Here is a 56,308-nt window from a genome sequence, read left to right as displayed (position 1 = left end):
CGTTTTTATTTGTGATGCGAATTATGCGTATGCAGTATAGGGTCTTGCCAAATAATTTCAACAGTAATCGAATAAAATTATAGATACTTAACGCAAACACAGATAAAGTTGTGTGAGAAATGGAACAAACTGCAAGATTGTAAATCAAATGGCACATTGATAATGCAAATAGCATTTTTTTAGCATTTTATTACGACAAATAAATAAACGCTGCCAGATAATACGGGCAGCGTTTTTAGCATTTTCAGCCTATTTAAGGCTTACCGGAGGCCGGACTGACGGTTAAAATCTCATAACCGGTATTGGTAACCAGCACTTCATGCTCCCATTGAGCGGAAAGCGAGCGGTCTTTCGTGACCACTGTCCAGCCGTCGGCCAGAATCCGCAAATGGCGTTTACCTTGGTTTATCATCGGTTCTATAGTGAAAATCATGCCCGGTTTGAGCACCGTGCCTTGACCTTTCTTGCCATAATGCAGCACCTGCGGTTCCTCATGAAAACCGCGGCCGATACCGTGGCCGCAAAACTCCTGCACCACCGAATAACCGGCGTTTTCCGCCACCTGCTGACAGGCATAACCGACATCGCCCAGCGTAGCGCCGGGGCGAACGGCCTCGATGCCGGCCATCATGGATTGATGGGTAACATCAATCAGGCGCTGTGCCTGAGGGCTGATTTTGCCTACGGCAAACATGCGGCTTGAGTCGCCATGAAAACCGTCTTTTTTGATGGTCACGTCGATATTGAGAATATCACCGTTTTTTAAAGGCTTATCATCGGGGATGCCATGGCAGATAACGTGGTTAATCGAAGTACAGCAAGATTTCGGGTATGGCGGGTTACCGTAATTCAGGGGCGCCGGATAACCGCCTTGCTCGTTGACATGGTAATCATAAATCAGTTTGTCGATTTCATTTGTTGTAACGCCGGGGCGGACAAACTGGCCGATATAATCCAGTGCTTCGGCGGCCAAGCGGCCGAGTTCGCGCATTTTCTCGATTTCTTCGGGTGTTTTGATAATGATGGACATATTATTTCTCTGAATTTATTGGCAAAACGCCGGCTATTATAGCACTTGGCAGCTCGGTTGATTTCCTTACGAGAATGCCTGTCTGAACATTTTCAGACAGGCATTGGGTCTTGCTTATTCGCAACCCAAAGCAGCGGCGGTCCCGTTGAATTCTTCCGACATATTTTTGCACGTATTCTCGTCGGTTCCTGCCAAAGAAGTACGCACTTCGGCTAACGTGGCTTTCATCTCGCCTGCCGATTCGGCAGGCAAACGGTCATAGCAACGGCTCATCCGATCAACCAATTTTTCACAGGCGGCCGTCAGTTTGGTGTCCGTCGGTTTTGCAGCTGGTGCCGGCATTTTCGGTGCGGCGCTGCTGGCCGCGGCAACCGGGGCAGAAGCTTGGGATGCCGAAGTCGATTGGGGTATCGCATTGGTTTTTTCGCCGTTATCGGTAACCCAACTGTCGGAAGCGGCCGATGCCGCAGAAGCAGCCGCAGCTACCGGTTTCGGCGCGGAGGCAGCGGAAGAAACAGCAGAGGCGGCAGAGGCGGCGGTTTGAGTTTCACCTTGGCTGCAAGCGCTCAACCACAGTGCGGCGGCCAACGCCAATAAAGATTTGTTCATAAATATTCCTGTTAAAGGCTGATACGGTATTTTCAATCTAAACATGCCTGTTTGCAAAGGCTTCCTGATATTTTATCTTGTCTTTTATGTTAACGCTTATATTCAAATGCCTGTCTGAAAAAGTTCAGACAGGCATTTTATTGCAATCGAAAGGTTGCTTTAAAGGTTTATTTAACGATTTGGTTCAATTCGCCTTTAGCGTAACGATTGGCCATTTTCTCCAACGAAACCGGCTTGATTTTAGCGCCTTGGCCTTCGCAGCCGAAGGCGAGATAACGGTCGATACACACTTGTTTCATCGCTTCCACCGTTTTCGCCAGATATTTGCGCGGGTCGAACTCAGCCGGATTTTCCGCCATAAATCTGCGGATTGCACCGGTTGAAGCCAAGCGCAAGTCGGTATCAATATTCACTTTGCGCACGCCGTGCTTGATGCCTTCCACAATTTCTTCCACCGGCACGCCGTAGGTTTCGCCAATGGCACCGCCGTATTCATTGATGATTTTCAACCATTCTTGCGGCACGGAGCTGGAACCGTGCATCACCAAATGCGTGTTCGGCAAGGCTTCATGAATTTCTTTGATACGGTCGATACGCAGCACGTCGCCGGTAGGCTTACGGCTGAATTTATAGGCGCCATGGCTGGTGCCGATGGCAATCGCCAGCGCATCCACACCGGTATCTTTCACAAAACGGGTGGCATCCTCCACGCTGGTCAGCATTTGATCATGAGAAAGCTTACCCACAGCACCTACGCCGTCTTCTTCTCCTGCCTCGCCGGTTTCTAGATTGCCCAGCACGCCAATCTCACCTTCAACCGACACCCCGCAAGCATGAGAAAATTCCACCACGCGGCGGGTTACGTCGACATTATATTCATAGGTTGATGGCGTTTTACCGTCTTCCAACAGCGAGCCGTCCATCATCACAGACGAAAAACCCAGCTGAATGGAACGTTGACACACATCAGGCGATGCGCCGTGATCTTGGTGCATCACCACGGGAATATGCGGAAATTCTTCCACCGCAGCCAGAATCAGGTGGCGTAAAAAAGGTGCACCGGCATATTTGCGGGCGCCGGCACTGGCCTGAACGATAACGGGGGCACCGGTTTGGTCTGCGGCTTCCATAATGGCGCGCATCTGTTCAAGATTATTCACATTAAAGGCAGGCAGGCCATAGCTGTTTTCGGCGGCGTGGTCGAGAAGTTGACGCATGGATACGAGAGCCATTGAGGAGTCTCCTGTTTTGTAATTAAATGTAATAAATAAAGCCAGACCGATTATAGTTTGATTTTTTATAAAAAGAAACCGTTTAAGAATAATCGGTTCAAATGTGCCATAAACATTGGCTTAGCAGCTTATTCCGATATTAATTATCTGCATTTCAAAAGCATCAACAATGCCTGTCTGAAAAAGAAAAACGCTGCTTTTACAGGCATAAAAGCAGCGCCATCATGATTTTTATTACAAACTATTACAGGGTTTTCCAACGCGCCTGAGATTCACGGATAACCTCTTTGGCTTCCTCAATATCGCCCCATTTGGTTACCTGAGTGGTACCCGGTTTTTTCAGGTCTTTGTAATGATTGAAGTGAAACTCGATTTGCTTGATCAATTGTTGCGGTAAATCGGCCAATGTATTGTAGGCATTGCCATTGTTGCGGTCGTCGGCAGGAACCACCACAACTTTATCATCCACCTCGCCGTCGTCCACAAACTTCATCACGCCGATGACTTTGGCTTCCATAAAGATACCGGTTGGCAACGGCGTTTCAGTAATAATTAAAGCATCCAGCTCATCGCCGTCTTCATCCAGCGTTTGCGGAATAAAGCCGTAGTTCGTCGGCTTTGCAAATGCAATCGGCTCCACGCGGTCAAGCTGCATCACGGCCAATTCGCGGTTCCACTCGATTTTATGATTAGAGCCGGCAGGAATCTCGATAACCACATTGATAATGCCGCCATCCACATTTCCAGCATCCAGAATTTTATTAAAGTCTGCCATTTGGGAAGTTCCTTTTTCAGATTGGGGGATAAAGCGCCGATTATAGCAAATTTCATGTTTTCAGACAGGCATATAATCATCGCATCGCCAACCAAGCAAATATTCTTTCGCATGATTATAATGCCTGTCTGAAAAACACTTTTTAAAGGCAACACACATGTGGCATATCATCGCCATCGGCTATATTTTCACCACATTAATGTTTTCTCTGGCCCAACCCGGCATCGCCAGAATACTCATTTATTTAGTGTTCTGGACCATCCTGCCCACGCTTTTCATGTTTTGGGTAGTCAAAACACGGCGGCGTAACAAACGGTTGATGCAGCAACCCCCGCAGGAAGACAAAACCTTGCCTGATTAAGGCATTATCTATATAATTACTCGGTTCCCGAATTCGGGAATGTTTATTTTAACCGTTTATTTTTAATAACGCCCGCACTCTGCGCTATAAGGGTGCTTGCCGAAACCGCCGCTATGCCTTTAATAACCGGCCTTCGCCAAGTTCTATGCGCGGGTGTTTGCATTAACCCTTTATAAGGAATTTAATATGTCTCAGATTACCATGCGCCAAATGCTTGAAGCCGGCGTACACTTCGGCCACCAAACCCGTTACTGGAACCCGAAAATGGCAGAATACATTTTCGGCGCCCGCAACAAAATCCACATCATCAATCTGGAAAAAACCCTGCCCCTGTTCCAAGAGGCACAAGAAGTGGTTCGCCGTTTGGTTGCCAACAAAGGCACCATTCTGTTTGTCGGCACTAAGCGTCAGGCTCGTGAAATCGTGCGCGAAGAAGCCGTCCGCGCCGGCATGCCCTACGTTGATTTCCGCTGGTTGGGCGGCATGCTGACCAACTACAAAACCGTTAAACAATCCATCAAACGCTTGGAAGAAAAAAGAGCGATTCTGGAAAACGCGGAAGAAAGCGGCTACAACAAAAAAGAATTGCTGGATATGACCCGCGAAGTAGAAAAACTGGAGCGCTCGCTGGGCGGTATCAAAGACATGAAAGGCTTGCCAGATGCTATCTTCGTTATCGACACCGGCTACCAACACGGTACCTTGGTGGAAGCCGCTAAATTGGGCATTCCCGTTATCGCCGTAGTCGATACCAACAACAGCCCCGACGGCGTGAAACACGTTATCCCGGGCAACGACGACTCTGCCAAAGCCATCCGCTTGTATTGCCGCGGTATTGCCGATGCCGTATTGGAAGGTAAAAACCAAGCCGTTGCCGAAACCGTTGCCGCCGCTCAAGAAGCTGCAGCCGTTTAATCATCTGCTGTTAACAAAGGGGCTTCCGCCCCTTTGTTGCTCATGAAATGCCTGTCTGAAAATTCATTCTGGCAAACTCCGTTCATTTTTCATTGGGGAACCCGCCGTCAATATCCAACAGAGGCAGGCTGGCCGTTCAATTCTGCCCTGTCGGCTGTATAAGTTCCTCAAACACAACAAGCCGTTGTGTTTATCGTTTTTAAAATTATCTCTAGGAGACAAAAATGTCTGCAATTACCGCAAAAATGGTTGCCGATCTGCGCGCCGCTACCGGCTTGGGTATGATGGAATGCAAAAAAGCCTTGGTTGAAGCCGACGGCGATATGGCAAAAGCCGAAGAAATCCTGCGCATTAAATCCGGCGCCAAAGCCGGCAAACTGGCTGGCCGTACCGCCGCTGAAGGTGTATTGGCTTACGCCATCGAAGGCAATGTCGGCGCACTGGTTGAAGTTAACTGCGAAACCGACTTCGTTGCGAAAGACACCGGTTTTGTTAGCTTCGCCAATTTCGTCGCCAAAACTGCCGCCGAGAAAAAACCGGCAACACTGGAAGAATTAAGCGCATTGGTTGAAGAAGAACGTAAAGCCATCATCGCCAAATTGGGTGAAAACATGTCGGTTCGCCGTTTCGAAATCATCGAAACCGCCAACAACCTAACCGCTTACATCCACGGTGCATTGGCAACGGAAGGCGTTTTGGTTGAATTCAAAGGTGCAGAAGACGTCGCCCGTAAAGTGGGTATGCACATCGTTGCCGCCAAACCCCAATGCGTGTCTGAAAGCCAAGTTGACGCGGAAACCGTTGAAAAAGAGCGCCACATCTACACCCAGCAAGCCATCGAATCCGGCAAACCGGCCGATATTGCAGCTAAAATGGTTGAAGGCCGCATCAAAAAATTCTTGGCAGAGGTTACCTTAAACGGCCAAGCGTTTGTGATGAACCCTGATCAAACCGTTGCCCAATTCTTGAAAGAAAACGGTGCGGAAGTTGTTTCTTTCGTTCGCTATAAAGTGGGTGACGGCATTGAGAAAAAAGAAGTGGACTATGCTGCGGAAGTTGCTGCTGCAGCCAAAGTGTAATCCTCTGTTTTAATTATTTTAAAAACCCGCCTTTATATTATTGGAATATTTTCTCAATAATATAAAGGCGGGTTTTCTATTTCTCTATAAGAACAAATAAAATATTTTGTTATAACATAACATTTTATTTTTCTAACTAAGGGATTAAAATTTCGTATTTGCATATAAAATCAAAACAACTATATAATGAAAACAATAACAGTCAGAATTTATATAATGCCATGAAATTTTTTAATCTTATGATTTTAAAATCCTATCTGAAACACCTGTCGGTTATTCTAATTTGAATAAATGGTATTTATTAATATAAATATTGGCTTTTATTTAAGTATTCGATAATAATAGAAATCACTATTAACAAATTTCCACCAAAGGAAAAATATTGATTTCTATTTCTTTAGTGCCAACCGTTTTCTACTAGGAGCATAACTATGAACAATTCAATGAAAGCCATGGTTTATTATGGCGCCAACGACATCCGTTTTGAAGACCGTCCCGTACCTCAGATCATCGATGCAACCGACGCGGTCATTCGCATTACCAAAACCACTATCTGCGGTACCGACTTGGGTATCTGGAAAGGTAAAAATCCGGAAATCGAAGCTGTTGCCCGTGAAAAAACAGGCGAGTGGACGGGGCGCATTTTAGGGCACGAAGGCATCGGCATCGTTGAAGAAGTCGGTTCTGCCGTAAAAAACTTCAAAAAAGGCGACAAGGTAATTGTTTCTTGCGTCAGCCGTTGCGGCTCTTGCGAAAATTGCCAGAAGCAACTCTATGCTCACTGCGAAAAAGACGGCGGTTGGATTATGGGCTATATGATAGACGGCACCCAAGCCGAATACGTTCGCACACCTTTTGCCGACAATTCGCTCTATCATCTTCCCGATAACCTGAACACCGATGTGGCCGTATTCCTGTCGGACGTTCTACCCACTTCCCACGAAATCGGCGTGCAATACGGCAACGTCAGACCCGGCGACTCGATTGCTATTGTCGGTGTCGGCCCGATTGGTATGGGTTGCTTGCTCACTTCTCAGTTCTACTCCCCTGCCAATATTATTGCAATCGATATGGATGAAAGCCGCTTGGCAATGGCAAAAGAAATGGGAGCGACCCATATCATCAACTCTGCCAAAGAAGATGCGATTGCCAGAGTATTGGAAATTACCGGCGGTAAAGGCGTAGATTGTGCTATGGAAGCGGTGGGTGTCGAACCGACCTGGGATATCTGCCAAAAAATTGTTAAGGTAGGCGGTCATATTGCCAACGTAGGTGTACACGGCAAATCTGTTAACTTTGAGTTAGAAAAATTGTGGATTAAAAACCTGACCATTACCACCGGCTTGGTTAACACAAATACCACCGGCATGCTGCTCAAATCTTGCGAATCGGGCAAACTGCCTTTAGAAAAACTGGCAAGCCATCATTTGAAATTTGCCGACATGGAAAAAGCTTATGACGTGTTCAAACATGCGGCCGACGAAAAAGCAATAAAAGTGATTGTCGAAATGGACTGATGCCTGTCTGAAAAAACAAACCGGATTCTATTTAGTTAGAATCCGGTTTGTTTTTTCAGACAGGCATTAAACATATATCTAATCAAAAAGCGACTATGTCAAACACTTACCATCCGCCACCAATAATGACAAAAACATAAAAACATAAAATTTAACAAAAAATACCATACAGACACATAAAAATAATGAAATATCATTACCCATACGCCATTTGTTTTATTTAACCGCCGATTTTCGTAAAAAAACATTTATTTTTTGTAAGTTAATTAATATACATACCGCCTTAACACACGATTATTTAAACGGCATCTCCTGTTTATTATATTTAAGGTAACTAACAACAGTAATTTCGGAGGTTAACAAATGTCTGCATACGGTTTTAAAGGTTCTTTCGGCCACTGCGCGCCGAGAGGCGTTCCACAATGGAACTGTGGTCAATCATTCGCCCCGCACAACCACGGTTGGGATAACGGCCATCACAAAGGTTTCGGTCATGGCCACGGCTGGGGCGGTTGGGGTCATAACGACTGTGGCTACGGTAAAGAGTTCGGCCACGGCCATGGTTGGGGACACGGCCACGCTAAAGGATTCGGTTGCGCACCCGGTTGGGGGCACGACGGCTGCGGTTACGGCAAAGACTTCGGCCATGGCCATGGTCACGGCTGGGGCGGTAAAGACTGGGGTTGCAATCCTGGTTATGACAAACATCATCATGATAAAGGCGGCAATCACGGCAATTGGTGTTGGGACGACCAAAAAGGCTGGTGTCATTCCGACCCTTCCCAAAACGATATCGTTTACGGCACGGATCACAACGATGATATTTCTACCGGTCCGGGTAACGACATCATCATTTCCAAAGGCGGTAACGACATTTTAGACGGCGAATCCGGATGCGACATCATGATCGGCGGCCCGGGCAACGATACTTACTACGTTGACAACCACCACGACAAAGTTATTGAAAAAGCCGGCGAAGGCGACGATACCATTCTAAGCAGCGTCAACATCACTGCGCCCAATCACGTTGAAAACATCACACTGTTAACCGACCACGATCTCAACGCCATCGGCAACCATTTAAACAACGTGTTACACGGTAACGACGGCAAAAACTTCCTGAGCTCGCTAGACGGCAACGACAACTTATACGGTCACGCAGGCAACGATATTTTGGTTGGCGGCAGAGGTAACGACTTCCTAGACGGCGGTACAGGCAACGACATCCTGAACGGCGGCGAAGGTTGCGATACTTATGTATTCGCGCGCGGCTACGACCACGACGTGATTTACGATTTCGACTGCGATTCTTCCCACACCGACATTTTGCAGTTCAACGGTGAAATTAAAGCTTCTGACTTATGCTTCGAGCGCTGCGGCAACGATTTGCTGATCAACATCGCCAGCCAAGCAGAAGACGGCGGCAGAACTTCGGAAGACAGCATCACGGTTAACAACTGGTTTAAAGGCAGCGAATACCAAATCGAGCAATTCGTATTTACCGAAAGCAAAGTGACTTGGGATGCGAAACAAATCGCCGATGCCGTTCACTGCTACTCTTGCGGCGACTCCGATTTGACCGCATCCGTACAAGACCAGATTCAGGCACAAAGCCAAGCCTGCTGCGCTTAAGATTTGCGGTGAAACGGTTTTCCCCTCATCGATAAAACGTCTGCTCACGATCTATACCGTGCATAATAAACAAATGCCTGCCTGAAATTTCAGACAGGCATTTTCGTTTGGCTCACGCCGCTGTATAAAATAGCGCATCGTTCGGCTGTTACGCCTATTCGGTTTGCAAGACAATCTTCGTTATAATTCAACCAGCATTCACAGCCATTCAGGAAAACCATGCACAACATCATTGCCGGCGTAGACGAAGCCGGAAGAGGCCCTCTGGTTGGCAGCGTATTTGCTGCCGCCGTTATTTTGCCGGTCGACTGCCACACACCCGGCCTGACCGACTCTAAAAAGCTAAGTGAAAAAAAGCGGGACGAGCTTAGTATCATTATCAAACAACAGGCTTTGGCATGGTGCGTAGCCTCGGCCGGCGTTGAAGAAATCGAACGCCTCAACATCCTACACGCCACCATGCTGGCCATGACCCGTGCCGTGCAAGGCTTAAACGTTCGTCCAAACCAAGTGTTGATTGACGGCAACCGCATTCCACCCGATTTGGGCGTTGCCGCAGAAGCGATTGTAAAAGGCGACAGCAAAATCATTCAGATTTCCGCCGCATCCGTGCTGGCCAAAACCGCTCGCGATGCCGAAATGTATGCTTTGGCCGAGCGCTACCCGCAATACGGGTTCGAGCGACACAAAGGCTACGGCACCGCGGCTCATCTGGCCGCCTTACAAAAATTCGGTGTGCTCCCCGAACACCGCCGCGATTTCGCACCGGTCAAATCCCTATTGGCACAAGGGCGTTTGTTTAAATAAAAACACTGAAAAATGCCTGCCTGAAAATATTTCAGACAGGCATTCGTCCAGCTCGTCAAACATCCGATTCGTCCACCAATCCCGCCGCTGTTTTTTCCGGCCTGAAACGCAAAGATTGCGGATAAGGATAAAAATCATCCAATAAGCCCTGCATCAGCCGCTCTTTTTTTGCCTGCCAAAATTCAGGCGTAAGCAGCTCTTTATGATGCTTCAGAAACGTCTGCCGCACATCGGGCTCGCCGAGCAGAAAAGGGCCGAATTCTTCGGGAAACACATCGCCTTTATGCACCGGATACCAAACCTCGTCCGACATTTCCATTTCAGGATTCGGCGCGGGCGGGATTTTTCGGAAATTACAGTCGGTCATGTACTCGATTTCATCGTAATCATAAAAAATCACCCGTCCGAAGCGCGTCATACCGAAATTTTTATACAGCATATCGCCTGGGAAAATATTGGCGCTGGCCAATTCTTTCAAAGCAAACCCATAATCGACAACCGCCGCCGCCTTTTCTTCCGGCGTTGCCCTCTGCATAAAGAGATTCAGCGGCTTCAGGCGATATTCGATATAAACGTGTTTAATAACCACCCTGTCATCGGTTTCCTCAATCTGGCTTGGCGCCAATGTTCGCATTTCTTGCAGAAAAGCTTCGTCGCAACGGCTTTTCGGCAACGCCACATCGGAAAATTCCAGCGTATCCGCCATGCGCCCCACTCTATCGTGTTTTTTGACCAGCAGATATTTCTGGCGCACATATTCCCGGTCGAAATCCTTATTCGGCCCGAAAGTATCTTTAATCACTTTAAACACGTAAGGAAACGAAGGCAGGGTAAAGACGCTCATAACCAAGCCTTTAATGCCCGGCGCCAAAATAAATTTATCCTGCGAATGATCCAAATGCCGGGCAAACTCGCGCCAGAAAATATTCTTGCCCTGCTTATGCAATCCCAGCAAAGTATAAAAGTCGCCGTCGGAACGCATCGGCAGCATCTCGCGCAGAAAACGCACATAGCCGCTGGGCACCGGCATATCAACCAAAAAATAAGCCCGGGCAAACGAAAACAATACGGAAATCTGCTTCGGATCAAACAAAGCCGCGTCAATCTGCAAACCGCCCTCGTTGTGCACCACAGCCAGCGCAAACGGATATTTGCTGCTGCCGTTAATCATCTGTCCGAAAACATAAGCCGATTTATTGCGGTAAAAAGCCGAATTGAGCACTTGGATATGCAAGTTCAATTCCCTTGGCGGCCATTCTTCTTTCAAATAATTCTTTGCCGCATGCAGAATACCGATAACGTCTTCCCTCATGTTTTCAAACGGAACGCGCCAGCCGAAATGCTGCAGAATCTTGCGCAAGCAGCCGCGCAAGCCCTGCATATCAGGGTAGAAAGACTGGAAAATGCGTTCTTCCGAATCAATGAATTCGGTGCTTGTGGCGGGTTTGACAAAAATAAACTGGTTGTTGAAATACTCTTTGGCCAGCAGCTTGGTTGATACGGAATTGAAAAACGTTTCCGCCAGCTCAGGCTGCTTGTGGTCGATTAACAACGCGATGTAGTCTTTCTTGACCACAGCCCAAACTTCATCGGGCAGATTGCCTGCATCGAATTGGCTGCGCAAGGCTTCCACCGCTTCCGCCACCCTGCTGTCGTACATTTGAATACGCAGCGCCACCAATTCCTGTATGCCCTTCCAATCCGCCGCCTCAAACAGCCCCTTCGCCTGCGCCGATGCTTCGCGGTAAAGGGTGTAATGTCGGTTAAAACCGGCCATCATGGTTTCAGCCAGCAGGCGGGCGGTTTCACGTTGATTCATTTTCCGATGCTCCTTGTAGACAAGTTTATTTTATTTATAACGATTGATAATCTGATATTGCTTATCAACCGTTGCGTTAGGCTACCATAAACTGCGCCCAAAACAAAAGGAGGGAAAACCGCCCCTCCTTTATTTGACTATCAACTCAATGCCTGTCTGAAAATCCGTTTTCACCTTGCAGATTCGATGCCGTATTGAATAACCATAATAAGCCTATTCTGCCGAGAAATCGGCCCAAATAGCATCAATTTCCGCACAAGCTTTCTTTGCAGCGGCTTCAGTGCCCAAAACATCTGGTGAAGTGCCTTCGGCGCGAACACTCTCCACTCTTTGGAAGCCCAAAAAGTCCAATACAGTTTCCAGATAAGGAAAAGAAAATAAGCCTGTCTGAAAACCGTTGTGATTTATTTATCATACAGTTTTCAGACAGGCTTTTGTTAAAAACAAGCGTTACGCGGCGTTAACCGCCTCTTCGCGACGCAACAATGTAATCAAATCGCAGATGCGCTGTTTCATTTGGCGACGGTCGACAATTTGGTCGATGGCGCCTTTTTCCAATAAAAACTCAGCTCGCTGGAAGCCTTCCGGAAGCGTTTCGCGTACGGTTTGTTCGATAACGCGCGGGCCGGCGAACCCGATTAATGCGCCCGGCTCGGCCAATACGATGTCGCCCAAGAATGCAAAGCTGGCGGATACGCCGCCCATGGTCGGGTCGGTCAGTACAGAAATAAACGGCAGGCCGTTTTCGCTCAAAAGATGCAAAGAAGCGCTGGTTTTCGTCATCTGCATCAATGAATTCAAACCTTCCTGCATACGGGCACCGCCGCTGGCTGCAACACAGATAAAGCTACAATTATCAGCCACGGCGCGACGCACCCCTTGCACGAAACGCTCGCCCACAACCGAGCCCATCGACCCGCCGATAAAGCGGAACTCAAAAGCAGCAACCACGGCGGGCAATCCGTTGATGGTGCCTTTCATCACAACCAGCGCATCGTCTTCGTTAGTGGCTTTTTTCGCAGCACTCAGGCGATCCGGATATTTTTTGCTGTCTTTGAATTTCAGGATGTCGGTCGGTTTGATGTTGGCTGCGATTTCTTCCCGCCCTTCCGCATCCAGTAATAAATCCAAGCGCTCGCGTGCAGTCATGGCATTATGATGGTTACATTTCGGGCAAACATTATGGTTTTGGGCTAAATCGGTCGTATAGAGGGTGGCAGAGCATGAAGGGCATTTATGCCACAGACCTTCGGGAACGCCGGATTTGCTGCCTTCGTCTTTTTTGATTTTCGGAGGAAGGATTTTGTCTAGCCAGCTCATGGTTGACTCCTTAAAAATGTTTTCAGACAGGCATGATGCTTTATCGCCCGTCGGTATTTGAAAATGAAAATGCCTAATTCTGAATCGCAGCGCGCAATATAGCCAGCAAGCGTCAGATTGGCAATGTTTTTATCCGCCTCGTCAGATGGCATTTTTCAGCGTTTTAACCAAAACGCCCACTGCTTGGGCTTCATTGCCGGGATTGCTTTCGATTTCTTTCACAATCCGGCTGCCGATAATCACCGCATCGGCCGCTCGGCTGATTTGCTTAGCGCTTTCGGCATCGCTGATACCGAAGCCGACGCCAATGGGAATGGAAATATATTTTCGCAGCAAAGCAATTTTATCAGCCACTTCTTGCGTATCCAAGGCGGCCGAACCGGTTACACCTTTGAGCGAAACATAGTAAACGAAACCACCGGCATGTTTTGCGATGGTTTGGATGCGCTCCTCGCCAGTCGTCGGCGCGATGAGGAAAATACAGTCTATCCCCTCGTTTTTCAGCGCTTGTTGCAACGGGGCAATGGTTTCGACCGGATTATCCACCGTTAACACGCCGTCAACGCTGGCTTGGGCAGCAGCGCGAGCAAAAGTTTCATAACCCATTTTATGAACGGGATTAAGATAACCCATCAACACAACGGGCGTGGTTTGGTTGGTTTGGCGAAACTGCGCCACTAAAGACAACACGTCTTTCAACGAAACGCCTTCGGCCAACGCGCGCTCGGCGGCTCGCTGGATAGTCGGCCCGTCTGCCATCGGATCGGAAAAAGGAATGCCCAATTCAATAATGTCGGCACCGTTTTCGGCAAGACTGTGCATCAAATCCAAGGTGGCCTCTAAGCTCGGATCGCCAGCGGTAATGTAAGTAATCAGAGCTTTTTTACCGTCGAGGGCGGAAAAAGCGGTTTGTATTCTATTCATGAAAATTCCTGATTTTTTTTGTTTCAGACAGGCATACTTATTCAAATAAACATCATCCGCCTGACTTGCCTATATTATCACAATATAGATTATTATCTTTAGAAGCATCAAACCTACTATGCCTGTCTGAAAAACGGTTTTCAGACAGGCATTAAGATTATTTCATCATATTTTTAATCACGCCCATAATGCTGCGCGAAATCGCATTGGTTACCTGCCGGTTCAACTGGCTGCCGACCGAATCGGCCAAATCGTAAGCAATACCTTGGTTGGATTTTTTACGGCTGCCAAACAAACCGCCCAGAAAACCGCCGAGCATACCGTCTTTTTCATTGGCTTTGGCTTTTTCCGCCGCTTTTTCACTTTTCTCCTCTGCCTTTGCCTGAGCTTGACGCTCGCCTTCGGCAGACTGCTGCGCGCTTAATTCCTGCAAGGCTTCATAAGCGGAATAATTGTCGACCGCATCTTTATAGCTGGCATAAAGCGCATCTTTTTGAAAGATAGCATTGCGCTCTTCTGCAGCCAAAGGCGCAAGCTGCGATTGGGGCGGCATGATGTTGGCGCGCTGCACAATGCCGGGCATGCCTTTTTCATCCAAAAAAGACACCAACGCCTCACCGACGCCCAATTCCGTAATTACTTCGGCCACTTTCAAATCGGGATTACTGCGAAACGTATCAGCGGCGGCACGCACGGCTTTTTGGTCTCGCGGAGTAAAAGCACGCAAAGCATGCTGCACCCGATTACCGAGCTGCCCAAGAATGCTATCCGGCAAATCCAGCGGATTTTGTGTCACGAAATAGACACCCACGCCTTTGGAACGAATCAGGCGCACCACCTGCTCAATCTGCTCTATCAGAGCAGGCGCCGCATTATCGAAAATCAAATGCGCCTCATCGAAAAACATCACGAATTTCGGCAACGCCAAATCACCCACTTCCGGCAACATCTCAAACAGCTCGGCCAAAAACCATAATAAAAACGCACTATACAGGCGCGGGCTGCGCATCAGCTTTTCCGAATTGAGAATATTGATAACGCCCTTACCGTTTTCGGTTTGCATCCAATCTTGCAGGTTCAATGCCGGCTCACCGAAAAAATGCTCCGCGCCTTCGTTTTCCATCGTCAACAGCTGGCGCTGAATGGCACCCACACTGGCCGCAGAAACGTTACCGTATTGCGTACGATACTCTTTGGCATGGTCGGACACATGTTGCAAAATGCCGCGCAGATCCTTCAGGTCTATCAAGTGCCAGCCGTTATCATCGGCTACTTTGAAAACCAAATTGAGCAAACCTTCCTGCGTATCGTTCAAATTCATCAAACGAGCCAAAAGCATCGGCCCCATTTCCGAAATGGTTACGCGCACCGGAATACCCGTATCGCCATACACATCCCAGAAACGCACCGGAAAACCGCTCAGATAAGCTGCTTCCAAACCATATTCGGCCATGCGTTCGCCTATTTTGCCGCTGCCGTCGCCAGCATGACAGATACCGGATAAATCGCCTTTAACATCAGCCATAAACACCGGCACGCCTTGATTACTGAACATTTCCGCCATTTTGCGCAAAGTAACGGTTTTGCCGGTACCGGTGGCGCCGGCAATCAAACCGTGCCGGTTGGCCATTTTGCCAATCAGCTCAATCGGCTGTTTGTCTTTGATAGAAAAAGCAACGGTAAGCGGAGTATCCATATGTAAAATCCTTTGGAATAAACGATTCTTGATATAAGGCGACAAGCCGGAACGGTACGGCAAAAAGCAGAAAGGCCGTCGTGAAATTTAAATGGCGGCTATAGTGAGAAGCTGGCATTTTAGCCGATAATGAGGGCACGCGTTTGCAAAAAATGATTTAAACATGTATTTCATGTATAGAGCAGAAGCGATGCTTACCTGAAACAAAACTTCAAGCAAACAATTTATTATTAAGCAAAAAAATGCACACATTAAAAAATAATGTGTGCCAAGTCTACAAAGGAGAAATAGAGGAGAAACAATAGACAGCACCTTGTACCATCTAATACCTTCTATTATGGCGTGCATCAAAATCGTTGTCAATTAAAATCTACTATATTTACAATAATTTTTAATTTTTCCTATAAAAAATAGGCCGACAAAAGAAATTTGATGGCGCAAAACTGAATCAAAGCCCTGTTGACCAGACCGATACATAAAAAAATGCACACATTAAAAAATGTGTGCCAAGTCTACAAAGGAGAAATAGAGGAGAAACAAGTCGGAAGGGCTTCCCCGCCCGACTGCCGTTATTTTCTACAAATCTTTTTATTACGTCAATGTTGTTTTGTTTCAAATAATTCAATCGCATCGATTTTGTTACGCTATCGCAACACCTTACAGGTCTATTTTTCAGACAGGAGGCTCAGCTTGCTTGCCAAACCCTCGGCCGCTTCCATCCTTTCTCTTCGGCTGTTTTCGGGCAATCCGGTATTCAAAGACGACCACTTCGATCGGCTTCTGGCTTTAACCAATTCCTCCGGCAGGTGCGAAGGCCGCCACGGCGCTTTGCCGCTGATGACTTGAATTTCATTTTGCGCCGCATGCCCCCTCTTTTGCAGAGCCGCGAGCAAATCCAATGCGCGCGCTGCCAGTAAAGTCAGGTTTTCGGGATCGATATATAAGGTTTGCCTACCGGTTAATTTATCCGAAATATCCTGCATATTCGGCAAGACGCCGCCTAAAATACCGCCGATAGCGGTTCCCAGCCCGAGCGATCCGCCTAACGTTACCATATCCACGCCCAATCCGATTAACGCTCCGGTGGCGGCGCCCGTGCCGGTGCGGATGCCGTAGGTTTTCAACAGTTCGGCATCAAACGGATCTTGTTTAAACGCCTTCAGCGCCCATTCGCCGGTATCGATTTCGTTGTGGTAAAAACGATAATTTTGGAATAATTGCTGCTGTAGCGCCCGCTCCTGCTGGCGCACCGCCGATTGCATTTTCTGCAGCACTGGTTCGGGCGGATCGTTTTCTTCGATTTCCTGACGGTACGCTGCCACTTCCAGCAAAAAATGTGCGATTTCGCGCCTGGCATCGGCATCCAATGCTTGCCACTCTCGACGACGCATCGCCATCAAGCGGTCGAGGATGTCGCGTTCGGGCAACATGGTGGCAAGGTTGTCCCACAATCGCAGCTCGCCTTCGAAATCAAAAGCGACGGTGTCAAAGCCGCTGTATATGTGCAAACCGCGCCGTGCCAGCATAGCAGCCCATTCGTCGAGGCTGTGCCCTTCCGTGAAATTGAAAACCGGCATCACCGGCTTGGCGCACCAAGACAATATGGTTAATTCGTCTTTATATTTGTTTAACACCGGTTCGCGGGCATCAATGACATACAAGGCCATGTCGCTCTGCAGCAACTGGCGCAAAACTTTGGCTTCTTGATTGAAATCGCCTTGCGCTTCCAGGCTTTCGAGAAACTGCTGCAACCGCTCGATACCGTCGGCGCGCGATGAAGTGTGGCTCTCCAGCCAATCCAACACGCCGCCTGCATCTTCCAAACCGGGCGTATCATACAGACGCACCAGAGTTGTGCTGCCGTCGTTAATCAATGCTTCTTCGACATGCCGCGTAGTTGACGGGGCATTTTTCACTTCGCCAAAGGTGCTGTCGCGTAGCAAGGTGCGCAGTAATGAGGTCTTACCGGTATTGGTATGGCCGACTACGGCCAAAGATAAAGAAGTATCTTGTTTCATCATCACAAGTTATCAGATAGGTTAAACAAACCGCAACCGACCGGCTGCCGTTTTTCAGACAGGCATAAATTAGAGAATAAAAATCGGCCTTTATACCGAACTCTGCCGCGCCTGCCGCTCTTGCTGACTAACGCCGGGCGGATCCAGCCACGGCAAACCGCGCTCGTTCAGCGCTTCGTGCCAACGGCTCAAATATTCCTGAATATTTGCCGCATTGTTGCCATCGCTTAAAAGCTGCACCACCGCTCCGCCTTCCGCTGCTTCGGCCAACCCGACAAGCTGGCGTAAAACACCCCGATCCGGCATGGCTTGCGCCCGCACGCCAATCAGCAACTGAGCCGGCTCTTGCTGCAAGCGGTTTGTTAAGGCCGCCACCTGTTCGCGATTACTCGCACAGCCTTGATCAAGCCAGTCCTGACCTAAAACATAACGGTACCATTGTTTGTCGAACCACTCGGTTTCCAGCATCACCGCCCATTTGGGCGCATGGCCGAGGCTGATTTTCGGGCTGACGGTGGCAACGCTTTCGGTTTGGGTATCGGCATCCACCACCCTCGTTTGCCAATGCTGAATGATGTTTTGGTAATAAGGCAGATTAAGCGGCAACACAGCACTGCGCTGACGGCGCGACAATAAATGGCAAGCGAACCATGCTGCCAAGCGCGGCAACATGCCGTAGCATACGATGCTGCCAATCAACAAGCCGCCCCACTGCTGCGCGGTGGCGGCATCGTTATTCAAACGGCTGGCAAGTACCACCGTTGCATCTGGCGTCGGGAAGCCCAACTTGGCGGGCAACCATGAAAGCAACGCCACCAATCTTACCGACGCATCATCGCTCAACAACGTGCTTTCCCAGTTAAACGTATATTGCCGCACCAACAACAGCAAAATAACGGCAGCCAACATGCCGAACAACGCGGCCAGCCACAAACGGTGCAAAATTTTGCTGACAAACCAACGGGTAGACGGCTGCTGCCATTCGTTAAGATACAGCCGCAATACCGCTTGGCTGACCGGGTCTTTACCGCGAATCCAGGTGGCCGGGTTGATGAAAAATCCGACAGATCCGCGACGAGACAAAAAGGTAAACAGCAGCCAGCCCAGCAGCATCACGGTATGCAAACCGAGAATACCGGCGGCGACGAAAAAGAAATTCAAGGCGCTTTGCTGCATCAGGCCGAATGTTCCTGAAAAACCGACGGCCAGCCATATCAGCGTGGCTGCGGCCAGCAGCCAGCGGGAAGCCTGTTCCGTTCTCCCCAGCGCTTCTTGCAGCTTGCGATCGCTATCAATCATTTCCGCGCGGCGGCCGAGTTTTTCTTCTGCGCTGCCGGCGGCGTGCCGTAACGCGTCGGTAATCGGTTGCGGGTCGGCGGCAAAAATATAAGCACGTTCCTGCAACAGGCGGACAAGTTCGGTCAGACGGACAAGTGATGACGGCATTGGCTTGGCGGTGTGTTTGGAAAAGGCGATTTTAACATATTGCTAGTCTGAAACATCGAGGCGCGCCGCCTCGCATAAAAAAGCCTGTCTGAACGCTTTTCAGACAGGCTTTTTCAATCACGGCAGGTTTACTCTACTTTTTTCAAACCTTTCGCGCGTACGGTAGCAATAGCACCGTCGATGCCTTTTTGCTTGATGAGCTCGTTAAACTGATTGCGGTAAACCGTAACCAAGCTGGAGCCATCAACCTGAATATCATAAATCTTATAAACCGAGTTTTCAGGATACAGGCGGTAACCCACCTCGTATTTTTTGCCGCTGCCGGTTTTGATTTCGGTATACACGGTTACCCGATTGTTTTTTTCCTCTTTGATTTTAGGCAGCAGCACTACCTGCGCTTCCGCCGCACCCATCAGCGCGGAATGGGCGTAAATCCCCACCACCATATCTTTAAACGCCTGAATAAAATCACTCTTCTGTTTGTCGTCAAACTGGCGCCAAGGCAAACCCACCGCCAGCGCCGAGATACGCTGGTAATCCAGATAATGGTCGGCATAGCCGGTAATCTGCCGGATTTTCTGCTCTTCGCTCAGGCTTTTGTTGCGTGCGGCAACCAGCACCGCGTCCATATTCTGTTTAAACTGCACCTGAGCCGGATGCTCCGCCGGCGCAGCCTGTACGTAAGGGCTTGCCAACACAATGGCCGGCATGGCCAGTAAGGCAGTAAAAAGCTTGGTCATGTATATTCTCTTTTCTTTCTGTTTTAATCATCGAGACAATCTGCAAGATATGGCTAAGATAGCCGGATAGGAGAAGTGGTTCCCGCGGTTTTCAAGATTTTTCAGTCGCCAGCACGATTCGGTTATAATAGCGTCACGCCCTTCCTATGTTTTCAGACAGGCATTTCGATTACAAAATGCCTGTCTGAAAAACTCAACCTTCAGGAAAATACCGCCATGAGCAATTCAGTGATTACCGTTATCGGCAAAGACCGCATCGGCATCGTGTACGACGTATCCAAGCTACTCGCCGAAAACCAGTTGAACATTCTCAACATCAGCCAGCAATTAATGGATGATTTCTTTACCATGATTATTTTGGCCGACACCTCAAAATGCCCAAAATCCCGCCAGGAAATTCTCGATTTGTTTGCTGCAGAAGGTAAAAAACTTGCGTTGGACATCCGCATGCAAAACGAAGACCTGTTCAACGCCATGCACCGCATCTGACCCAGAAAGGCCGCCGAATGAGTATCCAATCAAGCGAGATTTTGGAAACCATACGCATGGTTTCCGATCAGAATTTCGACGTGCGAACGCTGACCATAGGCATAGACCTGCACGATTGCATCAGCCCCGACATCGACACGCTCAATCAAAACATCTATAACAAAATCACCCGTATCGGCAAAGATCTGGTCTCCACCGCCCATTACCTTTCCGCCAAATACGGCATTCCGATTGTCAACCAGCGCATTTCCGTTACGCCCATCGCCCAAATTGCCGCCGCCACCGGCGCCGACAGCTACGTTTCCATAGCCCAAACTTTAGACAAAGCGGCCAAAGCCATCGGCGTATCCTTCATCGGCGGGTTCTCCACGCTGGCACCCAAAGGGCTGACGCCTTCCGGCGAAGTGCTCATCCGCTCCATACCCGAAGCCATGCGCACCACCGATATCGTTTGCAGCTCGGTCAACATCGGCAGCACCCGCGCCGGTATCAACATGGATGCCGTCAAGCTCATGGGCGAAACCATCAAACGCACCGCCGAAACCACGCCCGAAGGCTTCGGCTGCGCCAAAATCGTTGTTTTCTGCAACGCAGTAGACGATAACCCTTTTATGGCCGGCGCCTTCCACGGCTCGGGTGAAGGCGACGTGATGTTGAACGTCGGCGTATCCGGCCCCGGCGTTGTACAAGCCGCATTGGCCGGCTGCACAAGCGAAAATCTGACCGAAATCGCCGAAATCGTAAAAAAAACCGCCTTTAAAATCACCCGCGTCGGCGAGCTTATCGGTCAGGAAGCCGCGCAACGGCTGAATATTCCATTTGGCATTCTCGATTTATCACTCGCTCCCACGCCAGCCGTCGGCGATTCGGTTGCCCGCATTCTAGAAGCCATGGGTCTGAGCGTCTGCGGCACCCACGGCACCACCGCCGCCTTAGCGCTGTTGAACGATGCCGTCAAAAAAGGCGGCATGATGGCCTCTTCTGCTGTCGGCGGTTTGAGCGGCGCGTTTATTCCCGTATCCGAAGACGAAGGCATGATTGCCGCCGCCGAAGCGGGCGTGCTCACGCTCGACAAACTCGAAGCAATGACCGCGGTTTGCTCCGTCGGATTAGACATGATTGCCGTGCCCGGCCGAACCAGCGCGGCCACCATCAGCGGCATCATCGCCGACGAGGCTGCCATCGGCATGATTAACAGCAAAACCACCGCCGTGCGCATCATTCCTGTACCCGGCAAAGATGTGGGCGAGAGCGTAGAATTCGGCGGTTTGCTTGGCTATGCGCCTATCATGCCGGTAAAAGAAGGAAGCTGCGAAGTGTTTGTTAATCGCGGCGGCCGCATCCCCGCACCGGTTCAGTCGCTTAAAAATTAATCAAGGTTGCCTACGGGCAACCTTTTTTAAATCACGATGCCGATATTTATGGCAACAGATGGCACTCATTGTAATCAGATGTTATAAAACCACGCCATCCATAAAACCATTTCAGCGTTTAACAAACTAATTCATGCCTGTCTGAAAACCTCTTTTTCAGACAGGCATGAATTTTATTACCCTTTAAAATCATTTATATATTAAATTTTTTTGAATTTTAAACAAATTGAGTTTGCATTAATTTGCGCTAGCTTGTAAATTCACACGAATGTTGCACGATGTAGTGCAACATTCATTTAAGAAAAATAAGTTACAGAGGATTTCAGAATGTTGAATATCGACCCTTCTGAGTTGCAAGACTCACAACCGCTACGCAAACAAAAATTCTACCAAATTTTGTATGTACAAGTGATTTTCGCCATCATTGTCGGCATTCTGCTCGGCCATTTCATGCCTGATTTGGGCACTAAAATGAAACCGCTGGGCGACGGCTTTATCAAGTTGGTTAAAATGATTATCGCACCGGTGATTTTCCTTACCGTGGTAACCGGCATCGCCGGCATGAGCAATTTGAAAACCATGGGCCGGGTTGTCGGCAAATCGTTTGCTTATTTCCTAACCTTCTCCACCTTAGCCCTCATCATCGGCATTATCGTTGCCAATGTCATCCACCCCGGCTCCGGTCTGAATATCGACCCAGCCACGCTAAACAGCAAAGACCTCAGCAAAGTGGCGGAATATACCGGCAAAGCGAAGGAATCTTCCATAGTCGGCTTCTTGCTCAACATTATTCCGACCACCATCGTCAGCCCGCTGGCGGAAGGCAATATCCTGCAGGTTTTATTTGTGGCCGTTTTATTCGGTATTTCGCTTGCCTCCATCGGTGAAAAAGCGCGCCCGATTACCAATCTGCTGCAAGAATTCTCGGCACCGGTATTCAAAATGGTGGCTATCTTGATGAAAGCCGCGCCGATTGGTGCTTTTGGCGCCATGGCTTTTACCATCGGCAAGTATGGCATCCAATCGGTTAGCAGCCTGTTTTTTCTGGTCGCCACCTTCTACATTACCTCGTTTTTGTTCGTCTTAATCGTGTTGGGTTCGGTTGCCAAATATAACGGCTTTTCCATTCTGAAAATGATACGTTACATCAAAGAAGAACTCTGGCTGGTATTGGGCACCTCTTCATCCGAAGCCGCATTGCCTACTCTGATGCAAAAAATGCAACGTGCGGGCTGCGAAAAATCAGTTGTCGGCTTGGTTATCCCAACCGGTTATTCGTTCAATCTCGACGGTACCAACATCTATATGACGATGGCGGCGCTATTCATCGCCCAAGCCATGAATATTGATTTGAGCATTTCCGATCAGATCACGCTGCTGCTGGTTGCCATGCTGAGCTCAAAAGGCGCTGCCGGCGTTACAGGCGCAGGCTTTATCACGCTGGCGGCTACTTTGTCGGTCGTACCGTCCGTACCGGTAGAAGGCATGGCGCTGATTCTGGGTATCGACCGCTTCATGTCGGAATGCCGCGCGCTGACCAATCTGGTTGGCAACGCATGTGCCACCATTGTTGTTGCACGCTGGGAAAACGCTCTGGATAAAGATCAGCTTAATGCGGCATTGGATGGCAAATTAAATACCGATTTGAACACAACCTACGAATAAGGCTGCCTTAAAAAAAAACCGCCCGTTTTATGCGGGCGGTTTTCTATTTTTCAGACAGGCATCAATTGCTTCTGAAGCTGCTGTGGCAAGATTTGCAGCTGGCGCTTACCTGCCCGTAGGCCGCTTTAATTTCATCCATCTTGCCTGTTTGCGCTTTCGCATTCAACTCGTCTACCGCTGCGATAAATTTTTCGTGCCTTGCCTGATATTCGGCCGGCTTGCTCCAAATTTCAGGCAAGGCATGGCCGTTACCGGCCGTGTCATTTTGAAAATGCTCAAACGGTTTGCGCGCATTTTGTGCAAACGTTGCGGCGGATTTTTTAAATTGCTCCGCATCAAATGCTTCATCGCCGTTCAATACTTTTCCCATGCCCACATATTCGGGCATCATGGCTTTAAACGCAGCCGTTCTGGCTTCTGAAATCGGCCCTTTTTCCTGAGCGCTGCCGCTTCCGCCGCACGCACTCATCAACACGGCTACCGCAGCAGCCAATAAGATTTTGTTAGTCATTTGATATTCCTTGAATATTGTTAGTATTTATAGCCCGCTTCGCAGGCACTTATTTTATTAAGCGGATTGAGTCAATCCGTTTGTTATAATACCCGAAACACCATCCAAAACGAAAGGAGAAATAATATGGCCATCTTAATTACAGGCGCATCTGCCGGCTTCGGCCGGGCAATGTGTGAAACATTTGTAGCAGCCGGCTATCCGGTTGTCGGCGCCGCGCGCAGGCTAAGCAAACTGGAATCGATGCAAACCGCTTTAGGCGAACTGTTCCATCCTGTTGCCATGGATATGACCGATACCGCCGCCATCGATGCCGCCCTGCAAAACCTACCCGAGCCGTTTGCCGCCATCGACTGCCTGATTAACAACGCCGGCTTGGCGCTGGGGTTGGAGCCGGCCCATAACGCTGATTTTAACGATTGGCAAACCATGATTCAGACCAACGTCATCGGCCTAACTTACCTGACCCGTAAAATATTGCCCGAAATGGTGGCGCGGCAAGAGGGCTATGTCATCAATATCGGCTCCATCGCCGGCACCTACCCCTACCCGGGCGGTAATGTCTACGGCGCAACCAAAGCCTTTGTCCGCCAGTTTTCCCTCAATCTGCGCGCCGATTTGCAAGGCAGCGGCGTACGCGTGACCAATATCGAACCCGGCCTGTGCGGCGGCACCGAATTCTCCAATGTCCGCTTTAAAGGAGACGACGAACGCGCGGAAAAACTTTACGAAAACGTTGCCTACATCAGCGCCCAAGACATTGCCGACACCGCACTATGGCTCTATCAGCGGCCTAAACACATGAACGTCAACTCCATCGAAATCATGCCCACCGCCCAAGCTTTCGGCGCCCTGCCCGTAACTCGCGGCTAATTCGCCTTGCCAAGCAAGCAAAATGCCTGTCTGAAAACATCCATAGCCGCTTTCAGACAGGCATTTCGGTTATAATGAAAGTCCACGCCAACCAAGCTTGCAGGAACTTCAGGATGAACCCAAAACAAACAATCCTTGAGCGCTGCCGTGAAAACGGCGCGCAAATTACCGCCCTGCGAGAACAAGTGCTCGACTTGGTTTTGCAGCAAAGCGGCGTCATCAAAGCCTATACCGTGTTATCGCTTATGCAGCAGCAAAGCGATAGCCCCGTTGCCCCACCCACCGCCTACCGGGCGCTCGATTTCTGGGTGGAACAAGGCATACTGCACAAAGTGGCCGCAGTCAACGGCTACGTTTTATGCAGCCATGCGCAACACGAATGCAACAGCCACTGCCATGAAGAGGAATCCAACGCCCACCATCACAGCGCGTTTATCCTCGTCTGCACAGAATGCGGTACGGTCGACGAACAAACCCTCAGCAAAGAATGGGCGGCACTGCAACAAGGCGTCGCCGCCAGCGGATTCCTGCTCAAAGAAGAGCATCTGGTCCTCACAGGAATATGCAAACAATGTCAAAAATAAAAAAAGCCAAAGTACACTTAATTTCCGGCTTTCTCGGAACCGGAAAAACCACTGCCTTAAAAAGCCTGATGGCGCAAAAAGACCCGGCCGAAAAATGGGTGATTCTGGTTAACGAATTCGGCGAAATCGGCATCGACGGCGCCGTATTGAGCGACAACGGTATTCCCGTAGCCGAGATTGCCGGCGGCTGCCTCTGCTGCATCGCCGGCCCCCAGATGGGCAACACCATCAACCGTATGATCAGCGGTAACAAACCCGACCGCATACTAATAGAAGCCAGCGGGCTCGCCCATGCCGCCAGCGTGATAGACGAGCTCAAAGCTTCGCCGTTCGACCAATTGCTCGACATCGGCGCCGTATTTACCATTGTCGATCCGCGCCAATTCATCGACCCCGATTATGCGCAGCAAGCCCTATATAAAGACCAAATCAGCGTATGCGACGTTTTGGTCGCCAGCAAAACCGATTTATGCACGCCCGAGCAAATGACCGCTTTTCGGGATCAAGCCGCCAAGCTCTTTCCGCCCAAAGCCCGCATAGCCGAAGTGGAAAACGCGCAAATGGACATAAGCTGGCTCGACACACCGGTTATCGAAAAGCCGCGCTACCGCCTCAAAGCCCTTCCCGACAACACCATGGGCTTTCAATCTCAAGGCTATACCTTCTCGGCCGAACGCGATTTTGACGGCGAAAAAATTACCCGTTTTTTCAACGAGCTGCCGCAAATCACCGAAGGATTGGTTCGAGCCAAAGGCATTTTTCGCGTTTTGGGCACATGGGTTTGGCTCAACTGGGTCGACGGGCACTGGGGCGCCAGCCAAGTTGCCTGGCGCCGCGACAGCCGTTTCGAACTGATAGCCAAATCGTTTGACGCCGATGCCATCGAAAAAACCTTAGCCGAAGCGCAGGAATAATGCCATTCTGCTCTTAACAACAAAAAATGCCTGTCTGAACATTTTTCAGACAGGCATTAAGCTTTCCTTGGCTACTCATTTCTAATCTAAGAGCAACCATTCGGCCACCCCAGAAACGCACCAACGGCATCACGAAAATAAAACCGCATCTATCAAACCAGGCGGACTTCTACCAAACGGTCGTCTTCCGCAAATTCCACCAGCATTTTACGCACCCGCCCCTGCCATAATTCTCGGAAACGGTTTAACTCTTCCTCATTGGCCTTGCCGCTTACCGCTAGCGGCAATAAGGCCTTCATTTCTTCCGGCCAAGGCACCGCTTCTTCATGCGCGGTAACTTCTACTGCCCGACCCGTATCGCGGCGACGCAACAACAACGTGCAATCGATAGGATTGTCGAAAGAGAGCAAATTACGTCGGGCAAACCGCCCCGCCGGCCCCATACCGCCAAAGCCGGTTTCGGTTGCGGCGCCGGTCAACAGCGTTGCCATCGACGCCACAACGCCGGTCGTTCCTTCCTCGCGCCCTTTTTTCACCAACACTTCGATTCCGCCGCGTTCCGGAATTTCGCTTCCGTATAAAGCCTTCAGACCGCGGATAACCATCAGATAAGCGCTGGCCACCGTCGGGCAGGAATGACCGGCCAGTTTTACGGCATCCTCATAACGGTAGGTCAACAAACCGCCTTGGGCGGCGCCCAGAAATTCGGCCAACGGATCACGCACTTGTAAAACAGGCGCTTGGTCGAAAAATTCGGGAAAAATCCGGGATGAATCAATCGTACTCATGGGATACTCCTCCAAAAATGGAACAACCTTTTCCGTTTGCCGAGCCGGCACGCAGCTTACCTTCAGCCGGCTGCACGGGCGAGGAATATTACAACTCAATCCCCTTTAATTTTGCTACGGTATTGATGTCTTTATCGCCGCGACCAGAAAGGTTGACCAGGATCACTTGGTCTTTGCCCATAGACGGCGCATTAGCCACCGCCCAAGCCAGCGCGTGGCTGGATTCGAGAGCCGGAATAATGCCTTCGTATTGGCATAGCAAATCAAAAGCCTGTAAGGCGGCATCGTCGTTAGCCACGGTATATTCAACGCGGCCGACGTCAGCCAGATGGCTGTGCTCCGGGCCGATGCCGGGGTAATCCAAACCGGCTGAAACCGAATGGGTGCTCAGCACTTGGCCGTTTTCATCCTGCATTAAATAACTGCGGAAGCCATGCAACACGCCTATAGGCGCCTTGCTGCTGATGGGTGCCGCATGTTGGGGCGTATCGATGCCCAAACCGCCTGCTTCCACTCCGATCAAGCGCACGTTTTCTTCGCTGATATAAGGATAAAACAAACCGATGGCGTTAGAACCGCCGCCGACGCATGCCACGGCAACATCGGGCTGGCGGCCTATCGCTTCAAGCATCTGCGCTTTGGCTTCGTTGCCAATCACGCATTGGAAATCGCGCACCATCTCAGGATACGGCGCAGGGCCGGCGGCAGTGCCGATGATGTAAAACGTATCGTCCACCCGGGCAACCCATTCGCGCATGGCTTCGTTCATCGCATCTTTCAGCGTGCGGCTGCCGCTGGCCACGCTCACCACATCGGCACCCAGCAACTTCATGCGAAACACATTGGGCGCCTGGCGCTGAATATCATCCGCACCCATATAAACATGGCATTCCATGCCGAACCGAGCGGCCACAGTTGCCGACGCCACGCCATGCTGACCGGCGCCGGTTTCGGCAATCACGCGCTTTTTACCCATGCGCTTGGCCAGCAGCGCTTGGCCGATGGTGTTGTTGATTTTATGCGCACCGGTGTGATTCAGGTCTTCGCGCTTCAACCAGATTTGCGCGCCGCCTAATTTTTCAGACAGGCGTTCGGCATGGTAAACGGGGCTGGGGCGGCCGACATAATGTTTTAAGTCTTGATGAAACGCTTCCCAGAAAGCAGGATCTTTTTTGGCTTCGTCATAGGCTGCCGCCAATTCTTGCAGGGCAGGAATCAAAGTTTCGGCCGCATACACGCCACCGTGTTCGCCGAAAAAACCTTGTTGATCGGGCGCTTGGTAATTTTTCATCGGATGTTCCTTTTAATTTGCTCGGAATGCATTTTTCAGACAGGCCACTTTTCTATGCCTGCCCGCTCAATTATGTTGGTTCCATTATATTTCAGACAGGCAATGCCTGTCTGAAAAGCTTAAAACGCGCTGCGGTAAAACACGAATTCATTTAACCGCACGGCGCCTTGTTCTCCTTGGCCGTTGATTTCCTGTATGCGCTCAAACGCATTTTGGAAACAAGCATATTCGTAATCGTGCAAGTCGCCCAATGCCTCAAACCAAGCTTCCTGCGACCATTGCGGCTTATTCTGCATGGCAGCCAGCAGGTGGCGGTAGAGCGGGTTTTTCGCCAGTTCTTCCAAATAATATTCACGGAATATGGCATCAATATGAGGTTGTTTTATTTTTCGGGTATCCGTCATTGATTTTCCTTTATCCGTGATTTTACGCTCATGCCTCGCCAGCCTCGGCCTGCCTGACTGCCGCCAGAAACGCGGCCATTTTCTCGGCAGACTTAATCCCCGGTGCGCTTTCCACACCGCTGGATACATCTACCGCGCGAGCGCCCGTTATGACCAAAGCCCGTCGGATATTCTCTGCATCCAAACCGCCCGACAGCACCCAGTTGCCCGTCAGATTGCTGGGCAGCATATTCCAATCAAAGCTATGACCCGTGCCGCCGTATTCACCCTCAATATGCGCGTCAAACAAAACCGCGCGCGCATCGGGATAATGATTGGCTGCGGCCAGCATATCGTCGGTTGAGCGTACGCGCACGGCTTTCAGATAAGGGCGGTCGAAGCGACGGCAGAATTCAGCCGTTTCATCGCCGTGAAACTGCAATATGTCGACCGGCACCTGCGCCAGAATACGGCGCACGGCACTTTCTGTTTCATTCACAAACAATGCCACCACGCTCACAAACGGCGGCAACGCGCGCACGATTGCCTGCGCCTGCGCCACATCAACATGGCGTTTGCTGCCTTCAAAAAAAACCAGCCCGATGGCATCAGCGCCCAACGCAGCGGCGGTTACCGCATCTTCGGGGCGGGTCAGCCCGCAGATTTTAGTACGGATGTTCATTCTTCCCTTTACAAAACATGGTCGCTTCGCCGCGCTTGAATGCCTGCTCAAACGCCTTTTCAGACAGGCATTGCGAAAGCACATTCTATCTGTATAATCATTTTTTTTCAAAAAATCACATACTTTAAGTTTCCATGAACGCGCAGAAATTTGCCGCACCCGGCCTGATTATCGGCTGCGTCGTGTTCGGTTTGGGCAGCATCATCGTCGCCACCGTACCGGTCGGTGCTTATGCGATTGCGTTCTGGCGTTTGTTTGTAGCCGCAGCCATTTTCTGGCTGCTGACCCGTTGGTCGGGGCAAAAATTCCCAAAATCCCAAAAAGCCATATGCTACGGTTTGGCAGCCGGCGCTTTTCTCGGGCTGGATTTGGCACTATGGCACGAAAGCATCTATGCCGTCGGGCCCGGCATCTCCACCTTGCTCAACAGCTTGCAGATTTTCTTTTTGGCCGCCATCGGCTTTTTCTGGTTCGGCGAAAAACAAAGCCGGCTGCAGATGCTCAGCCTTGCGCTGGCCATTACCGGCGTTGCCCTGATTGCCAGCCCCGAATTCAACCACAACCAAAACGCCGCGTGGGGATTTGTCAGCGGCATCGTTTCCGGCGCCATGCTGGCCTGCTCGATGGTTTATGTACGCAAAACACACGACGCGGAACCTGCGCCCATTTTCCCGCTGATGATGCTGATCAGCCTCGGCGGCATGGCTGCCGTGTGCCTGCCCGCCCTGTTTTTCAATGCCCATAATCTCTACCCCGCCACCCTGCGCGATATCGGGCTGATTCTGATTTACGGCGCCGTCATGCAGTGCTTCGCATGGGGCTTGATTGCCTACGCCGTGCCGCTGCTTTCGCTGGCCTTAACCGGCCTCTTACTGTTAAGCGAACCGGTGGCAGCATTGCTGATTGATTACTTTTTCCTCGGCAAACCGATTAACGGCCTGCAATGGGCCGGCGCCCTGCTGACCATGTTGGCGATTTATCTCGGTTCCCTCAAGCCGAAACCCCTAGAAGCATGATAAAATCGCGCTTTTCCCGCCAATATTAACCACCGCAAAAGCATGAACACATTCGCCAACGCCCTGACCGCCGCGCTTGGTCGCTGCATCGTCAGCAAAACCGTTACCGAAAATAACGAACCCGTCGGCTTTGCCTACCGCGAAACACCTGTATTCGAAAACGATAGCGGTTGGCGCTTTTTCAGCGGCGAAGAATCCGACGAATACACCGGCAATCCCGAAAATTTCGCCATACACACGCTCAACGACATCACTTCCCTCAACCCCGCCTTGCTGCCCTTGTTGCAAGAAGCCGAAGGTGCATGGGAAATCGATGACAGCGGCAATTTCATTCCCGTTGCCGACTGGCAACCTATCGAATAACCCTATTCAGACAGGCATTCCACATTTTTATGCCTGTCTGAATACATCATTCCAATACTATTTATTGATTATCAACGAAAGCATTCCCATGAATATCATCGAACCGAACCTCAACGGCCAAGACCTGCGCATCGGCATTGTGCAAGCGCGCTTTACCAACGAAGTGGGCAGCGCTATGGTTGACGTGGCCGTTAAAAAACTGCAAGACTTGGGCGTATCGCCGGACAACATCACCGTTGCCACCGTGCCCGGCGCTTTAGAAGTGCCGATTGTTTTGATGAATCTGGCCAGCTCGCAACGCTTTGACGCACTGATTGCCATCGGCGCCATTATCCGCGGCGAAACCTATCATTTCGAGCTAGTCGCTAACGAATCCGGCGCTGCCGTAACCCGCGTCGGTTTGGATTACAACATCCCGATTGCCAACGCCATCCTGACCACCGAAAACGACGAGCAGGCACACGCGCGCATCGTCGAAAAAGCCACCGACGCCGCTATCGTTGCCGTAGAATGCGGCAATCTGGTCAACCGGCTTTTATCCGAACAAGAAGACTAACCCAGAAGGAAACCGCATGAAAACCCCACGCCGCCGTGCTCGCGAATTCGTGGTACAAGCCCTGTATCAAGCCGCGCTCAACCAAACCGACGCGCCCGAAACCGCCCGAAACATCCGCGAAACCTCAGATTTCACCAAAGCCGACGACGCCTTGTTTACCGCCGTTTTTTTTGGTGCTTTTGGCAAACAAGGCGAATATCTGCAAATCATCCGCCCTCTGCTTGACCGCGATGAAAAAGACGTCAACCCCGTTGAGCTCGCCGTTTTGCTGATGGCCTGCTACGAGCTGGCGGAAATGCCCGAAACGCCCTACCCCGTGGTTATCAACGAAGCCATCGAAGTGACCAAAACCTTCGGCGGCACCGACAGCCACAAATTCATCAACGGCATTCTCGACAAACTCGCCGCCCAACTGCGCCCGAATGATCCGAAACGTAACTAAAACTAAAACCGGTTGGCAAACAGAAAGCCTGTCTGAATATTTTCAGACAGGCTTTGTTGTGTCGCCTATGATTTCGACTTATTTCACCAGATGTTTCAAATTGCCGTAACCCTCTGCGTCCATTTTTTCCAACGGTACGAAGCGCAGGCTGGCGCCGTTGATGCAATAGCGCAAACCGCCTTTGTCGCTCGGGCCGTCGGGGAACACATGGCCCAAATGGGAATTGGCTGCGCGGCTGCGTACTTCAACGCGGTGCATGTTATAGCTGTTGTCATCGTGGTTGGTTACCGCTTTCGGATCAATCGGGCGGGTGAAGCTCGGCCAGCCGCAACCGGAATTATATTTGTCGGCAGAGCTGAACAAAGGTTCGCCGCTAACCACGTCTACATAAATGCCGGGTTTGAACAAATGGTCGTATTCATGGCTGAAAGCATATTCGGTGCCGCTTTCTTGAGTAACGCGATATTGCTCGTCTGTCAGGCGGCTGCGCAGCTCGCTGTCGGAAGGCTTGCGGTAGCTGTCGGCATCAAACTTTTTAACTGCGCTGCTTTTGCCCGGCAGAGGTTCGTCGGCTTTATGGATGTCGATATGGCAATAGCCGTTCGGATTTTTAATCAGATAATCCTGATGGTATTCTTCCGCTTCGTAAAATTGCGACAACGGCAGATTTTCCACCACTATCGGCTGTTGGTATTTTTTCTGCTCGGCAGCTAATGAAGCGCTAATGGTTTTGCGCTCTGCTTCATCGGTGTAATAGATACCGGTGCGGTATTGTGTACCGCGGTCGTTGCCCTGTTGGTTCAAACTGGTAGGATCCACCACGCGGAAATAATATTGCAGAATATCGGCCAAGCTCAGTTTGTCTGAATCGTAAACCACTTTTACGGTTTCGGCATGGCCGCTGTTGCGGTGCGACACATCTTCATAAGAGGGTTTCTCGGTTTTGCCGTTGGCATAACCGGAAACTGCGTCAACCACGCCGGGAATACGCTGGAAGTAAGCCTCCAAGCCCCAGAAACAACCGCCTGCAAGATAAATGGTTTTCGTGTGCATCGGTACAGACTCCTTATGCTTTTCAGATTTATAAAAAGTGTCTTGCAACTTACCTAAATCCGCTTCAGGATTGTCTAACAAGGCAAGCGCTTGTTTTTCATTCAACCCGCCTTTTACAATGCGGCTGACATCGCCTTTTTTATCCAATAAAACCCAAGAAGGGTAAACGCCGATGTTCAGCGTTTTGGCTATCTGCCCGCCGGCATCGGTCAGCACGGGCAGAGCGGGATAATTCAAACCTTTATACCATGTTTCAAAATCGCCGGCGGCTTTTTCGCCGAGAAAACCGGGCGATGCCACCGTAACCAGATTAGCGTTTTTGAAATGACCGCTTTTTACCCATTCTTCGGTCGGCTGAAGTTCAGACAAGCAAAGCGGACACCAGCTCGCCCAGAATTTTACCAAGGTAGGTTTGTCTTTTTTCAGATAATCCGTAGCCGGTTTGCCTGCCGGATCGTGCAATTTTGCCAGCGCGGCAGCCACATCTTTTGCCGGATTGCCTCCGTCTGCATCTGCGCGCGGCAGATAGGTCAGCGCCAACCAACCTGCCGCCACAACCGCACCCAAGAGCGCCACTATTTTTAAATTTTTCAAACTTGCAGCCATTTCCAAGCTCCTTTAAAAAAACGTATGGATGCTTAGACGATTGAGTTCGCCAATTCTTACAAAAATATTTTGGTACAACCGATTTAATCTACAACCCGCTGTTCCGGCAGACGGCCCGCCCAGTCGCACGCAAACTGCCATGCCGTGCGGCCGGAGCGGCTGCCGCGGGTTTGTGCCCACAATAATGCGGCATGACGAGCCGTTTCATCCAGCGGCAGGCAATATTCATCCAGCCAGTTGGCCACAGCCTGCAGATATTCTTCCTGATCAAACGGATAAAAGCTCAGCCACAACCCGAAACGGTCGGATAACGACACCTTCTCCTCAACCGCTTCTTTCGGGTGGATTTCGCCGCGATGGCTGGTGCCGCCTAGGTTTTCATCCATGTATTCGGGCATAAGGTGGCGGCGGTTTGAGGTGGCATAAACCAAAACATTGTCGCAACGCAGCGACAAGCCGCCGTCTAATGCAGTTTTCAGGGCTTTATAGCCTTCTTCGCCGTCTTCAAACGACAAATCGTCGCAAAACACAATAAATTTCTCGCTACGCTTTTGCAACATCGCCAACAACGCAGGCAAGGTTGCCAGATCGCTTTTGTCCACTTCAATCAGGCGCAGCCCGTGTTCCGCATATTCATGCAGCAATGCTTTAACCAGCGAAGATTTACCCGTGCCGCGCGCACCGGTCATCAACACATTATTCGCCGGCCGACCCGCTAAAAACTGCTCGGTATTGCGCACCAACCGTTCGGTTTGCGTGCCAACTGCGGCAAGACGGCTCAAAGGAAAAGTGTGCGGGCGTGGCAAGCACTCAAGCACGCCCTTCTTGCCGATGCTCTGCCAACGATAGGCCAGCGCGTGCCAATCTGGCTCTTTCGCTTCGGGAGGCAAAACGGCATCCAAGCGGTTCAACACCGAGGCCGCTTGTTTTAAAAATGTTTTGAGCTTCAAGGCATCATCCTTTCAGACAGGCATAATCAGGCTAATCGATACCGCAGCCGCCGGCAACGCTATTGCGTTTACATAGGCCTTTCGTTTTCAGGTATCATACGGATATAAGAAAGAATTTTACACAAACCGGAGCATTATTGACACAAGGTTGATAAAAACTTCGGCATCACACGGGCAACGCATTACCCTTTATTATCGACGCAATCAATCTCTTTCAGGAGCCTGACGATGAATACAAGAGCACTCGCCCTTTCCGCTTCTTTGCTTTTACTTGCCGCTTGCGAGCATACTTACGTTAAAGCCTTCAATCGCGACACGCCTCAAGCATGGGAATATGTGCCAATCAAATATCAAGCGCCGCAGCCGGTTGTGCAGCCCAAACCGCAGGAACTGAAAAAATTCACCCTAGACGCCGCTTCTCTGTTCGATTTCAATAAAGCCGACATTTCGGTAAAAGGCACGGCGCAAACCCAAAGCATCGCCGGAGAGATCAGCAACAACCTGCCTTATGTACGCGGCATCGATGTCGTCGGCTATACCGACCCGACCGGCAACGACGAAGCCAACCGTGCCCTTTCTCTTGCCCGTGCCAGAGCGGTAGCGCAGGTGCTTGAAAGCAGCGGCGTACCCGCCAAACTGATTAAAACCGAAGGCGCAGGCAGCAGCAAACTGCTGGTAGACGATTGCACCGAGCGCTTTGCTAAAAACAAGGCCGAACGCAACGAATGCAACAAACCCAACCGCAGGGTTGAAATTTCCGTTATCGGTATTGCCCGCCAAGCCGGTGTTCCCGTTATGATTGACAGCAAACGCTATCAACCTGAACCACCCAAATCACAACAAGTGCAAACCGTTACCCGACCCGATGGCTTGGTCGAACGCATTGAACCCGCCGCACAACCTCAAATACCGGTACACGTCAACGCCCCGCAGGGTAGCGCCGCAACACCGCGATTGGAAGCCGGCCAAACCCGCGTACGTGACAACGGCTGGGTTGAAACGGTTACCAGCTCACGACCGGTCAACCCTTAAACGCCCAATAAAAAGCCTGTCTGAAAATCTTTTCAGACAGGCTTTTTCTATTACAACCGCTATTCCAAGCCGAAAACGCAGCCTTGTGCATAACAAACCGTTTAGCGCCTCAACATATCTGCCGCTCAACCGACAAAATCATTCGATACCGGCCCATTTGTGCGTTTGCACGCTCAATTGCCAATGCACGGGCGCATCGGAGCGGTCGTTTAACTGGCCAATCTGGCGGATGGTTTCATAAATATTCATCACGCCATTTTGCTCGCAAGGCGAAAGGTAATAATGGTCGGCGCGGATTTTACGCTCCATTTGCGCGCAAAAAGCCAATATATCGCCGTCGGCCACGATGCGCACCTCGTCTGCTTCGGCGATGCACTGCTTTTCATATTTCGCCGCATAGCAGGCCTTCGGACTGGTCGCCACATAATCGATCTGCGGCGGCGCAGGATTAAGGCCGTTGGTTTCCATGCAGAGGCGATAGCCTGCCGCTTTGAGCGAATCGAGCAAAATCGCCAGATGAGGCTGAATGGTCGGCTCGCCCCCCGTGATAATAATATTACGGGAGGCATAGTTTTTCAGACAGGCATGAATATCATGCAAACTCATTAATTTGAAAGTCAGATAATCGGTATCGCACCAAGAGCAGGCAAGGTTGCATTTGCCCAAGCGGATGAATACGGCCGGCATGCCGGTATTCCAGCCTTCGCCTTGCAAACTTTCAAAAATCTCAACAATGCGGTATTCCGGGTTTTCCGGGCGGATTTCCTTCATTTTGCACCCCACGCGAAAGCCAGTGCCAAAGCGGCAGGCAAACCTTGTTTCAACAAAATACCTTTATTGGAAGTCAAAGCGCCCCACACTGCGGCAGTCAGCACAAAACAGAGAAACAGCATGGTGGCGCCGGTTTTCGCATCGTCCGGCGCAAAAAACTGCGCCCATACGATGCCCGCCGCCAGAAAGCCGTTATACAGGCCCTGATTGCTAAACATAACCTGCACGCGTTTTTGCTGCATGAATTCATCGGGCAGCCCGAAAATTCGGGCTGCCTGCGCGCTGGGAATCCGAAACATTTCCAGATACATGATGTAAATATGCTCGGCGGCCACGAGTAAAGCCAAAATGGTGGATAAAGTTTGCATAATCTTCCGTTTTTCAGACAGGCATTATTGGCCGCCGTTCAACCTTCATACTCGGCGCACGATTCGGGCGTTTCCCATAATTTAATGCGGCACACGTCCAATCCGCCCTCGCGCAAACGCCGATAAATTTCAACCGCCATATTCTCAGCAGTAGTTCGTGCATCAAGGCGCAGCGTTTTCATTTTCCAGCCTTCGAGCAACGCGGCAATCTGGCATTCTCTCGGATTGGCACCATGATAGAGGAAAGCATGGTCAAAAGGTTCGGTAACCGTTTGCCTTACGATGCTTTTCAAATCGGTAAAGTCCATAACCATACCGGCTTTCGCACCTTCTTCAATCAGGCTGCCGCTCACGGTAACCTCCAGCCGGTAAGTGTGGCCGTGCAAATTCTGGCATTTGCCGTCGTGCCCATCAAGCATATGAGATGAGTCAAAAGTAAATATTTTGGTGATTTTCATGGTTTGTATCGGTTCGAGCCGGCAGACGAATTATGCTGCCGGATGGTTGATGGTAATTGAGCAAGGGTTATTTCGCCGATAAATACTCCGCCAGTCCGCGTTCGCGCAACACACAGCTGGGGCACTCGCCGCAACCGCCTGCCACGCCTTTGTAGCAGGTGTGGGTATGCTCGCGGATATAGTCCAAACGGCCCATTTCATCGGAAAGCGCCCACGTTTGCGCTTTCGTAAGATACATGAGCGGCGTATGGATTTGAAAAGGGTAATCCATTGCCAAATTCAGGGTCACGTTCATCGATTTGATGAACACGTCGCGACAGTCGGGGTAGCCGGAAAAATCGGTTTCGCACACGCCGGTGATGATGTGTTTGATATGGCGGCTTTTGGCATAAATGGCGGCATAAAGCAAAAACAAAGCGTTACGCCCGTCGACAAAAGTATTGGGAATGCCGTTGCTGCCGGCGCGAATTTGCGCCTCATCGTCCATCAAGGCATTATGGGTGATTTGCTGCATCAGGCTCAAATCGAGCACGGTTTGGGGAACGTTTAAATCATTGGCAATCCAAGCCGCGCGTTCCAATTCAATGGCATGGCGCTGACCATAGTGAAAGGTAATGGCTTCGACATTACCTGCGCCGTATTGCTCGATTGCCTGCAACAGGCAGGTGGTGGAATCTTGGCCGCCGGAAAAAATGACCAAAGCTTTTTCATTTTGCATAAGAATTTCCTAGTTTTGTTGTCGCGGGAGGATTTCGAACCGCGCCGGAAGGCCGATATTATACACAAATGCCTGTCTGAAAAATTTCAGACAGGCATTTTATTTGTAAATCCCACAAACCTATTTGATGGCGGTTCCCACACGGGAAAAGTCATTAAAATTAAGCCAGATAAGAAAAGCCTTGCCTACCAGCAGGCGATCATCGACAAAGCCCCAGTAGCGTGAATCCTCACTCGCATCACGATTATCGCCCATCATGAAATACTTGCCTTCCGGCACGGTGCAGCGAAACCACGAGCCATCGCGCGAATACTCGCAGCTGCCGCCATTAGCCACGCCGGCGCGCACATAATTGGGCGAAAACGCCGGTACGCCGTTAATGCGCAACACATCATATTGCCGGCCATTCAGGCTTTCTTTATATTGGTCGGCCTGCATTTCCTGCAAACCGGAAGGCGTAGTTTCCTGATAGTTATACAATCCGTCCGGCTGGTCGACCACTTTCTCGCCATTCACAAATAACGTTTTATTGCGGTATTCGACCACATCGCCCGGCAGGCCGATGGCACGTTTAATGTAATTGATATCGGGTTTTTCAGGATAATTGAACACCACAACATCACCGCGCTCCACTTGGCCGGTAGGAAACAGCACACTGTTGAGCACCGGCACGCGGATGCCGTAAGACGATTTTTTCACTAAAATAAAATCGCCTACCACCAAGCCCGGACGCATCGAGCTGGAAGGAATCTGAAACGGCTCAACGATAAACGTGCGCAACACGAACACCACAAAAATAATCGGAAAAAAGCCGCTCATATAATCGCGGAAATGATTGTCGTCGTGTCTTTTCTCCGCCACTTCCGGCACCCATTTCGAATGATATTTGTGCCAGCCCCAAACTGCGCCGGTAAACAAAACAAAAATCAACAGCACGGCAGTAAAACTCATCACGGCGGAAAGCAGCCCGAACACGCCGACCATCATAAGCAGATAACCCCATTGCAGGCCGTTGCTCCATTCGCCGCTGCCGTTTCGTTCTTTATTGCTGGCCGCATACAATACGCCGCCGGCAACCAGCGCCAGCACGGCCATAACCATCCATTGGTTTAACATGGTTATTTATCTCCCACTTGTAAAATTGCCAAAAACGCACTTTGCGGAATTTCCACATTACCCACCTGCTTCATTCTGCGTTTACCGGCTTTTTGTTTTTCCAACAATTTTTTCTTACGCGTAATATCGCCACCATAACATTTGGCCAACACGTTTTTGCGCAACGCTTTAACATTCTCGCGTGCGATAATTTGGCTGCCAATGGCCGCCTGCACCGCAATATCAAACATCTGGCGCGGAATCAACTCGCGCATTTTCGCCGCCAGCTCGCGCCCGCGGTGTACCGCGCTTTGACGGTGCACAATCAGGCTCAAAGCATCCACTTTTTCGCCGTTGACCATAATATCCAGCTTAATCAAATCGGAAGGCTGGAATTCTTTAAATTCGTAATCAAGCGAAGCATAACCGCGAGAGGTGGATTTGAGCTTATCGAAGAAATCCATCACTACTTCGTTCATCGGCAAATCATAAGTCAGCATTACCTGCCGACCCATGTATTGCATGTTGACCTGCACGCCCCTTTTCTGGTTGCACAGCGTCATCACATTGCCCACATATTCCTGCGGCACCAAAATGGTAGCGGTAATAATCGGCTCGAGTATGGTTTCGATGCTGCCGATATCCGGCAATTTGGAAGGGTTTTCCACTTCCATTTTTTCGCCGTTTTTCATGATAACTTCATATACCACCGTCGGCGCAGTGGTAATCAAGTCCATATCGAATTCGCGCTCCAAGCGCTCCTGCACAATCTCCAGATGCAGCAAGCCCAAGAAACCGCAACGGAAACCGAAACCCAACGCTTGCGATACTTCGGGTTCGAATTTCAACGACGCATCATTTAATTGCAGCTTTTCCAGCGCATCGCGCAAGGCTTCGTAATCATGGCTTTCCACCGGATACAGCCCGGCAAACACCTGCGATTGAACTTCTTGGAAACCCGGCAGCGGCTCGGCGGCCGGATTGGCCGCCAAAGTAACCGTATCGCCCACTTTAGCCGAGCCCAATTCTTTAATGCCGGTAATCAGAAAACCCACTTCCCCTGCCGACAATTCCGGTTTCTGCACCGACTTGGGCGTAAACACACCCAGCTGCTCCACCTGCGTTTCGGCTTTCGTGCTCATAAACAGCACTTTGTCTTTTAATTTCAGACAGCCCTGCTTCACACGAATCAGCATTACCACGCCAACATAATTATCAAACCAAGAATCGATAATCATGGCTTGCAACGGCGCAGCCGCATCGCCTTGCGGTGCCGGAATTTTAGCCACGATTTCTTCCAGCACATCTTCGATGCCCAGGCCGCTTTTGGCCGAACACTGCACCGCACCTACCGCATCAATTCCGATGATGTCTTCGATTTCCTGCGAAACACGCTCAGGTTCGGCAGCGGGCAAGTCGATTTTATTCAGCACCGGCACCACTTCTACGCCCAGATCAATCGCGGTGTAGCAGTTGGCCACCGTCTGCGCTTCCACGCCCTGCGAGGCGTCCACCACCAGCAGCGCGCCTTCGCAGGCTGAGAGCGAACGCGAAACTTCGTAAGAAAAATCGACGTGCCCGGGCGTGTCGATTAGGTTTAAAAGATAGGTTTGCCCGTCGCGTGCTTTGTAGTTCAGCGCAGCAGTTTGCGCCTTGATGGTAATGCCGCGTTCTTTTTCAATGTCCATCGAATCGAGCACCTGTGTGCTCATCTCACGCATTTCCAAACCGCCGCAATATTGGATAAAGCGGTCGGCCAAAGTGGATTTGCCGTGGTCGATGTGGGCGATAATAGAGAAATTCCGAATATTTTTCATATTTATCATAATGGAGCGGTTGAAATGCCTGCCTGAAAAAAGATTCAGACAGGCTTTTGGTATTAAAACCAAATAGCTGCGTATTCTAACCTAAAAAACGGCAAAACGCCTGAAAACTTTATCCATAATGCCTGTCTGAAAACGTTTGCCGCCGGCCGGATTCAGTATGGTATCGGGCGGTTTAACGCTATAATCCGTCTTCCTTTCCAAAAACACCCGCCCTATGAACCACTCTAAAAACAAACGCAAGCTCAACGGCGTATTGCTGCTCGACAAACCCGCCGGCCTCTCCAGCAATACCGCACTGCAAAAAGCCCGCCGCCTGTTCAACGCCGCCAAAGCAGGCCATACCGGCGTGCTCGACCCATTGGCCACCGGCTTGCTGCCGATTTGTTTCGGCGAAGCAACCAAGTTCGCCCAATACCTACTGGACGCCGACAAAGCCTACACCGCCACGCTCAAACTCGGCGAAGCCACCACCACGGGCGATGCCGAAGGCGAAATCATCGCGTCCTCCGCCGAAGCCGTCGGCCTTGCCGATTTTGAGGCCGCCTGTGCCGCACTAACCGGCCGCCAGCGCCAAGTGCCGCCGATGTTTTCCGCCCTCAAACACGAAGGCCGCCCGCTCTACGAATACGCCCGCAAAGGCATCACTATCGAACGCAAGCCGCGTGAAATTACCATTCATTCCATCGAAATCACCGCATTCAATCCGCCGCAAGCCGTAATTAACGTAAGCTGCAGCAAAGGCACCTACATCCGCACTTTAAGCGAAGACATCGCCAAACACTGCGCCACCTTCGCCCATCTAACCGCATTGCGCCGCACCCGAACCGCCGGTTTCGACATCAGCCAAACACATACCCTCGAAACGCTGGAGGCGCTCGCAGAAACCGAACGCGACGCCCTGCTGCTGCCTTGCGACGTGCTGGTGCAGCACCTGCCGCAAATTCATTTGAGCAATGCCGACATCCGCCTGCTGCGTTTCGGCCAGCAACCCGCCTATCATAAGCAAAACGAGCTGCCCGAAGCCACACCCGTTCGTGTTTACAGTCTGCAAAACGAGTTTATCGGCCTGATTGAATACCGCCCCCAACATGCCTGTCTGAAAAGCATCCGGCTGATGGATACCGGCAAAGAAGGCTGAAACGGCCGCGTGCAAAAAAATGCTACAATAAACGCTCCTCCAACCACCTTAACCCGTTGCCAAATGACCCAACAAACCACCTTGTCTCACGTACAAGCTGTCGCCTTCGATTTAGACGGCACCCTCTGCGATTCCGTTGCCGACTTGGCCGCTGCCGCCAACGCCACGCGCCGCCACATGGGCTTGCCCGAATTGCCGGAAAAAACTGTGGAAAGCTACGTGGGCGACGGCATTGCCAAATTGGTGCACCGCGTGCTGACCGACAGCCGCGAAGAGTCGGCCTCGCAAGAAAAATGGGAAACCGCCTTTACCTTTTTCATTACCTATTATCGCGACCACCTCAGCGTTTTTACCCGCGCCTATCCCGGCACCGAAACCGGCTTGGGTCTGCTCAAATCATTAGGCATTCCGCTGGCCGTCATTACCAACAAAAACGAATTGCTGGCCACCGAATTACTCAAACAACTCGGTTTGGCCGATTATTTCAGCCTGATTCTCGGCGGCGACAGCCTGTCTGAAAAAAAACCCAGCCCCCTGCCGTTGCAACACACCGCCGAAGTATTGGGCATCAGCGTTGAAAACATGCTGATGGTCGGCGATTCCCATAACGACATTTTGGCGGCAAAAGCCGCAGGCTGCCTTTCGGTCGGCGTCAGCTTCGGCTACGGCGATATGACTGCCTTGTCGAAAAATCAGGCTACCCGTCCCGATTGGATAATCGGTTCGCTGCCCGAAATTTACGAGCATTTGCGGCTGCAAAAACCGCAAGACGACGCATAAAAATCTCGATGCCTGTCTGAACCTGTTTTCAGACAGGCATCGCCCTTTACGCCCCTGACCCGCAAACCATGAAAACGCCGAAATCCCTGCGCGCCCGCGCACTTGATATCCTCGCCCGCCGTGAAGTCAGCCGCAGCGAGCTCAAGCGCAAATTGGCGCCTTATGCCGAAAGCGAAGAAGAAGTCGAACGCGTGTTGGCAGAATTTGCCGAGCGCAACTGGCAATCCGACCAGCGTTTCACCGAAGCCTTCATCCACAGCAAAAGCCGCCGCTACGGCACTTTGCGTCTGAAACACGCCTTAGCAGAAAAAGGCATCGACCCGGAAACTGCCCGCGCATCGCTGCCGAGCCAAACGCAAGAATGCGCAACCGCACAAGCCGTGCTGCTCAAAAAATTCAAACGGCCCGCGGCCGACTTATCCGAAAAACAAAAACAAATGCGCTTCCTCGCCTACCGCGGTTTCGATATGGATACCATCAACCGCGCCATGAAAACCGCTTGGCAGAAAGAAGAAAATTAAAATGCCTGTCTGAAAATATTCAGACAGGCATCAAAATCAGAAATCTCTGTATGCAGTATTAATGATGATGACCGTGCGCGCCATGGGCATGACCGTGGTCGATTTCTTCCGCCGTAGCCGGGCGAATGTCTTCAACAGTCGCCTTAAAGCGGATTTTCATGCCGGCCAGCGGATGGTTGCCGTCCATTATCGCTTTGCCGTCGGCCACATCGGTCACTCGGAACACCAACACGCCGAACTCAGGATCATCCGCCTCAAACATCATGCCCACTTCCGGCGTTGCCGGCAGCTTGCTTACCTCTTCCACCCGAATCAAATCGGTTTCATGCTCGCCGAACGCATCATCCGGCTGCAACACCACATCCACCACATCGCCCACGTTTTTTTCGTGCAGCGCTTCTTCCACCAAAGGAAAAATGCCATCATAACCGCCGTGCAGGTAAACAATCGGTTCCTCTGTTTTATCCAGCAACTGGTCGTTGGCATCAAACATTTCATAATGCAAGGTTACTACGGTATCTTTAACAATGCTCATCGTTTTATATTCCTTCGGAGTCAATAGATTTGGGTTGGCATTGTAACACAGCCGCCATCATAAAGATGCCCTTCAAGTCATCGCAGCCCTCGGCACCCACAACAATCTTCTCAGCAAAACAGTTATCCCGCAAAACCTTGTCAATATTAATTTCATCCAACCAACCAACACTGCAAACTCATGTTGCCGTTCAGCAACACATACCGGCATGACCCCGTGTTTTTTATTTTATGATGGTATAATTTTACTTTTTATTGCATTTATATAAGTATTTGAAAAACATAAAAAAATAAACAATCGATAAATAAATCTGAAATTATTTCACTTGGTCAGGGAACTCTTTGCACTTTAGCGCTGACTAAGGTGCCATATCCTGCAATTAGGCGCAGAGGCTTAATTTGATTGCATTGCAATCTTTGCTCGTGCATAATTACGGAAAATTCAGTAATGAATTTGTAATCAAATGTAGTTAAACTTAAATGTTTAATCTTTTGATTAGTTCGAATATCCCTTAATTGATCAAATAAGAGAAGGTACATTAAAATGAAAAAAGCTTTGTTCGCTGCTGCCCTGATGTCTTTGGCTTTGGCTGCCTGTGATAGCAAACCCGCTCAAAATGCTGCTGCTTCTGCTGCAAGCTCTGCTAGCGCCGCTATGGATGTTGCCGCTTCTGCTGCTGCTTCCGCCGCTTCTACTGCTGATGCCGCTGCTGCTTCTGCCGCTTCTACTGCTGATGCCGCTACTGCTAAAGTTGAAGGCGCTGCCGCTTCTGCCGCTTCTGCAATGGATGCTGCTGCTTCTAAAGTTGAAGGCGCCGCTGCCTCTGCTGCTTCTAAATAATAAGCAGATAGACTTTCCTTTCAAAAACAGGATATTACGATATCCTGTTTTTCATTTTCAGACAGGCATTACCGCATACATCCGCAATGCCTGTCTGAAAACACTTGAACCCGCCCCCGTCTCTTATTACCATGGCGACTTTCCCTTAGAGAATCCGCGCTATGTCTACCACCGAAATAATCTCTGCTTTTCAAGCCATATTGGACGCATCCGAAATCGTTACATCCCCCGATACACTGCTCACCGACCAGCGCCGCCGCTACACCGGCTCGGCCGAACTGGTACTGCAGCCGAAAAGTGTCGACAGCGTACAGCGGATTATGCGTTTTTGCAGCAAACACAAAATTCCGGTTACCCCTCAAGGTGGCAATACCGGCTTATGCGGCGGCGCTGTTCCCAACGGCGGCATCTTGCTGAATTTAAGCAAACTCAACCGCATCCGTAACATCAGCATCGCCGACAACGCAATAACCGTTGATGCCGGCTGCATCCTCCAAAACGTGCAACAAGCCGCCGAGCAAGCCGGTCGCCTATTTCCGCTCAGTCTGGCCAGTGAAGGCTCCTGCCAAATCGGCGGCAACATCGCCTGCAACGCCGGCGGCCTGAACGTTGTGCGCTACGGAAGCATGCGCGATTTGGTTATCGGTCTAGAGGTCGTGCTGGCAGACGGCAGCCTGATCCAACACCTCGCCCCTTTGCATAAAAACACCACTGGCTATGATCTGCGCCATTTATTCATCGGCAGCGAAGGGACGCTGGGCGTTATTACCGGCGCCACCTTAAAACTGTTTGCTCAGCCGCAAAGCCATGCCACCGCATGGGTCGGCCTGAGCGATATAAAAGATGCGGTCGGCCTGCTCTCGCTGTTACAAGGCCGCTTTGCCGAACGGTTGACCAGTTACGAGTTAATCAGCCGATTCGCGCTTAATCTCTCTTCCCGCTTCAGCGATATTCCTCAGCCTGTCGATGCTCATTGGCACATATTAATCGAACTGGCGGATTCGCTGCCCCAGCAAAGCCTCGAAGATGATCTGGCCGTTTTCCTGTACGACAACGGTTTTGAAAATGCCGTTATGGCCCAATCCGACACAGAACGCAACCATCTCTGGGCACTGCGCGAAAACATTTCCGCCGCCCAACGCAACCTCGGCGCCAGCATAAAACATGATATCGCCCTGCCTATCGAAAGCGTCGCCGCTTTCATCGACAACTGTGCCGCCGCACTCGAATCAGCCCATCCTAACATCCAGATTGTCGTGTTCGGCCATTTAGGCGATGGCAGCCTGCATTACAACACCTTTCTGCCCGATGTTTTAAGCAACGATGTTTATCACCATGAAGCCTCTGTCAACGCCGTCGTCTACCAACACGTTTTGGCTTATTCCGGTACCATTGCCGCCGAGCATGGTGTCGGCCAAGTCAAAAACCACTGGCTGCCGCAGGTAAGAAACGAAGCCGAAATCGCTCTGATGCGCGCCATTAAAACTCAGCTCGATCCGCATAATCTGCTAAACCCCGGCAAACTGCTGCCTTAATTCTTCAGACAGGCATTATTAAGATATGTTGAAAAAAACGGCTTTCCTGCTTACCTTACTCGTTTGCAGCGCCTTCTCATCGGCTTTCGACTGGCAACACCCCGAAATAAGCAGCCGCTTGTGGAAAATCAGCAAGCCTGATCAACCCGATTCCTATCTGGTCGGCACCTTCCATCTAGGCAAACCCGACAGCACCCTTCCCGCCAAGCTTAATCACATCTTAAAACAAAGCGACCTGTTGGTCTCTGAAGTGATTCCGCCCGTCAACCCCAGCCGTGCCGTCGTGCAAGACATCCGAAACATGCAAAGCCAGATGCTTGATTTAACAAGCGGCCAAACCCTGTCTGACAAGATTGGCGCAGAAAATGTCGCCAAACTAGCCGAACGCCTGCGCAGCAATCCAAACACACGGCCTTTTGCCGAAAAACTGCTGCAAACCGAACCGTGGGCGGCCGTGATGCTGGAAGTTTCCGCCCGCCCCGAAGGCTACGATAGCCAATACGGCTTGGATTATCTACTGAGCCAAGCCGCTGTACGATACGGCATCAAGCGATCAGGGCTGGAGCGTTACAGCGACCTCCCCATACCTTTCAAAAAATTGCCGCTTGCCCGCATTATCGAACAAATCGGCTTTTCAAACCGCTACCAGAAAGAAAGCCAAGACTTCCTTAAAAAAATGATAGATTTATATTATAGCGGCCGATATAACGAACTGATACGCATCAGCACCGACCGCTCCCGTTACGCCGATATGCCCGACGTTTCAGAGACAAGCATCCGCTACTGGCAAAACTGGCTGGAGCAAGATTTACTGGTAGCGCGCAACCAGCAATGGCTGCTCAAACTGCTGAGCCTGCTACCCAAACAAAAAACGCTTATTGCGGTCGGCACGGCTCATCTGGTTGACGACAGTGGCCTGATTCTCCAACTTCGCCGGCACGGCTACACCGTCGAACCGGTTTCCGAATAAACAAGGCCATACTAATGGATACCAAAGTCTATCTTTTCACCGACGGCGCCTGCAAAGGCAATCCGGGTGCCGGCGGCTGGGGCGTGCTCATGCGTTACGGCAACCATGAAAAAGAACTTTCCGGCGGTTCGGCCGACACCACCAACAACCGTATGGAATTAACCGCCGTGATTGAGGGCCTCAAAGCCCTCAAGCGCCGCTGCAGCGTTGTTATCTGTACTGATTCGCAATATGTTAAAAACGGCATGGAAAGCTGGATACACGGCTGGAAAAAAAACGGCTGGAAAACCGCCGCTAAGAAACCGGTGAAAAACGAAGAACTATGGCGCGAGCTCGATAACCTTGTCGCCCAACACGATGTTTCATGGAAATGGATTAAAGGCCACGCAGGCCACCCTGAAAACGAAAAGGCAGACGAACTGGCCAACCGAGGCGCAGCGCAGTTTTTGCCAAACCGTTAAACTATCGCATCAAGAAAATGCCTGTCTGAAAACAAATTTCAGACAGGCATTGAATTACTATAACAGCTTATTTGGCAATGATTTTAGCCGCATCTTCGCGAGTTTCAATCACTTCGTCAACCAAACCGTATTCTTTGGCTGCTTCGGCCGACATGAAATTATCCCGATCGGTATCGCGTTCAATTTTTTCCAACGGCTGCCCGGTATGTTTGGACAAGAAATAGTTCAGCTTTTCTTTTATTTTGATCAATTCGCGGGCGTGAATTTCGATATCCGAAGCCTGCCCGCCCAAGCCGCCGCTGATTAACGGCTGGTGAATCATGATACGGCTGTTAGGCAAGGCAAAACGCTTGCCCTTTGTGCCTGCCGACAGCAAAAACGCCCCCATACTGGCCGCCTGCCCGAGGCAAAGCGTGGAAATATCGGGCTTGATAAAATTCATGGTATCGAAAACCGACATGCCAGCGGTAACGGAGCCGCCGGGCGAATTGATATAAAAATAAATGTCTTTATCCGGGTTTTCGCTTTCCAAAAACAGCATTTGGGCAACCACCAGATTGGCGGTATGGTCGGTAACCGGGCCGACCAGAAAAATAATGCGTTCTTTCAGCAAGCGCGAATAAATGTCGAAAGCGCGCTCACCGCGGCCGCTTTGTTCGATAACGGTAGGAATCAGGGTGTTGGCGGTAATTTCGGGAATCATAAAAACTCCTTTTTTCAGTTGAAAAGCACCAAAGCGTCGCCACTTCAGTGCTTTGTTGTTCAGCCGCTCGGGCCGCTTAGGCTTGCGCCCCCATTACTTCGTCAAACGATAAGGTTTTTTCGTTGACTTTGGCTTTACCCAATACATAATCAACCACATTGGCTTCTACTGCCAACGAAGTCGGGCCTTGCAGGCGAGAGCGGTCTTCAAAATACCATTCAACCACTTCCTGCGGATCTTCATAGCTCTCGGAGAAGTCGCTGACAATGGCTTTAATCTGCTCTTCGGTCGGCTCCAGTTTGTTTTCTTCTACCAAAGCAGCCAAAATCAGACCCAGCTTCACGCGGCGCTCGGCCTGCTCTGCAAACATATCGGTAGGCAGATCCAGCTTGGAAGCATCCGCCATGCCTTGATTGATGAAGTTTTGCTTCATTTCGTCGGCCAAACGGGCAGCTTCTTCGTTTACCAATACTTTAGGCACTTGCAAGCCTTCGGTTGCGGCCAACAGCGCGTCCATCACAGCATCTTTGGTTTGTGCATCTACGCGGCGTTTCACTTCGCGCTCGACGTTTTTCTTCACTTCTTCACGCATTTTGGTTACGTCGCCGTCGGCAATACCCAAGGCTTTGGCAAATTCTTCGTTAACTTCGGGCAATACCGGCTCGGAAACATTTCTCAACGTAATCGTGAAAACGGCGGTTTTACCGGCCACTTCTTTGCCGTGGTAATCTTCCGGGAATTTCACTTCCACGTCTTTTACTTCGTTTTCTTTCATACCCAGAATGCCTGCTTCGAATTCAGGCAACATCTGACCGGCACCCAAAACGAAAGGATAATTTTGCGAAGTGCCGCCTTCGAAAGGCGTACCGTCGATTTTACCTTCAAAATCAATAATCACGCGATCTTCGTTTTGCGCAGCGCGTTCGGTATGGTTGTAGCGGGTACGCTGTTTGCGCAGAATGTCTACGGTTTTTTCAACTTCTTCGTCGCCAACTTGAGCGCTTACTTTTTCCACTTCGTGTGCCGACAAATCGCCCACTTTCACTTCAGGGAACACTTCAAATACGGCCGCTACTTTCAGCGCATCCGCATCGTTTTGTTCCTCAACCGGCTCCAAACGCGGGAAACCGGCCACTTTCAAGCCTTGTGCCACAACGGCATCATAAAACGCTTTTTGTGCCATTTCGTTCAGCACTTCGTTCTGAATGCCGGCGCCGTACATAGACTCCACCATTTTCAACGGCGCTTTGCCAGGGCGGAAGCCATCAATGCGCACGCGGCGGGCGGTTTGTTTCAAACGCTTCTCTACTTCCGCGTTCACTTCGCTCCAAGCCAGCGAAAGAATGGCTTTGCGTTCCAGATTTTCTAATGTTTCAACAGTTACGCTCATCGTAAACCCTTAAATTTTCGTTGTGTTAACAAGCCAGCGGCCGTCACGGCCGCCCGGGCAATATCCGTATGCCGCCAAACAGCGGGGCAAAATTTAAAGCGGCGATTGTATCACAATATCGGGAAGAATGATATGCCGCACGGCGGCCGAGCGCCGCTTTCAGACAGGCATTCGAATCACAATTGCATAGCTGGTTTCATCAGCCGAAAATTTTCGTGCCACAGGCCGTCCGGCCGCTTTTCCATCACGGCGAACAGGATATTTTCCGCCGCGTCAATCGACGCCTTGCCGCAGCATTGTGCCAGCTCCACTCTGGCCGGCGCCAGCAAATCCATGCGGGGCAAGATATAAAACACCACATCGTCTTCGAAAGGCAGCGGTTCTCCCGCCGCAAGATAGCGGCCGTGCCAGCCGTAAGGATTGAGTGGTTTGGCATTAAACGTCTGATTCGGCCCTGCAAAACCGATACCGTGCACAATCGACGCCGATTGCATTCCGGCCATAGGGATTCCGACCGCTTGCAGCGCGGCGGTGCCTGCTGGCGTATACGGCAATGCCAGTTGAACGGCCAATTTGGCGGCTTTGTCTGCCAGACGGTCGGAACGGTTCAACCCGACCATTTCATCAGGAGAGGCCGTTGCGGCGCCGTAATATTTACAAGTTAATTCAATGTGATACAAAACCCCACCGAGCCGCACAACAAGATCCAGCTCGCCCGCCCTTTGCCCGTTTTCGGTAACCGGCAGATTGCGGGTCAACAATTCGGCATGCGGCGCATTGTGAAACCAGAATGCCAATAGGCTTTCCGCATAACGCCCGAGGCGATTGCCGAACGGTGCTTCGTCGGCTAAATGCCGATGCAGCGGCTCGGGGCTTTGGTCTAACCTGAGCAGGTAGCGGAAACCTTCCTCTCCCAACAACAGGCGAACGGGTAATTCGCAACCCGTTTCCCACAAGGCAGGCGCGGTCAGCAACGAAGCCAAGGCTCGCACGTCTTTATCCACCAGCCGCCACCATAAAGCATCCAAAGCGTAATTCATATTTACCTGCCTCATGTAAAAAAGGTTTTCAGACAGGCATTATAATCAAATGCCTGTCTGAAAACCTTTCGGCGCCAAATTTAAATCAAGATTAACTTATAAAATCGCCGCTTATTTACTGCGCTTGCAATCCAGCGCCCATTTACCGCCGCCTGCAACCGACAAGTAAAGAAAAACGAAACAGAATAACACTGCCGATTCGCCTTTGTTTAAAAACGGTACCGCAAAATTACCGCCCGAGGCCACATGCCCGATAAAATAGGCGACGGCCATCTGGCCTGATAAAATAAACGCCACAGGTCGCGTAAACAAGCCAAGCAATAATAAAATGCCGCCTACCAATTCCAAAATACCGGCAAACCCGTAAAGCGAAAAGATTTGCAAGCCGTCAAACATCGGCGAGTGCGGCATGCCCAATAGTTTGGAGCTGCCGTGCAGCATAAACATATATGCCGTAGCAATCCGCAAAATGGATAAAACGATGGCTTGGCAATCTGCCCATTTGTTGCTGTTCATTTTACAATCTCTCATTCAAGTGTTTTATATTCGATGTGCAAGAGTATAGTATTTGCTTTGTAAGAAATATATACCCTATCAATCAATACAAATTTTCTTAAAAGGAAACATAATGGATACGCTCTTAAGCATGAAAGTATTCTGCCAAGTCGTACAAAGCGGCAGTTTTACCCGCGCGGCGGAGCATCTCGACATCTCGCTGCCGATGGCCAGCAAGCATGTCAGTCATTTGGAAAGCAGCATACAAGCGCGCCTGCTCTACCGCAACAAACGCAACCTCAAGCTCACCGAACAGGGCGAACGTTATTACCAAGATTGCTTATTGGCTCTGGATATTCTCGAACAAGCCGCCAATCAAGCGGGCGCGGGCACCAGCCAGCCGCGCGGTTTGCTGCGGCTGACCGCACCGGTATGGTTTTCCAATCCGGTTTTCGCCGGCTGGCTGGCCGAATACCAAGCGCGTTATCCCGAAGTTGAATTGATGCTTACGCTAACCAACCGCAGCGTTGACCTCAACAGCGACGGCGAAGACCTCGCCCTGCGCATGACCAACCAATTAGCGGAAAATGTGATTGCCAAACCGCTGGCGTCTCTTTCTTTTTATCTGGTTGCCGCACCGGCCTATCTTGAAAAACACGGCATGCCCCAAACGCCCGCCGACCTCCCCAAACACAACGGCATACTTCCCAACTATACCGACATCCTGCAAACCCCGCTCACGCTCAACGGCCACACCGAAACGCTCAACCTGAAAGCCAAAACCCGCACCAACAATACCTTAATGACCTACCACATGACCAAAGCAGGCGCCGGCATCGGCTTTCTGCCGGAATGGCTGATTCAAGAAGACTTGCAAAACCGACAACTCATCCGTTTATTAGACAACTACCAAATCCCCAAAATTTCGCTTTATGCCGTATACACCAGCCGCGACTTCCTCAGTGCCAAAGTGCGCAGCTTTATCGATTTCATTGCAGAAAAAAGCCAAAACTATAATCCGTCAACCTAATTGCAAAAAATGCCTGTCTGAACGCTTTCAGACAGGCATTTTCAAACCGAACGGCGACTTAATTCGCCGCAACATCACGCCTACGCGCCGCGCTGCGATACCAAAACAAATAACTTACCGGCAACCAAAGCACCAGCATCACACCGCCAAACAAAAAGCCCAAATCCGGCGCCGGTATGCCGCCGTAAAACAAACCCACAGTCGCGGCCAAACCGTAAAACAAAAGCGCACCGATGTTCAACAGCCAGTAATTACGCACCACGACCCGTGGGTTCCATACCAACCAAATAAGGCTGTACAGCGTGGTCAACAAGCCGCCGGCCAGATAGGAAACCTTCAGATAATCCGAAGGATGCGGAAACAAATCCATCGACAAAGCCACGCTCCAAATGGCTGCCATCGGCAGCAAATGCAAGATAAAAATCGGAAGAAGCAGTTTTAAGCGGTTATTCATAAACACGTTCCATTCAAAAAGATTTCTTTCTCTTAGAAGCCTGTCTGAAAAAATGGTTTCAGACAGGCATTGCCCATACGCTCATACGGTTATTTTAATTTGCGTTTAACCGTATTGAAAAAACCGCGCAGCAAATCGATGTCTTCCACTTCCGTGCCGGCACGAGCAAACAGGCTTTGCATCCGGCGCATCATCCGTTCGCCGTTACGGCGGTTGAAAAAGCCGATATCAGTCATCAGACTTTCCATATGCCGCACCATACCAACAATCTGCTCATGGGTTGCCGGATGCGTTTGCGCCGCCAGATAATCCATCGGCATACCAACTTGGCTGAAAATTTCATAACTCACCACCTGCACCGCCTGCGCCAGATTAAGCGAAAAATAATCAGGATTACCGTTGATGGTCATCAACCGGTTGCAACACTGCACTTCCTCAATGCTCAAACCAAACGTTTCATTACCGAACACCAGCGCCACCGGCCGCCCCGCCGCCGCTTCGCGCAACAATTCGGGCACCATTTCCCGCGGCGTTTGCAGCGGCGCCGTCAGCTCGCGCTTTCTACTGGTCAGCGCACAGCTCAAAACCGTATCGGCCACCGCATCTTCCAACTTCGCAAAAATGCGCGCGTTTTCCAACACATCCGCCGCACCCGAAGCCAAAATAAAACTCTCCTCCGGCAAGCGGAAATCTTGCGGATTGTCGGGGTCGAATAGCGGCGGCGCGGCGGTCATCGGCGTTTGCATCAAATTGGGGGCAACAATATCCAAACGGTGCAAACCCATGGTTTTCATCGCTCGGGCCGCCGCACCGATGTTGGCAGGATGGCTGGTGCGGGTCAGCACAATACGAATGTGCTCGAGATAATCAGGAATGGTTGGCTTAATCATAAAATCTTAAAAATCGGTTTTCCAAAACAGCGGCTTGCAGCGCCAAAACAAGGGCGTATAATACGGCCTCTCCGGCCGCTTCAAGCAAAAGCCCACGCCGGATGCGCTCTTTAAAATCACGAAACGCTTTGCGCAAGCCGCCATTGTAACGGCTTGTCGCGACATTTTACATAGGATATCCCCATGAACCCCATTCTCAACACCGCCCTGAAAGCCGCCCGCAAAGCCGGCAGCATGATGGTTCGCTCCGCCAACAACCTCTCCGCCGTCAAAGTCGACAGCAAAGCGTTTAACGATTTCGTTTCCGACATCGACCGCGAATCCGAGCGCATCATCATCGAAACGTTAAAAGAAGCCTACCCTCATCACAAAATCACCACCGAAGAAACCGGCTCCCACGGCAACGCACGGGCCGAATACGAGTGGATTATCGACCCGCTCGACGGCACCACCAACTACCTCCACGGCCACCCGCAATATGCCATTTCAATGGCGCTGCTGCACAAAGGCCAGCCCCAAGAAGCCCTCGTTTTCGCCCCCGAGCGCAACGACCTCTACATGGCCTCACGCGGCCAAGGTGCTTTATTGAACGACCGCCGCATCCGCGTTTCCAACCGCATCGATCTCAACCAATGCCTCATCGGCACCGGCTTTCCCGTGGTCGACCAAAGCATGATGGACAGCTATCTCGCCATCCTGCGCGCTTTTCTGGAACGCACCGCAGGCGCCCGTCGCGAAGGTGCCGCCGCGCTTGATTTATGCGCATTGGCCTGCGGCCGCTTCGACGGCTTCTTCGAATTCAACCTCAAACCGTGGGACATCGCCGCCGGCGCACTGATTGCCCGCGAAGCCGGCGCCATCGTAACCGACATGCAAGGCGAACAAAGCTGGCTGGAAACCGGCAACATCGTCGCCGCCAATCCCAAAGTGCTGGCGCAAATGCTGAAAATCATCGCCGAGCACAGCCGCTAAAACCCTGATGCCTGTCTGAAAAACAGCTAACATTCTTTCAGACAGGCATCCGCATTCAGTCTCACATTTCCACAAACACTCATTTCATCCCGTTCATACCGCCAACCGCATGACCGGAATACCCGCTAACCGCAAATCCGTTACAATACCCCCTTCCACGCTCACACAAAGGCACAACATGATAGCGATTATCGGCGGCAGCGGCCTGACCCGCCTGCCAGAACTGAGCATCACCCACCGTCAGATCGTACGCACACCCTACGGTCTGCCCAGCTCATCCATTATTACCGGCAAACTCGGCAATCGGGAAATCCTGTTTCTCGCGCGCCACGGCCTCAACCATACGCTGGCGCCGCACGAAATCAATTACCGCGCCAACATCTGGGCGCTCCATTCGCTGCAAGCAGAAGAAATCATCTCCGTTTCCGCCGTTTCCACCCTCAACGGCCTGAACGTCGGCGAATTGGTGCTGCCCAACGATTTAATCGACTACACTTACGGCCGCGCGCAAACCTTTTTCGAAGGAGAAGACTGCGAAGTCGTCCACATCGATTTTGCACAACCCTACGACGACGCCCTGCGCCAACGCCTGCTGCAACACGCCAAAGAGCGCAACACTGTCATCCACAGCCAAGCCGTTTACGGCTGCATTCAAGGCCCGCGCCTGCCGACTTGCGCCGAAGTTCGCCGCTACAAACGAGACGGCGTCGACATTCTGGGCATGACCGGCATGCCCGAAGCCGTCTTGGCGCGCGAACTCAACCTGCCCTACGCCCACCTGTGCGGCGTTATCGGCAAAGCCGGCTGTGCTAGCGACTCGCCGGATTTCCTCGGCACACAAGAGCACCACGCCATCCAAAACATCCGCCAGCTTCTGGTCAATATGTAAACCGAAAGGCCGCCCATGTCATGCCTGCCTGAAATCAAAATCGGTCTGGTTTCCACCAGCGACCGCGCCAGCAGCGGCATCTATGCCGACGAAGGCATTCCCGCACTCAAAACTTGGCTGCAAAACGCCGTTAAAAATCCCATCCGCTTCAGCGAAGCACTGGTTCCCGACGAGCAACAAGCCATCGAAAACACCTTAAAGCAGATGGCCGATGAAGCGCACTGCGACCTCATCTTCACCACCGGCGGCACCGGCCCCGCCCCGCGCGACGTTACCCCCGAAGCCACGCTGGCGGTTATCGACAAAGAAATGCCCGGCTTCGGCGAACAAATGCGCCAGATTAGCCTCTATTACGTTCCCACCGCCATCCTGTCGCGCCAAACCGCAGGCATCCGCGGCACAAGCCTGATTGTCAACCTGCCCGGCCGCCCGCAATCCATCGCCGAAACCTTAGGCGGCGTGCGCGACGAACAAGGCAACATCCAAGTGCACGGCTTATTCAGCGCCATTCCCTATTGCATCGACCTCATCGGTGGTGCCTTTATCGAAACCGATGAATCCGTCTGCCAAGCCTTCCGCCCCAAGCAAAAACCAGTATCGTAAAACATTTTAATCAACACACGATTCGGATTGAAATAACGCTGGCAAAAGAAAAAAGCCTGTCTGAAATATTTCAGACAGGCTTTTCAATTTCTTATAACATGCTTACGACAAGCTCATCCCGCGCGATTGGCTTTGTACCATTTGCCGATTCTGCTCTTCCAGCTCCGTTTGCTGAATACGGTTGACACTCTCCTCCACCGGCATAGTTATCGCTCTATCTACCTCCATCGAGGCCGTTATCAAACCCGGATTACGCTCGCCAATCAAAAACTGCCTGTTCTTAAAATTAAACAAAGGAATATCACTCATACCCTTTTCATAGCCCAAAGCAGTCA

Annotated in this window: 59 protein-coding genes, 1 pseudogene and 1 riboswitch (1 of these 61 cut by a window edge); of the genes and pseudogenes, 28 read left to right on the top strand and 32 right to left on the bottom strand. The window is 50.8% G+C overall.

What is annotated here, in order from left to right:
• Positions 1–253: 253 nt before the first annotated feature.
• The 4 genes from map to Q4A84_RS01870 form a co-directional block, all read right to left on the bottom strand.
• The gene (gene map, locus Q4A84_RS01885) at positions 254–1,030 is read right to left on the bottom strand and encodes a type I methionyl aminopeptidase (RefSeq protein WP_303087226.1); all 777 of its coding nucleotides are present in this window, start codon (positions 1,028–1,030) and stop codon (positions 254–256) included.
• A 114-nt stretch (positions 1,031–1,144) separates the two neighbouring features.
• Positions 1,145–1,639, bottom strand: coding sequence for a hypothetical protein (locus tag Q4A84_RS01880; protein ID WP_303087225.1), 495 nt, complete (start codon positions 1,637–1,639; stop codon positions 1,145–1,147).
• Positions 1,640–1,806: 167 nt separating this feature from the next.
• Positions 1,807–2,871 (bottom strand): class II fructose-bisphosphate aldolase, encoded by a 1,065-nt coding sequence (gene fba, locus Q4A84_RS01875; RefSeq protein ID WP_303087224.1) that lies wholly within the window; start codon positions 2,869–2,871, stop codon positions 1,807–1,809.
• 244 nt (positions 2,872–3,115) lie between these two features.
• Positions 3,116–3,646 (bottom strand): inorganic diphosphatase, encoded by a 531-nt coding sequence (locus Q4A84_RS01870; protein WP_303087223.1) that lies wholly within the window; start codon positions 3,644–3,646, stop codon positions 3,116–3,118.
• Positions 3,647–3,803: 157 nt separating this feature from the next.
• Here Q4A84_RS01870 and Q4A84_RS01865 point away from each other — a divergent pair, with 157 nt between their 5' ends.
• The 6 genes and pseudogenes from Q4A84_RS01865 to rnhB form a co-directional block, all read left to right on the top strand.
• Positions 3,804–4,007: a hypothetical protein gene (locus Q4A84_RS01865; RefSeq protein WP_303087222.1), complete on the top strand. Its 204-nt coding sequence runs from the start codon at positions 3,804–3,806 to the stop codon at positions 4,005–4,007.
• A 186-nt stretch (positions 4,008–4,193) separates the two neighbouring features.
• Positions 4,194–4,922: a 30S ribosomal protein S2 gene (rpsB, locus tag Q4A84_RS01860; RefSeq protein WP_303087221.1), complete on the top strand. Its 729-nt coding sequence runs from the start codon at positions 4,194–4,196 to the stop codon at positions 4,920–4,922.
• A 224-nt stretch (positions 4,923–5,146) separates the two neighbouring features.
• Positions 5,147–6,001: a translation elongation factor Ts gene (tsf, locus tag Q4A84_RS01855; RefSeq protein WP_303087220.1), complete on the top strand. Its 855-nt coding sequence runs from the start codon at positions 5,147–5,149 to the stop codon at positions 5,999–6,001.
• Between the two features lie 443 nt (positions 6,002–6,444).
• On the top strand, positions 6,445–7,518 hold the full coding sequence (locus tag Q4A84_RS01850) for a zinc-dependent alcohol dehydrogenase family protein (RefSeq protein WP_303087251.1): 1,074 nt from the start codon (positions 6,445–6,447) through the stop codon (positions 7,516–7,518).
• Between the two features lie 363 nt (positions 7,519–7,881).
• Positions 7,882–9,150 carry a calcium-binding protein gene (locus tag Q4A84_RS01845; protein ID WP_303087219.1) on the top strand — a complete coding sequence of 423 codons (1,269 nt, stop codon included), beginning with the start codon at positions 7,882–7,884 and terminating at the stop codon, positions 9,148–9,150.
• 216 nt (positions 9,151–9,366) lie between these two features.
• A pseudogene (gene rnhB / locus Q4A84_RS01840) lies at positions 9,367–9,957 on the top strand (ribonuclease HII); the annotation flags it as partial.
• A gap of 55 nt (positions 9,958–10,012) precedes the next feature.
• On the opposite strand, the gene aceK reads toward rnhB, so the two are convergent.
• The 7 genes from aceK to Q4A84_RS01805 all read right to left on the bottom strand — a co-directional run bounded on the left by aceK (position 10,013) and on the right by Q4A84_RS01805 (position 19,920).
• On the bottom strand, positions 10,013–11,776 hold the full coding sequence (gene aceK / locus Q4A84_RS01835) for a bifunctional isocitrate dehydrogenase kinase/phosphatase (RefSeq protein ID WP_303087218.1): 1,764 nt from the start codon (positions 11,774–11,776) through the stop codon (positions 10,013–10,015).
• A 450-nt stretch (positions 11,777–12,226) separates the two neighbouring features.
• Positions 12,227–13,096, bottom strand: coding sequence for an acetyl-CoA carboxylase, carboxyltransferase subunit beta (gene accD / locus Q4A84_RS01830; protein WP_303087217.1), 870 nt, complete (start codon positions 13,094–13,096; stop codon positions 12,227–12,229).
• A 141-nt stretch (positions 13,097–13,237) separates the two neighbouring features.
• Positions 13,238–14,020 (bottom strand): tryptophan synthase subunit alpha, encoded by a 783-nt coding sequence (trpA, locus tag Q4A84_RS01825; protein ID WP_303087216.1) that lies wholly within the window; start codon positions 14,018–14,020, stop codon positions 13,238–13,240.
• Between the two features lie 157 nt (positions 14,021–14,177).
• Positions 14,178–15,716: a helicase HerA-like domain-containing protein gene (locus tag Q4A84_RS01820; RefSeq protein ID WP_303087215.1), complete on the bottom strand. Its 1,539-nt coding sequence runs from the start codon at positions 15,714–15,716 to the stop codon at positions 14,178–14,180.
• A 665-nt stretch (positions 15,717–16,381) separates the two neighbouring features.
• Positions 16,382–17,734, bottom strand: a complete 1,353-nt coding sequence (locus Q4A84_RS01815; protein ID WP_303087250.1) for a DUF3482 domain-containing protein — start codon at positions 17,732–17,734, stop codon at positions 16,382–16,384.
• A 90-nt stretch (positions 17,735–17,824) separates the two neighbouring features.
• Positions 17,825–19,180 carry a DUF2868 domain-containing protein gene (locus tag Q4A84_RS01810; RefSeq protein ID WP_303087214.1) on the bottom strand — a complete coding sequence of 452 codons (1,356 nt, stop codon included), beginning with the start codon at positions 19,178–19,180 and terminating at the stop codon, positions 17,825–17,827.
• A gap of 128 nt (positions 19,181–19,308) precedes the next feature.
• A complete protein-coding gene (locus Q4A84_RS01805; protein ID WP_303087213.1) occupies positions 19,309–19,920 on the bottom strand; it encodes a phospholipid-binding protein MlaC in 612 nt (203 codons plus the stop codon).
• Between the two features lie 216 nt (positions 19,921–20,136).
• Between Q4A84_RS01805 and Q4A84_RS01800 the strand changes: the two genes are divergently transcribed.
• From Q4A84_RS01800 to Q4A84_RS01790, 3 genes are all read left to right on the top strand, one after another.
• On the top strand, positions 20,137–20,409 hold the full coding sequence (locus Q4A84_RS01800) for an ACT domain-containing protein (RefSeq protein ID WP_303087212.1): 273 nt from the start codon (positions 20,137–20,139) through the stop codon (positions 20,407–20,409).
• A 17-nt stretch (positions 20,410–20,426) separates the two neighbouring features.
• Positions 20,427–21,782, top strand: a complete 1,356-nt coding sequence (locus tag Q4A84_RS01795) for a PFL family protein (protein WP_303087211.1) — start codon at positions 20,427–20,429, stop codon at positions 21,780–21,782.
• A gap of 327 nt (positions 21,783–22,109) precedes the next feature.
• A complete protein-coding gene (locus Q4A84_RS01790) occupies positions 22,110–23,447 on the top strand; it encodes a dicarboxylate/amino acid:cation symporter (RefSeq protein WP_303087210.1) in 1,338 nt (445 codons plus the stop codon).
• A 61-nt stretch (positions 23,448–23,508) separates the two neighbouring features.
• Here Q4A84_RS01790 and Q4A84_RS01785 read toward each other — a convergent pair whose 3' ends face one another.
• Positions 23,509–23,958, bottom strand: coding sequence for a cytochrome b562 (locus Q4A84_RS01785; protein ID WP_303087209.1), 450 nt, complete (start codon positions 23,956–23,958; stop codon positions 23,509–23,511).
• 126 nt (positions 23,959–24,084) lie between these two features.
• Here Q4A84_RS01785 and Q4A84_RS01780 point away from each other — a divergent pair, with 126 nt between their 5' ends.
• The 3 genes from Q4A84_RS01780 to Q4A84_RS01770 all read left to right on the top strand — a co-directional run bounded on the left by Q4A84_RS01780 (position 24,085) and on the right by Q4A84_RS01770 (position 26,329).
• Positions 24,085–24,831: an SDR family oxidoreductase gene (locus Q4A84_RS01780; protein WP_303087208.1), complete on the top strand. Its 747-nt coding sequence runs from the start codon at positions 24,085–24,087 to the stop codon at positions 24,829–24,831.
• A gap of 74 nt (positions 24,832–24,905) precedes the next feature.
• Positions 24,906–25,415 carry a Fur family transcriptional regulator gene (locus tag Q4A84_RS01775; protein ID WP_303087207.1) on the top strand — a complete coding sequence of 170 codons (510 nt, stop codon included), beginning with the start codon at positions 24,906–24,908 and terminating at the stop codon, positions 25,413–25,415.
• Positions 25,403–26,329, top strand: coding sequence for a GTP-binding protein (locus Q4A84_RS01770; RefSeq protein ID WP_303087206.1), 927 nt, complete (start codon positions 25,403–25,405; stop codon positions 26,327–26,329). Before Q4A84_RS01775 ends, Q4A84_RS01770 begins: the two co-directional genes overlap by 13 nt.
• A 152-nt stretch (positions 26,330–26,481) precedes the next feature.
• Here Q4A84_RS01770 and Q4A84_RS01765 read toward each other — a convergent pair whose 3' ends face one another.
• From Q4A84_RS01765 to Q4A84_RS01750, 4 genes are all read right to left on the bottom strand, one after another.
• Positions 26,482–27,117 carry a hypothetical protein gene (locus Q4A84_RS01765; RefSeq protein ID WP_303087205.1) on the bottom strand — a complete coding sequence of 212 codons (636 nt, stop codon included), beginning with the start codon at positions 27,115–27,117 and terminating at the stop codon, positions 26,482–26,484.
• Positions 27,118–27,205: 88 nt separating this feature from the next.
• Positions 27,206–28,408, bottom strand: a complete 1,203-nt coding sequence (gene trpB / locus Q4A84_RS01760) for a tryptophan synthase subunit beta (protein WP_303087204.1) — start codon at positions 28,406–28,408, stop codon at positions 27,206–27,208.
• A gap of 119 nt (positions 28,409–28,527) precedes the next feature.
• Positions 28,528–28,812: a hypothetical protein gene (locus tag Q4A84_RS01755; protein ID WP_303087203.1), complete on the bottom strand. Its 285-nt coding sequence runs from the start codon at positions 28,810–28,812 to the stop codon at positions 28,528–28,530.
• Positions 28,813–28,840: 28 nt separating this feature from the next.
• Positions 28,841–29,473 (bottom strand): phosphoribosylanthranilate isomerase, encoded by a 633-nt coding sequence (locus Q4A84_RS01750; protein ID WP_303087202.1) that lies wholly within the window; start codon positions 29,471–29,473, stop codon positions 28,841–28,843.
• A gap of 134 nt (positions 29,474–29,607) precedes the next feature.
• Between Q4A84_RS01750 and Q4A84_RS01745 the strand changes: the two genes are divergently transcribed.
• The 4 genes from Q4A84_RS01745 to nusB all read left to right on the top strand — a co-directional run bounded on the left by Q4A84_RS01745 (position 29,608) and on the right by nusB (position 31,850).
• Positions 29,608–30,489 carry a DMT family transporter gene (locus Q4A84_RS01745; protein ID WP_303087201.1) on the top strand — a complete coding sequence of 294 codons (882 nt, stop codon included), beginning with the start codon at positions 29,608–29,610 and terminating at the stop codon, positions 30,487–30,489.
• Positions 30,490–30,531: 42 nt separating this feature from the next.
• Entirely contained in the window at positions 30,532–30,852 is a 321-nt protein-coding gene (locus Q4A84_RS01740) for a DUF2185 domain-containing protein (RefSeq protein WP_303087200.1), read from the top strand.
• 88 nt (positions 30,853–30,940) lie between these two features.
• A complete protein-coding gene (gene ribH / locus Q4A84_RS01735) occupies positions 30,941–31,408 on the top strand; it encodes a 6,7-dimethyl-8-ribityllumazine synthase (protein ID WP_303087249.1) in 468 nt (155 codons plus the stop codon).
• Positions 31,409–31,424: 16 nt separating this feature from the next.
• A complete protein-coding gene (gene nusB, locus Q4A84_RS01730) occupies positions 31,425–31,850 on the top strand; it encodes a transcription antitermination factor NusB (protein WP_303087199.1) in 426 nt (141 codons plus the stop codon).
• A gap of 78 nt (positions 31,851–31,928) precedes the next feature.
• On the opposite strand, the gene msrAB is transcribed toward nusB, so the two are convergent.
• Both msrAB and Q4A84_RS01720 read right to left on the bottom strand, forming a co-directional pair.
• Positions 31,929–33,509 (bottom strand): bifunctional peptide-methionine (S)-S-oxide reductase MsrA/peptide-methionine (R)-S-oxide reductase MsrB, encoded by a 1,581-nt coding sequence (gene msrAB, locus Q4A84_RS01725; protein WP_303087198.1) that lies wholly within the window; start codon positions 33,507–33,509, stop codon positions 31,929–31,931.
• 83 nt (positions 33,510–33,592) lie between these two features.
• Positions 33,593–34,459: an ATP-binding protein gene (locus tag Q4A84_RS01720; RefSeq protein WP_303087197.1), complete on the bottom strand. Its 867-nt coding sequence runs from the start codon at positions 34,457–34,459 to the stop codon at positions 33,593–33,595.
• A gap of 228 nt (positions 34,460–34,687) precedes the next feature.
• Between Q4A84_RS01720 and Q4A84_RS01715 the strand changes: the two genes are divergently transcribed.
• Positions 34,688–35,491, top strand: coding sequence for an OmpA family protein (locus Q4A84_RS01715; protein WP_303087196.1), 804 nt, complete (start codon positions 34,688–34,690; stop codon positions 35,489–35,491).
• Positions 35,492–35,629: 138 nt separating this feature from the next.
• On the opposite strand, the gene Q4A84_RS01710 is transcribed toward Q4A84_RS01715, so the two are convergent.
• From Q4A84_RS01710 to lepA, 6 genes are all read right to left on the bottom strand, one after another.
• On the bottom strand, positions 35,630–36,262 hold the full coding sequence (locus Q4A84_RS01710) for a 7-carboxy-7-deazaguanine synthase QueE (protein ID WP_303087195.1): 633 nt from the start codon (positions 36,260–36,262) through the stop codon (positions 35,630–35,632).
• Positions 36,259–36,630 carry a DUF1304 domain-containing protein gene (locus tag Q4A84_RS01705; protein ID WP_303087194.1) on the bottom strand — a complete coding sequence of 124 codons (372 nt, stop codon included), beginning with the start codon at positions 36,628–36,630 and terminating at the stop codon, positions 36,259–36,261. The genes Q4A84_RS01710 and Q4A84_RS01705 overlap by 4 nt, the downstream gene beginning before the upstream one ends.
• A 38-nt stretch (positions 36,631–36,668) precedes the next feature.
• Complete coding sequence (gene queD / locus Q4A84_RS01700; RefSeq protein ID WP_303087193.1) at positions 36,669–37,088, bottom strand: 6-carboxytetrahydropterin synthase QueD; 420 nt, start codon at positions 37,086–37,088, stop codon at positions 36,669–36,671.
• Positions 37,089–37,155: 67 nt separating this feature from the next.
• Entirely contained in the window at positions 37,156–37,806 is a 651-nt protein-coding gene (queC, locus tag Q4A84_RS01695; protein WP_303087192.1) for a 7-cyano-7-deazaguanine synthase QueC, read from the bottom strand.
• A 3-nt stretch (positions 37,807–37,809) separates the two neighbouring features.
• Positions 37,810–37,855, bottom strand: a riboswitch (PreQ1 riboswitch).
• 71 nt (positions 37,856–37,926) lie between these two features.
• The gene (gene lepB / locus Q4A84_RS01690; RefSeq protein ID WP_303087191.1) at positions 37,927–38,922 is read right to left on the bottom strand and encodes a signal peptidase I; all 996 of its coding nucleotides are present in this window, start codon (positions 38,920–38,922) and stop codon (positions 37,927–37,929) included.
• Positions 38,923–38,924: 2 nt separating this feature from the next.
• A complete protein-coding gene (gene lepA, locus Q4A84_RS01685; protein ID WP_303087190.1) occupies positions 38,925–40,718 on the bottom strand; it encodes a translation elongation factor 4 in 1,794 nt (597 codons plus the stop codon).
• Between the two features lie 223 nt (positions 40,719–40,941).
• Here lepA and truB point away from each other — a divergent pair, with 223 nt between their 5' ends.
• From truB to recX, 3 genes are all read left to right on the top strand, one after another.
• Positions 40,942–41,865, top strand: coding sequence for a tRNA pseudouridine(55) synthase TruB (truB, locus tag Q4A84_RS01680; protein WP_303087189.1), 924 nt, complete (start codon positions 40,942–40,944; stop codon positions 41,863–41,865).
• A 63-nt stretch (positions 41,866–41,928) separates the two neighbouring features.
• On the top strand, positions 41,929–42,645 hold the full coding sequence (locus tag Q4A84_RS01675; protein ID WP_303087188.1) for a phosphoglycolate phosphatase: 717 nt from the start codon (positions 41,929–41,931) through the stop codon (positions 42,643–42,645).
• Positions 42,646–42,713: 68 nt separating this feature from the next.
• Positions 42,714–43,166: a recombination regulator RecX gene (gene recX / locus Q4A84_RS01670; protein WP_303087187.1), complete on the top strand. Its 453-nt coding sequence runs from the start codon at positions 42,714–42,716 to the stop codon at positions 43,164–43,166.
• Between the two features lie 58 nt (positions 43,167–43,224).
• On the opposite strand, the gene Q4A84_RS01665 is transcribed toward recX, so the two are convergent.
• Positions 43,225–43,701 carry a peptidylprolyl isomerase gene (locus Q4A84_RS01665; protein ID WP_303087186.1) on the bottom strand — a complete coding sequence of 159 codons (477 nt, stop codon included), beginning with the start codon at positions 43,699–43,701 and terminating at the stop codon, positions 43,225–43,227.
• Positions 43,702–44,244: 543 nt separating this feature from the next.
• On the opposite strand from Q4A84_RS01665, the gene Q4A84_RS01660 reads away from it, so the two are divergent.
• The 4 genes from Q4A84_RS01660 to rnhA all read left to right on the top strand — a co-directional run bounded on the left by Q4A84_RS01660 (position 44,245) and on the right by rnhA (position 47,507).
• On the top strand, positions 44,245–44,541 hold the full coding sequence (locus Q4A84_RS01660; protein ID WP_303087185.1) for a hypothetical protein: 297 nt from the start codon (positions 44,245–44,247) through the stop codon (positions 44,539–44,541).
• 161 nt (positions 44,542–44,702) lie between these two features.
• On the top strand, positions 44,703–46,076 hold the full coding sequence (locus Q4A84_RS01655; protein WP_303087184.1) for an FAD-binding oxidoreductase: 1,374 nt from the start codon (positions 44,703–44,705) through the stop codon (positions 46,074–46,076).
• Positions 46,077–46,101: 25 nt separating this feature from the next.
• The gene (locus Q4A84_RS01650; RefSeq protein WP_303087183.1) at positions 46,102–47,046 is read left to right on the top strand and encodes a TraB/GumN family protein; all 945 of its coding nucleotides are present in this window, start codon (positions 46,102–46,104) and stop codon (positions 47,044–47,046) included.
• A gap of 14 nt (positions 47,047–47,060) precedes the next feature.
• Positions 47,061–47,507 (top strand): ribonuclease HI, encoded by a 447-nt coding sequence (gene rnhA / locus Q4A84_RS01645; RefSeq protein ID WP_303087182.1) that lies wholly within the window; start codon positions 47,061–47,063, stop codon positions 47,505–47,507.
• Between the two features lie 67 nt (positions 47,508–47,574).
• Here the strand turns inward: rnhA and clpP are convergent, their stop codons facing one another.
• The 4 genes from clpP to Q4A84_RS01625 form a co-directional block, all read right to left on the bottom strand.
• The gene (clpP, locus tag Q4A84_RS01640) at positions 47,575–48,210 is read right to left on the bottom strand and encodes an ATP-dependent Clp endopeptidase proteolytic subunit ClpP (protein WP_303087181.1); all 636 of its coding nucleotides are present in this window, start codon (positions 48,208–48,210) and stop codon (positions 47,575–47,577) included.
• A 76-nt stretch (positions 48,211–48,286) separates the two neighbouring features.
• Entirely contained in the window at positions 48,287–49,600 is a 1,314-nt protein-coding gene (gene tig, locus Q4A84_RS01635; protein ID WP_303087180.1) for a trigger factor, read from the bottom strand.
• A 176-nt stretch (positions 49,601–49,776) separates the two neighbouring features.
• Complete coding sequence (locus Q4A84_RS01630) at positions 49,777–50,640, bottom strand: DUF1853 family protein (RefSeq protein WP_303087179.1); 864 nt, start codon at positions 50,638–50,640, stop codon at positions 49,777–49,779.
• A gap of 111 nt (positions 50,641–50,751) precedes the next feature.
• Positions 50,752–51,156, bottom strand: a complete 405-nt coding sequence (locus Q4A84_RS01625; protein WP_303087178.1) for a DoxX family protein — start codon at positions 51,154–51,156, stop codon at positions 50,752–50,754.
• A gap of 112 nt (positions 51,157–51,268) precedes the next feature.
• Here Q4A84_RS01625 and Q4A84_RS01620 point away from each other — a divergent pair, with 112 nt between their 5' ends.
• Positions 51,269–52,165, top strand: coding sequence for a LysR family transcriptional regulator (locus Q4A84_RS01620; RefSeq protein WP_303087177.1), 897 nt, complete (start codon positions 51,269–51,271; stop codon positions 52,163–52,165).
• 58 nt (positions 52,166–52,223) lie between these two features.
• Here the strand turns inward: Q4A84_RS01620 and Q4A84_RS01615 are convergent, their stop codons facing one another.
• Together Q4A84_RS01615 and Q4A84_RS01610 are read right to left on the bottom strand one after the other, a co-directional pair.
• The gene (locus Q4A84_RS01615; protein WP_303087176.1) at positions 52,224–52,619 is read right to left on the bottom strand and encodes a hypothetical protein; all 396 of its coding nucleotides are present in this window, start codon (positions 52,617–52,619) and stop codon (positions 52,224–52,226) included.
• Positions 52,620–52,708: 89 nt separating this feature from the next.
• A complete protein-coding gene (locus Q4A84_RS01610; protein WP_303087175.1) occupies positions 52,709–53,509 on the bottom strand; it encodes an RNA methyltransferase in 801 nt (266 codons plus the stop codon).
• 183 nt (positions 53,510–53,692) lie between these two features.
• Between Q4A84_RS01610 and Q4A84_RS01605 the strand changes: the two genes are divergently transcribed.
• The 3 genes from Q4A84_RS01605 (at position 53,693) to mog (ending at position 55,973) form a co-directional block, all read left to right on the top strand.
• A complete protein-coding gene (locus Q4A84_RS01605) occupies positions 53,693–54,481 on the top strand; it encodes an inositol monophosphatase family protein (protein ID WP_303087174.1) in 789 nt (262 codons plus the stop codon).
• Between the two features lie 178 nt (positions 54,482–54,659).
• Positions 54,660–55,370, top strand: a complete 711-nt coding sequence (locus Q4A84_RS01600) for an S-methyl-5'-thioinosine phosphorylase (protein ID WP_303087173.1) — start codon at positions 54,660–54,662, stop codon at positions 55,368–55,370.
• Between the two features lie 15 nt (positions 55,371–55,385).
• Positions 55,386–55,973 carry a molybdopterin adenylyltransferase gene (gene mog, locus Q4A84_RS01595; RefSeq protein ID WP_303087172.1) on the top strand — a complete coding sequence of 196 codons (588 nt, stop codon included), beginning with the start codon at positions 55,386–55,388 and terminating at the stop codon, positions 55,971–55,973.
• 102 nt (positions 55,974–56,075) lie between these two features.
• Here mog and Q4A84_RS01590 read toward each other — a convergent pair whose 3' ends face one another.
• Positions 56,076–56,308 carry the end of a hypothetical protein gene (locus Q4A84_RS01590; RefSeq protein ID WP_303087171.1) on the bottom strand. The gene runs 898 nt beyond the window's last position, so the window shows 233 of its 1,131 coding nt (coding positions 899–1,131); the start codon falls outside the window, past its right edge; the stop codon is at positions 56,076–56,078.

Source organism: Neisseria sp. (genome assembly GCF_030527965.1).
Taxonomy (GTDB): domain Bacteria; phylum Pseudomonadota; class Gammaproteobacteria; order Burkholderiales; family Neisseriaceae; genus Neisseria.
The sequence above is the reverse complement of the archived record's forward strand: the minus strand, read 5'-3'. Positions and strand labels throughout refer to the sequence as shown.

Coding starts and splice junctions, on each gene's coding strand:
- Q4A84_RS01845 (WP_303087219.1), top strand. CDS start 7,882: ATGTCTGCATACGGTTTTAAAGGTTCTTTCGGCCACTGCGCGCCGAGA.
- Q4A84_RS01625 (WP_303087178.1), bottom strand. CDS start 51,156: ATGAACAGCAACAAATGGGCAGATTGCCAAGCCATCGTTTTATCCATT.
- Q4A84_RS01870 (WP_303087223.1), bottom strand. CDS start 3,646: ATGGCAGACTTTAATAAAATTCTGGATGCTGGAAATGTGGATGGCGGC.
- lepB (WP_303087191.1), bottom strand. CDS start 38,922: ATGTTAAACCAATGGATGGTTATGGCCGTGCTGGCGCTGGTTGCCGGC.
- Q4A84_RS01740 (WP_303087200.1), top strand. CDS start 30,532: ATGAACACATTCGCCAACGCCCTGACCGCCGCGCTTGGTCGCTGCATC.
- Q4A84_RS01795 (WP_303087211.1), top strand. CDS start 20,427: ATGAGTATCCAATCAAGCGAGATTTTGGAAACCATACGCATGGTTTCC.
- Q4A84_RS01715 (WP_303087196.1), top strand. CDS start 34,688: ATGAATACAAGAGCACTCGCCCTTTCCGCTTCTTTGCTTTTACTTGCC.
- Q4A84_RS01815 (WP_303087250.1), bottom strand. CDS start 17,734: ATGAAACAAGATACTTCTTTATCTTTGGCCGTAGTCGGCCATACCAAT.
- nusB (WP_303087199.1), top strand. CDS start 31,425: ATGAAAACCCCACGCCGCCGTGCTCGCGAATTCGTGGTACAAGCCCTG.
- Q4A84_RS01710 (WP_303087195.1), bottom strand. CDS start 36,262: ATGAAGGAAATCCGCCCGGAAAACCCGGAATACCGCATTGTTGAGATT.
- queC (WP_303087192.1), bottom strand. CDS start 37,806: ATGCAAAATGAAAAAGCTTTGGTCATTTTTTCCGGCGGCCAAGATTCC.
- Q4A84_RS01785 (WP_303087209.1), bottom strand. CDS start 23,958: ATGACTAACAAAATCTTATTGGCTGCTGCGGTAGCCGTGTTGATGAGT.
- Q4A84_RS01630 (WP_303087179.1), bottom strand. CDS start 50,640: ATGAATTACGCTTTGGATGCTTTATGGTGGCGGCTGGTGGATAAAGAC.
- Q4A84_RS01765 (WP_303087205.1), bottom strand. CDS start 27,117: ATGAGTACGATTGATTCATCCCGGATTTTTCCCGAATTTTTCGACCAA.
- trpB (WP_303087204.1), bottom strand. CDS start 28,408: ATGAAAAATTACCAAGCGCCCGATCAACAAGGTTTTTTCGGCGAACAC.
- Q4A84_RS01665 (WP_303087186.1), bottom strand. CDS start 43,701: ATGAGCATTGTTAAAGATACCGTAGTAACCTTGCATTATGAAATGTTT.
- Q4A84_RS01660 (WP_303087185.1), top strand. CDS start 44,245: ATGAAAAAAGCTTTGTTCGCTGCTGCCCTGATGTCTTTGGCTTTGGCT.
- Q4A84_RS01865 (WP_303087222.1), top strand. CDS start 3,804: ATGTGGCATATCATCGCCATCGGCTATATTTTCACCACATTAATGTTT.
- ribH (WP_303087249.1), top strand. CDS start 30,941: ATGAATATCATCGAACCGAACCTCAACGGCCAAGACCTGCGCATCGGC.
- Q4A84_RS01705 (WP_303087194.1), bottom strand. CDS start 36,630: ATGCAAACTTTATCCACCATTTTGGCTTTACTCGTGGCCGCCGAGCAT.
- Q4A84_RS01745 (WP_303087201.1), top strand. CDS start 29,608: ATGAACGCGCAGAAATTTGCCGCACCCGGCCTGATTATCGGCTGCGTC.
- Q4A84_RS01880 (WP_303087225.1), bottom strand. CDS start 1,639: ATGAACAAATCTTTATTGGCGTTGGCCGCCGCACTGTGGTTGAGCGCT.
- Q4A84_RS01820 (WP_303087215.1), bottom strand. CDS start 15,716: ATGGATACTCCGCTTACCGTTGCTTTTTCTATCAAAGACAAACAGCCG.
- Q4A84_RS01750 (WP_303087202.1), bottom strand. CDS start 29,473: ATGAACATCCGTACTAAAATCTGCGGGCTGACCCGCCCCGAAGATGCG.
- trpA (WP_303087216.1), bottom strand. CDS start 14,020: ATGAATAGAATACAAACCGCTTTTTCCGCCCTCGACGGTAAAAAAGCT.
- accD (WP_303087217.1), bottom strand. CDS start 13,096: ATGAGCTGGCTAGACAAAATCCTTCCTCCGAAAATCAAAAAAGACGAA.
- Q4A84_RS01600 (WP_303087173.1), top strand. CDS start 54,660: ATGATAGCGATTATCGGCGGCAGCGGCCTGACCCGCCTGCCAGAACTG.
- Q4A84_RS01615 (WP_303087176.1), bottom strand. CDS start 52,619: ATGAATAACCGCTTAAAACTGCTTCTTCCGATTTTTATCTTGCATTTG.
- Q4A84_RS01655 (WP_303087184.1), top strand. CDS start 44,703: ATGTCTACCACCGAAATAATCTCTGCTTTTCAAGCCATATTGGACGCA.
- Q4A84_RS01675 (WP_303087188.1), top strand. CDS start 41,929: ATGACCCAACAAACCACCTTGTCTCACGTACAAGCTGTCGCCTTCGAT.
- lepA (WP_303087190.1), bottom strand. CDS start 40,718: ATGAAAAATATTCGGAATTTCTCTATTATCGCCCACATCGACCACGGC.
- Q4A84_RS01790 (WP_303087210.1), top strand. CDS start 22,110: ATGTTGAATATCGACCCTTCTGAGTTGCAAGACTCACAACCGCTACGC.
- Q4A84_RS01620 (WP_303087177.1), top strand. CDS start 51,269: ATGGATACGCTCTTAAGCATGAAAGTATTCTGCCAAGTCGTACAAAGC.
- tsf (WP_303087220.1), top strand. CDS start 5,147: ATGTCTGCAATTACCGCAAAAATGGTTGCCGATCTGCGCGCCGCTACC.
- fba (WP_303087224.1), bottom strand. CDS start 2,871: ATGGCTCTCGTATCCATGCGTCAACTTCTCGACCACGCCGCCGAAAAC.
- truB (WP_303087189.1), top strand. CDS start 40,942: ATGAACCACTCTAAAAACAAACGCAAGCTCAACGGCGTATTGCTGCTC.
- queD (WP_303087193.1), bottom strand. CDS start 37,088: ATGAAAATCACCAAAATATTTACTTTTGACTCATCTCATATGCTTGAT.
- recX (WP_303087187.1), top strand. CDS start 42,714: ATGAAAACGCCGAAATCCCTGCGCGCCCGCGCACTTGATATCCTCGCC.
- mog (WP_303087172.1), top strand. CDS start 55,386: ATGTCATGCCTGCCTGAAATCAAAATCGGTCTGGTTTCCACCAGCGAC.
- map (WP_303087226.1), bottom strand. CDS start 1,030: ATGTCCATCATTATCAAAACACCCGAAGAAATCGAGAAAATGCGCGAA.
- Q4A84_RS01810 (WP_303087214.1), bottom strand. CDS start 19,180: ATGCCGTCATCACTTGTCCGTCTGACCGAACTTGTCCGCCTGTTGCAG.
- rpsB (WP_303087221.1), top strand. CDS start 4,194: ATGTCTCAGATTACCATGCGCCAAATGCTTGAAGCCGGCGTACACTTC.
- tig (WP_303087180.1), bottom strand. CDS start 49,600: ATGAGCGTAACTGTTGAAACATTAGAAAATCTGGAACGCAAAGCCATT.
- aceK (WP_303087218.1), bottom strand. CDS start 11,776: ATGAATCAACGTGAAACCGCCCGCCTGCTGGCTGAAACCATGATGGCC.
- Q4A84_RS01755 (WP_303087203.1), bottom strand. CDS start 28,812: ATGACGGATACCCGAAAAATAAAACAACCTCATATTGATGCCATATTC.
- Q4A84_RS01650 (WP_303087183.1), top strand. CDS start 46,102: ATGTTGAAAAAAACGGCTTTCCTGCTTACCTTACTCGTTTGCAGCGCC.
- Q4A84_RS01770 (WP_303087206.1), top strand. CDS start 25,403: ATGTCAAAAATAAAAAAAGCCAAAGTACACTTAATTTCCGGCTTTCTC.
- rnhA (WP_303087182.1), top strand. CDS start 47,061: ATGGATACCAAAGTCTATCTTTTCACCGACGGCGCCTGCAAAGGCAAT.
- Q4A84_RS01605 (WP_303087174.1), top strand. CDS start 53,693: ATGAACCCCATTCTCAACACCGCCCTGAAAGCCGCCCGCAAAGCCGGC.
- clpP (WP_303087181.1), bottom strand. CDS start 48,210: ATGATTCCCGAAATTACCGCCAACACCCTGATTCCTACCGTTATCGAA.
- Q4A84_RS01805 (WP_303087213.1), bottom strand. CDS start 19,920: ATGACCAAGCTTTTTACTGCCTTACTGGCCATGCCGGCCATTGTGTTG.
- Q4A84_RS01780 (WP_303087208.1), top strand. CDS start 24,085: ATGGCCATCTTAATTACAGGCGCATCTGCCGGCTTCGGCCGGGCAATG.
- Q4A84_RS01775 (WP_303087207.1), top strand. CDS start 24,906: ATGAAAGTCCACGCCAACCAAGCTTGCAGGAACTTCAGGATGAACCCA.
- msrAB (WP_303087198.1), bottom strand. CDS start 33,509: ATGGCTGCAAGTTTGAAAAATTTAAAAATAGTGGCGCTCTTGGGTGCG.
- Q4A84_RS01610 (WP_303087175.1), bottom strand. CDS start 53,509: ATGATTAAGCCAACCATTCCTGATTATCTCGAGCACATTCGTATTGTG.
- Q4A84_RS01850 (WP_303087251.1), top strand. CDS start 6,445: ATGAAAGCCATGGTTTATTATGGCGCCAACGACATCCGTTTTGAAGAC.
- Q4A84_RS01800 (WP_303087212.1), top strand. CDS start 20,137: ATGAGCAATTCAGTGATTACCGTTATCGGCAAAGACCGCATCGGCATC.